This window comes from Microbacterium radiodurans, from assembly GCF_008710705.1.
GTDB classification, from domain to species: domain Bacteria; phylum Actinomycetota; class Actinomycetes; order Actinomycetales; family Microbacteriaceae; genus Microbacterium; species Microbacterium radiodurans.
On the sequence record NZ_VYRZ01000001.1, the window covers coordinates 449,452 to 505,128 of the forward strand.

General features: G+C 70.9%; 55 protein-coding genes (2 of these 55 cut by a window edge). 21 read left to right on the forward strand and 34 right to left on the reverse strand.

Annotated elements, in window-relative coordinates:
- The 3 genes in view from F6B42_RS02210 to F6B42_RS02220 are tightly spaced (at most 1 nt apart) and all read left to right on the forward strand, a layout consistent with a single transcriptional unit that may run on beyond the window.
- Positions 1–153: the final stretch of a carbohydrate ABC transporter permease gene (locus F6B42_RS02210; protein ID WP_150417951.1), read on the forward strand. 720 nt of this gene lie to the left of the window's left edge; 153 of the gene's 873 nt are visible here — the last part of the coding sequence; its start codon lies off the left edge, out of view; its stop codon occupies positions 151–153.
- The gene (locus F6B42_RS02215) at positions 150–1,049 is read left to right on the forward strand and encodes a carbohydrate ABC transporter permease (RefSeq protein ID WP_150417952.1); all 900 of its coding nucleotides are present in this window, start codon (positions 150–152) and stop codon (positions 1,047–1,049) included. The genes F6B42_RS02210 and F6B42_RS02215 overlap by 4 nt, the downstream gene beginning before the upstream one ends.
- Position 1,050: 1 nt before the next feature.
- Positions 1,051–1,767, forward strand: coding sequence for an alpha/beta fold hydrolase (locus F6B42_RS02220; RefSeq protein WP_150417953.1), 717 nt, complete (start codon positions 1,051–1,053; stop codon positions 1,765–1,767).
- On the opposite strand, the gene F6B42_RS02225 is transcribed toward F6B42_RS02220, so the two are convergent.
- From F6B42_RS02225 to hisD (F6B42_RS02235), 3 genes are read right to left on the reverse strand one after another with little or no spacing between them, the layout of a single operon-like run.
- Positions 1,727–2,464: an HpcH/HpaI aldolase family protein gene (locus F6B42_RS02225; RefSeq protein WP_150417954.1), complete on the reverse strand. Its 738-nt coding sequence runs from the start codon at positions 2,462–2,464 to the stop codon at positions 1,727–1,729. The genes F6B42_RS02220 and F6B42_RS02225 overlap by 41 nt on opposite strands.
- Positions 2,464–3,222 (reverse strand): SDR family NAD(P)-dependent oxidoreductase, encoded by a 759-nt coding sequence (locus tag F6B42_RS02230; RefSeq protein WP_150417955.1) that lies wholly within the window; start codon positions 3,220–3,222, stop codon positions 2,464–2,466. The genes F6B42_RS02225 and F6B42_RS02230 overlap by 1 nt, the downstream gene beginning before the upstream one ends.
- A complete protein-coding gene (gene hisD / locus F6B42_RS02235) occupies positions 3,219–4,538 on the reverse strand; it encodes a histidinol dehydrogenase (RefSeq protein ID WP_150417956.1) in 1,320 nt (439 codons plus the stop codon). The genes F6B42_RS02230 and hisD (F6B42_RS02235) overlap by 4 nt, the downstream gene beginning before the upstream one ends.
- Before the next feature lie 109 nt (positions 4,539–4,647).
- Here hisD (F6B42_RS02235) and F6B42_RS02240 point away from each other — a divergent pair, with 109 nt between their 5' ends.
- The 4 genes from F6B42_RS02240 to F6B42_RS02255 all read left to right on the forward strand — a co-directional run bounded on the left by F6B42_RS02240 (position 4,648) and on the right by F6B42_RS02255 (position 8,737).
- Positions 4,648–5,646 carry a LacI family DNA-binding transcriptional regulator gene (locus tag F6B42_RS02240; RefSeq protein WP_150417957.1) on the forward strand — a complete coding sequence of 333 codons (999 nt, stop codon included), beginning with the start codon at positions 4,648–4,650 and terminating at the stop codon, positions 5,644–5,646.
- A gap of 105 nt (positions 5,647–5,751) precedes the next feature.
- Positions 5,752–6,732 carry an ester cyclase gene (locus F6B42_RS02245; RefSeq protein WP_150417958.1) on the forward strand — a complete coding sequence of 327 codons (981 nt, stop codon included), beginning with the start codon at positions 5,752–5,754 and terminating at the stop codon, positions 6,730–6,732.
- Positions 6,733–6,755: 23 nt separating this feature from the next.
- Positions 6,756–7,922 carry a cupin domain-containing protein gene (locus F6B42_RS02250; protein ID WP_150417959.1) on the forward strand — a complete coding sequence of 389 codons (1,167 nt, stop codon included), beginning with the start codon at positions 6,756–6,758 and terminating at the stop codon, positions 7,920–7,922.
- On the forward strand, positions 7,922–8,737 hold the full coding sequence (locus tag F6B42_RS02255) for a nitrilase-related carbon-nitrogen hydrolase (RefSeq protein ID WP_150418632.1): 816 nt from the start codon (positions 7,922–7,924) through the stop codon (positions 8,735–8,737). Before F6B42_RS02250 ends, F6B42_RS02255 begins: the two co-directional genes overlap by 1 nt.
- A 7-nt stretch (positions 8,738–8,744) precedes the next feature.
- On the opposite strand, the gene F6B42_RS02260 is transcribed toward F6B42_RS02255, so the two are convergent.
- The gene (locus F6B42_RS02260; RefSeq protein ID WP_223878294.1) at positions 8,745–9,668 is read right to left on the reverse strand and encodes a LysR family transcriptional regulator; all 924 of its coding nucleotides are present in this window, start codon (positions 9,666–9,668) and stop codon (positions 8,745–8,747) included.
- Positions 9,669–9,747: 79 nt separating this feature from the next.
- On the opposite strand from F6B42_RS02260, the gene hisD (F6B42_RS02265) reads away from it, so the two are divergent.
- Complete coding sequence (gene hisD / locus F6B42_RS02265; RefSeq protein ID WP_150417961.1) at positions 9,748–11,067, forward strand: histidinol dehydrogenase; 1,320 nt, start codon at positions 9,748–9,750, stop codon at positions 11,065–11,067.
- Between the two features lie 18 nt (positions 11,068–11,085).
- Here the strand turns inward: hisD (F6B42_RS02265) and F6B42_RS02270 are convergent, their stop codons facing one another.
- Genes F6B42_RS02270 through F6B42_RS02280 form a run of 3 tightly spaced genes read right to left on the reverse strand, consistent with a single transcriptional unit; the run spans position 11,086 to position 13,078 of the window.
- The gene (locus F6B42_RS02270; RefSeq protein WP_150417962.1) at positions 11,086–11,787 is read right to left on the reverse strand and encodes a hypothetical protein; all 702 of its coding nucleotides are present in this window, start codon (positions 11,785–11,787) and stop codon (positions 11,086–11,088) included.
- The gene (locus tag F6B42_RS02275) at positions 11,784–12,698 is read right to left on the reverse strand and encodes an ABC transporter ATP-binding protein (RefSeq protein ID WP_150417963.1); all 915 of its coding nucleotides are present in this window, start codon (positions 12,696–12,698) and stop codon (positions 11,784–11,786) included. The genes F6B42_RS02270 and F6B42_RS02275 overlap by 4 nt, the downstream gene beginning before the upstream one ends.
- Complete coding sequence (locus F6B42_RS02280; protein WP_150417964.1) at positions 12,695–13,078, reverse strand: GntR family transcriptional regulator; 384 nt, start codon at positions 13,076–13,078, stop codon at positions 12,695–12,697. The genes F6B42_RS02275 and F6B42_RS02280 overlap by 4 nt, the downstream gene beginning before the upstream one ends.
- Before the next feature lie 403 nt (positions 13,079–13,481).
- On the opposite strand from F6B42_RS02280, the gene F6B42_RS02285 reads away from it, so the two are divergent.
- The 3 genes from F6B42_RS02285 to F6B42_RS02295 all read left to right on the forward strand — a co-directional run bounded on the left by F6B42_RS02285 (position 13,482) and on the right by F6B42_RS02295 (position 16,696).
- The gene (locus tag F6B42_RS02285) at positions 13,482–14,780 is read left to right on the forward strand and encodes a quaternary amine ABC transporter ATP-binding protein (protein WP_150417965.1); all 1,299 of its coding nucleotides are present in this window, start codon (positions 13,482–13,484) and stop codon (positions 14,778–14,780) included.
- The gene (locus F6B42_RS02290) at positions 14,780–15,691 is read left to right on the forward strand and encodes an ABC transporter permease (protein WP_150417966.1); all 912 of its coding nucleotides are present in this window, start codon (positions 14,780–14,782) and stop codon (positions 15,689–15,691) included. The genes F6B42_RS02285 and F6B42_RS02290 overlap by 1 nt, the downstream gene beginning before the upstream one ends.
- 93 nt (positions 15,692–15,784) lie before the next feature.
- On the forward strand, positions 15,785–16,696 hold the full coding sequence (locus F6B42_RS02295; protein ID WP_150417967.1) for a glycine betaine ABC transporter substrate-binding protein: 912 nt from the start codon (positions 15,785–15,787) through the stop codon (positions 16,694–16,696).
- Positions 16,697–16,792: 96 nt separating this feature from the next.
- Here F6B42_RS02295 and F6B42_RS02300 read toward each other — a convergent pair whose 3' ends face one another.
- From F6B42_RS02300 to F6B42_RS02315, 5 genes are all read right to left on the reverse strand, one after another.
- Entirely contained in the window at positions 16,793–17,548 is a 756-nt protein-coding gene (locus tag F6B42_RS02300; protein WP_150417968.1) for a hypothetical protein, read from the reverse strand.
- A 28-nt stretch (positions 17,549–17,576) separates the two neighbouring features.
- A complete protein-coding gene (locus F6B42_RS02305; protein WP_150417969.1) occupies positions 17,577–18,425 on the reverse strand; it encodes an efflux RND transporter periplasmic adaptor subunit in 849 nt (282 codons plus the stop codon).
- A 208-nt stretch (positions 18,426–18,633) separates the two neighbouring features.
- Positions 18,634–18,792 carry a hypothetical protein gene (locus tag F6B42_RS14775; protein WP_191089289.1) on the reverse strand — a complete coding sequence of 53 codons (159 nt, stop codon included), beginning with the start codon at positions 18,790–18,792 and terminating at the stop codon, positions 18,634–18,636.
- A complete protein-coding gene (purL, locus tag F6B42_RS02310) occupies positions 18,789–21,110 on the reverse strand; it encodes a phosphoribosylformylglycinamidine synthase subunit PurL (RefSeq protein ID WP_150417970.1) in 2,322 nt (773 codons plus the stop codon). Before purL ends, F6B42_RS14775 begins: the two co-directional genes overlap by 4 nt.
- Positions 21,111–21,258: 148 nt before the next feature.
- Entirely contained in the window at positions 21,259–23,034 is a 1,776-nt protein-coding gene (locus tag F6B42_RS02315; RefSeq protein ID WP_150417971.1) for an alkaline phosphatase family protein, read from the reverse strand.
- Between the two features lie 77 nt (positions 23,035–23,111).
- Between F6B42_RS02315 and F6B42_RS02320 the strand changes: the two genes are divergently transcribed.
- On the forward strand, positions 23,112–23,741 hold the full coding sequence (locus tag F6B42_RS02320) for a hypothetical protein (RefSeq protein WP_150417972.1): 630 nt from the start codon (positions 23,112–23,114) through the stop codon (positions 23,739–23,741).
- Here the strand turns inward: F6B42_RS02320 and F6B42_RS02325 are convergent.
- The 9 genes from F6B42_RS02325 to F6B42_RS02365 form a co-directional block, all read right to left on the reverse strand.
- On the reverse strand, positions 23,689–24,291 hold the full coding sequence (locus F6B42_RS02325) for a DUF1349 domain-containing protein (protein ID WP_150417973.1): 603 nt from the start codon (positions 24,289–24,291) through the stop codon (positions 23,689–23,691). The two genes, F6B42_RS02320 and F6B42_RS02325, sit on opposite strands and share 53 nt — an antisense overlap.
- A gap of 48 nt (positions 24,292–24,339) precedes the next feature.
- Positions 24,340–24,732, reverse strand: coding sequence for an ester cyclase (locus F6B42_RS02330; protein ID WP_150417974.1), 393 nt, complete (start codon positions 24,730–24,732; stop codon positions 24,340–24,342).
- A gap of 123 nt (positions 24,733–24,855) precedes the next feature.
- Entirely contained in the window at positions 24,856–25,530 is a 675-nt protein-coding gene (locus tag F6B42_RS02335) for a response regulator (RefSeq protein WP_150417975.1), read from the reverse strand.
- On the reverse strand, positions 25,527–28,055 hold the full coding sequence (locus F6B42_RS02340; protein WP_150417976.1) for a sensor histidine kinase: 2,529 nt from the start codon (positions 28,053–28,055) through the stop codon (positions 25,527–25,529). Before F6B42_RS02340 ends, F6B42_RS02335 begins: the two co-directional genes overlap by 4 nt.
- 172 nt (positions 28,056–28,227) lie before the next feature.
- Positions 28,228–28,860 (reverse strand): potassium-transporting ATPase subunit KdpC, encoded by a 633-nt coding sequence (kdpC, locus tag F6B42_RS02345; protein WP_150417977.1) that lies wholly within the window; start codon positions 28,858–28,860, stop codon positions 28,228–28,230.
- Positions 28,861–28,880: 20 nt separating this feature from the next.
- Positions 28,881–31,064 (reverse strand): potassium-transporting ATPase subunit KdpB, encoded by a 2,184-nt coding sequence (kdpB, locus tag F6B42_RS02350; protein WP_150417978.1) that lies wholly within the window; start codon positions 31,062–31,064, stop codon positions 28,881–28,883.
- 1 nt (position 31,065) lies between these two features.
- The gene (gene kdpA, locus F6B42_RS02355) at positions 31,066–32,748 is read right to left on the reverse strand and encodes a potassium-transporting ATPase subunit KdpA (protein WP_150417979.1); all 1,683 of its coding nucleotides are present in this window, start codon (positions 32,746–32,748) and stop codon (positions 31,066–31,068) included.
- A 1-nt stretch (position 32,749) separates the two neighbouring features.
- Complete coding sequence (locus F6B42_RS02360; protein WP_150417980.1) at positions 32,750–32,839, reverse strand: potassium-transporting ATPase subunit F; 90 nt, start codon at positions 32,837–32,839, stop codon at positions 32,750–32,752.
- A gap of 348 nt (positions 32,840–33,187) precedes the next feature.
- Positions 33,188–33,403 (reverse strand): hypothetical protein, encoded by a 216-nt coding sequence (locus F6B42_RS02365; protein WP_150417981.1) that lies wholly within the window; start codon positions 33,401–33,403, stop codon positions 33,188–33,190.
- Positions 33,404–33,477: 74 nt separating this feature from the next.
- Here F6B42_RS02365 and F6B42_RS02370 point away from each other — a divergent pair, with 74 nt between their 5' ends.
- The 3 genes from F6B42_RS02370 (at position 33,478) to F6B42_RS02380 (ending at position 35,355) form a co-directional block, all read left to right on the forward strand.
- Positions 33,478–33,813 (forward strand): TraR/DksA family transcriptional regulator, encoded by a 336-nt coding sequence (locus F6B42_RS02370; RefSeq protein WP_150417982.1) that lies wholly within the window; start codon positions 33,478–33,480, stop codon positions 33,811–33,813.
- Positions 33,814–33,974: 161 nt separating this feature from the next.
- Complete coding sequence (locus F6B42_RS02375; RefSeq protein ID WP_150417983.1) at positions 33,975–34,343, forward strand: ArsR/SmtB family transcription factor; 369 nt, start codon at positions 33,975–33,977, stop codon at positions 34,341–34,343.
- Positions 34,344–34,377: 34 nt separating this feature from the next.
- The gene (locus F6B42_RS02380) at positions 34,378–35,355 is read left to right on the forward strand and encodes an SRPBCC family protein (protein ID WP_150417984.1); all 978 of its coding nucleotides are present in this window, start codon (positions 34,378–34,380) and stop codon (positions 35,353–35,355) included.
- Between the two features lie 290 nt (positions 35,356–35,645).
- Here F6B42_RS02380 and sufU read toward each other — a convergent pair whose 3' ends face one another.
- From sufU to F6B42_RS02420, 8 genes are all read right to left on the reverse strand, one after another.
- Positions 35,646–36,104, reverse strand: coding sequence for a Fe-S cluster assembly sulfur transfer protein SufU (gene sufU, locus F6B42_RS02385; protein WP_150417985.1), 459 nt, complete (start codon positions 36,102–36,104; stop codon positions 35,646–35,648).
- Complete coding sequence (locus tag F6B42_RS02390) at positions 36,101–37,429, reverse strand: SufS family cysteine desulfurase (protein ID WP_150417986.1); 1,329 nt, start codon at positions 37,427–37,429, stop codon at positions 36,101–36,103. The genes sufU and F6B42_RS02390 overlap by 4 nt, the downstream gene beginning before the upstream one ends.
- Before the next feature lie 20 nt (positions 37,430–37,449).
- Positions 37,450–39,501, reverse strand: a complete 2,052-nt coding sequence (locus F6B42_RS02395) for an APC family permease (protein WP_223878295.1) — start codon at positions 39,499–39,501, stop codon at positions 37,450–37,452.
- A gap of 106 nt (positions 39,502–39,607) precedes the next feature.
- Complete coding sequence (locus tag F6B42_RS02400) at positions 39,608–40,369, reverse strand: hypothetical protein (RefSeq protein WP_150417988.1); 762 nt, start codon at positions 40,367–40,369, stop codon at positions 39,608–39,610.
- A 17-nt stretch (positions 40,370–40,386) separates the two neighbouring features.
- Positions 40,387–41,127 carry a hypothetical protein gene (locus F6B42_RS02405; RefSeq protein ID WP_150417989.1) on the reverse strand — a complete coding sequence of 247 codons (741 nt, stop codon included), beginning with the start codon at positions 41,125–41,127 and terminating at the stop codon, positions 40,387–40,389.
- The gene (locus tag F6B42_RS02410) at positions 41,124–42,338 is read right to left on the reverse strand and encodes an amidohydrolase (protein WP_150417990.1); all 1,215 of its coding nucleotides are present in this window, start codon (positions 42,336–42,338) and stop codon (positions 41,124–41,126) included. Before F6B42_RS02410 ends, F6B42_RS02405 begins: the two co-directional genes overlap by 4 nt.
- Before the next feature lie 140 nt (positions 42,339–42,478).
- Positions 42,479–43,507 (reverse strand): LacI family DNA-binding transcriptional regulator, encoded by a 1,029-nt coding sequence (locus F6B42_RS02415; protein WP_150417991.1) that lies wholly within the window; start codon positions 43,505–43,507, stop codon positions 42,479–42,481.
- 31 nt (positions 43,508–43,538) lie between these two features.
- On the reverse strand, positions 43,539–45,281 hold the full coding sequence (locus tag F6B42_RS02420; RefSeq protein ID WP_150417992.1) for a glycoside hydrolase family 13 protein: 1,743 nt from the start codon (positions 45,279–45,281) through the stop codon (positions 43,539–43,541).
- Between the two features lie 125 nt (positions 45,282–45,406).
- Between F6B42_RS02420 and F6B42_RS02425 the strand changes: the two genes are divergently transcribed.
- Positions 45,407–45,925 (forward strand): adenine phosphoribosyltransferase, encoded by a 519-nt coding sequence (locus F6B42_RS02425; protein ID WP_150417993.1) that lies wholly within the window; start codon positions 45,407–45,409, stop codon positions 45,923–45,925.
- 27 nt (positions 45,926–45,952) lie between these two features.
- Here F6B42_RS02425 and F6B42_RS02430 read toward each other — a convergent pair whose 3' ends face one another.
- From F6B42_RS02430 to purS, 3 genes are all read right to left on the reverse strand, one after another.
- A complete protein-coding gene (locus tag F6B42_RS02430; protein WP_150417994.1) occupies positions 45,953–46,879 on the reverse strand; it encodes a 2-hydroxyacid dehydrogenase in 927 nt (308 codons plus the stop codon).
- 118 nt (positions 46,880–46,997) lie between these two features.
- Complete coding sequence (gene purQ, locus F6B42_RS02435; protein ID WP_150417995.1) at positions 46,998–47,705, reverse strand: phosphoribosylformylglycinamidine synthase subunit PurQ; 708 nt, start codon at positions 47,703–47,705, stop codon at positions 46,998–47,000.
- Positions 47,702–47,947, reverse strand: coding sequence for a phosphoribosylformylglycinamidine synthase subunit PurS (gene purS, locus F6B42_RS02440; RefSeq protein ID WP_150417996.1), 246 nt, complete (start codon positions 47,945–47,947; stop codon positions 47,702–47,704). The genes purQ and purS overlap by 4 nt, the downstream gene beginning before the upstream one ends.
- Positions 47,948–48,204: 257 nt before the next feature.
- Here purS and F6B42_RS02445 point away from each other — a divergent pair, with 257 nt between their 5' ends.
- The 5 genes from F6B42_RS02445 (at position 48,205) to F6B42_RS02465 (ending at position 54,075) form a co-directional block, all read left to right on the forward strand.
- Entirely contained in the window at positions 48,205–49,515 is a 1,311-nt protein-coding gene (locus tag F6B42_RS02445; RefSeq protein ID WP_150417997.1) for an ABC transporter substrate-binding protein, read from the forward strand.
- 65 nt (positions 49,516–49,580) lie between these two features.
- Positions 49,581–50,618 (forward strand): carbohydrate ABC transporter permease, encoded by a 1,038-nt coding sequence (locus F6B42_RS02450; RefSeq protein ID WP_150417998.1) that lies wholly within the window; start codon positions 49,581–49,583, stop codon positions 50,616–50,618.
- Positions 50,615–51,529 (forward strand): carbohydrate ABC transporter permease, encoded by a 915-nt coding sequence (locus F6B42_RS02455; protein WP_150417999.1) that lies wholly within the window; start codon positions 50,615–50,617, stop codon positions 51,527–51,529. Before F6B42_RS02450 ends, F6B42_RS02455 begins: the two co-directional genes overlap by 4 nt.
- A 16-nt stretch (positions 51,530–51,545) precedes the next feature.
- Positions 51,546–53,042: a GH1 family beta-glucosidase gene (locus tag F6B42_RS02460; protein WP_150418000.1), complete on the forward strand. Its 1,497-nt coding sequence runs from the start codon at positions 51,546–51,548 to the stop codon at positions 53,040–53,042.
- Between the two features lie 7 nt (positions 53,043–53,049).
- Positions 53,050–54,075 carry a LacI family DNA-binding transcriptional regulator gene (locus tag F6B42_RS02465; protein ID WP_150418001.1) on the forward strand — a complete coding sequence of 342 codons (1,026 nt, stop codon included), beginning with the start codon at positions 53,050–53,052 and terminating at the stop codon, positions 54,073–54,075.
- A gap of 128 nt (positions 54,076–54,203) precedes the next feature.
- Here F6B42_RS02465 and F6B42_RS02470 read toward each other — a convergent pair whose 3' ends face one another.
- Entirely contained in the window at positions 54,204–55,544 is a 1,341-nt protein-coding gene (locus F6B42_RS02470; RefSeq protein ID WP_150418002.1) for a uracil-xanthine permease family protein, read from the reverse strand.
- 56 nt (positions 55,545–55,600) lie between these two features.
- Positions 55,601–55,677, reverse strand: the final stretch of a protein-coding gene (locus tag F6B42_RS02475; protein WP_150418003.1) for a phosphoribosylaminoimidazolesuccinocarboxamide synthase. Its footprint extends 832 nt past the window's final position; the window shows 77 of its 909 coding nt (coding positions 833–909); its start codon lies off the right edge, out of view; the stop codon is at positions 55,601–55,603.

Below are 55,677 nucleotides of genomic sequence, written 5' to 3' on the forward strand. Positions count from 1 at the left end.
ATCATGCTCTACGTCTACTCCGTCGCGTTCGCCGACGGCGCTCAGAACCTCGGACTCGGCAGTGCCATCAACGTGCTGACCATCATCCTCATCCTGGTGATGCTCATCCCGTTCATCCGCGGCATCTTCACGGAAGCGAAGGCAGAACGATGACGCTCACCAGCGGCGACCTCTCCACCCGCGCGATCACCACGGCCGATATCGAAGGCACCGGCCGTCGTCGCCGCCACCGCGGTCGGCGTCCGGTGATCACCGGCCTGCTGCTCGGCATCCTCTGCGTCGTGATGCTCAGCCCGTTCATCTGGATGACGCTGTCGGTCACCAAGCCGACGAACGTCGCGTTCGCCAACCCGCCGGTGCTCTGGGACTACCAGCCGACGGTGCAGGCCTTCGTCGACCTCTGGCAGACGACCTACTTCGCCGACTACCTCGTCAACACCGTGGTGGTGGCGGTGGTCTCGACCGTGGTCGCCCTCATCATCGGCATCCCGGCTGCGTACGCCCTCTCGCGGTTCCCAAGCTACGTGTCGGCGATCCTCCTCGTGCTCGCGCTGATCTTCCGCGCGCTGCCGCGGTTCGCCGTTGTGCTGCCGATGTACGACATCAGCCGAGCCCTCGGCATCTACGACACGACGGTCGCACTCGCCATCGCGCTCGTCGCGATCAACCAGCCCTTCACCATCTGGCTGCTGCGGAACTTCTTCGCCGAGATCCCTCGCGAGCTCGACGAGGCGGCGATGATCGACGGCTGCACCCGCATCGGCATGCTGCGGCGCGTCATGATCCCGCTCATGGGTCCGGGCATCCTGACCGCGGGCATCTTCGTCTTCCTCTTCGCCTTCCAGGAGTACCTGACCGCCCTGGTGCTCACCGACTCGTCGTCCAAGACCGTGCCGGTGTTCATCGCGACGCAGCTCGGCCAGACGCTGCCGATGCTCCAGCAGGCAGGTGCGGCGTCGATGCTGCTGACGATCCCGGTGATCGTGATCGCGTTCATCGCGCAGAAGTACCTCGTCGCGGGACTGAGCGACGGGGCGGTCAAGGGGTGACGTGACGCCCCTCGTGCTGCTCGCGGGGATGAACTGCACGGCCGACCTGTGGCTCGGGTGCGGGCTGGACGACGCGGTCACCCCCCACCTGGACCGCGCCGGTGTCGACGATCAGGTCGACGCTCTGCTCGCGGTGCTCCCTCCGCGGTTCGTCCTCGCCGGGCTGTCGCTGGGAGCGATCGTCGCGATGACCCTCGCCGTGCGCGCGCCCTCGCGCGTCGCCGGGCTCTGCCTCGCGTCGACGAACGCGAAGGCACCCACCGAGTCGCAGCGGGTGTCGTGGCGATCGTGGATCCAGCGGCTCGACGAGGGCGCGTCCCCCGAGGATCTGCAGGGCGACATCCTCGACGTGCTGATCTCGCCCGCGGCGCGGCGGACGCATCCCGGCCTCGCGGAGCGCGCGCGGGCGATGGGCGCCCAGACTGCGCCGGCGACGCTCGAGGCGCAACTGCGGATGCAGCTGACCCGAACCGATCTCCGACCCGCGCTGGCAGGTCTGCGGCTTCCGACGCTGGTGCTGTCGGGCGAGCGGGACGCGCTCTGCCCCCCGGCGTTCCACGACGAGATCGTCGCGGCCATCCCCGGATCGCAGCTGCGATCGGTCGACGCCGGCCATCTGATGCCGCTCGAGCGGCCGGATGCGTTCGGGGCGGCCGTCGCCGAGTGGCGGGGCGTCGTCAGTCGCGCGCCGAGCGCAGCAGGCGAAGATGCGCCATGAGCGAGTGGGCGAGGTTGTAGACCACCAGCTGCGCGCCGTCCGCGAAGGCGGCGGCCGCCGCCTCGGGCGTCCCGACGATGTCCATGCGGAGCTTGCCCGCGGCCGCGACCGCCGCATTCACCCGCGCGCTGGCGACGTGCAGGGGGAGGTCGTCCGGCGTCGAGGTCGCCGCAAGATCGGACGGGCCGATCATCACCCCGTCCAGTCCCGGCGTGCCGACGATGGCCGCTGCGGCGGCCACTCCCACCGGGGACTCGATCATCCCGAGCACGAGGGTGTTCTCGAGGTACCAGGCGCGGTGCGCCGCGGCATCCGTTTCACCGAACCGGCCGGCGCGGCTGTAGGTCGCGAAGCCGCGCGTGCCCACGGGCGGATAGTGCGAGGCCGCCACAACCGCTGCCGTCGCCGCCGCGTCGTCGAGGTGCGGCGCCAGGATGCCCTCCGCGCCCTGGTCGAGGGCGCGGAGAAGCATCCCGTGGTCGCCTTCGCCCACCCGGACCACCACCGGAACCGCGTGAGCGGCGGCGACGGCGATGTGCTGGCGCAGCGCGAGGACATCGGCGGGTCCGTGCTCGCAGTCGATGAGGACGAAGTCGAAGCCGGCGACGGCGATCATCTCCACGAGCTCTTCGCCCGGCATGCGCAGCAGGGCTCCGACGAGGTGCTCGCCGGCCCGCGCGCGAGAGCGCAGCGACATCAGGCGACCATCCCGGCCGAAAGATCGACATCGGCGCCGCACATGCCGGGCATGCGCAGCATGGCCACGACAGCGGCGCCCACCTCCGCCTCGGTCACCATGCGACCGAGCGCCGATCGGGAGACGAAGGCCGCCTCGGCATCCTGCACCGAGCTGCCGGAGCGTTCCGCCTCGAGCCGGAGATTGCGGGTCATCCGCTCTCCGGCGACGGGTCCGGGCGAGAGGCTGTTCACGGTCACGCCCGCCGGACCGACCTCGAAGGCGAGCGTGGCGGTGAGACCGATCACGGCCAGCTTCGACGCCGTGTAGGGCGTGCGGTGGGCCAGAGGCCGCTTGCCCGACACCGACGCGATGTTGATGACGTCGCCCGAACCGCGGGCGACCATGGCGGGCAGGAGGGCGCGGCACATCAGGAAAGTGCCGCGGACGTTGACGGCGAAGACCTCGTCCCACGCCGAGACGTCGATGTCGGTGAGCGCGGCGACCGGTCCGGCGATGCCGGCGTTGTTGACGAGGATCGAGACGTCGGTGCCCGCGAGCTCGTCGCGGAGCCGATCGACGGATGCCGCGTCCGAGACGTCGCAGACGAGCGCGCGCGTTCGTCCCCCGAGCCCGTCGGCGACGGAGCTGAGCCGCCCCCGGTCGCGCCCCACGACGACGACGTCGGCTCCGGCCCTGTGCAGCGCGCGAGCGATCGCCGCGCCGAGGCCGCTGCCCCCGCCTGTGACGAGCGCCGTCCTCCCCGTCAGATCCGTCATCGCGCGCCCGCTGCCTGAGCGTCCTCGATCCACCGGAAGCTGCGGCCGCCGTGGCGCCAGGCCCGCGCGTCGCCGGAACGGGCATGGCCCTCGAACAGCTCGACGCGTGCCGCACGACCGCACACGTCTCCCAGGAGCGCCGAGGAGGCGGGGTCGCTGATCTCCTGGTAGGTGACGGTGCGGAGGTACTTGCCGACCCAGAGTCCGCCGGTGTACCGAGCGGCACCGAGGGTGGGAAGCACGTGATTCGTTCCGATCACCTTGTCCCCGTACGACACGCATGTGTTCTCCCCCAGGAAGAGGGCGCCGTAGTCGTGCATCTTCTCGAGGGCCGCACGTGGTTCCGAGGTGAAGACCTGGACGTGCTCGAAAGCGAAGGAATCGGCGAGGGCGTAGGCCTCGTCGATGTCGTCGACGACGATCACCTGCCCCCAATCCCGCCAGGCGGGCTCGGCGTAGTCACGCGTCGACATACCCGGCAGCAGCTCGTCGATGAGCGCCATCACGCGCTCGCCGAGATCGCGCGAGGTGGTGATGAGGACGGCGGGCGATTCCGGGCCGTGCTCGGCCTGGGAGAGCAGATCGACGGCGGTGAGGAAGGGGTCGGCGTCGTCGTCGGCGACGATGAGGATCTCGGTCGGTCCGGCGAAGAGGTCGATGCCGACCTCGCCGAAGAGCTGTCGCTTCGCCTCGGCGACGTAGGCGTTGCCCGGCCCGGCGATGAGATTGACCGGAGCGATGGTCTCGGTGCCCACCGCCATGGCCGTCACCGCCTGCACTCCGCCGAGGATGTAGATCTCGTCGGCACCCGCGAGTTTCATCGCGGCGACCGTCGCCGCGGGGATCTCGCCGCGGATGGGCGGAGTGCACGCGACCACGCGGGGGACGCCCGCCACCTTGGCCGTGATGATGGTCATGTGGGCCGACGCGGTGAGCGGGTACTTGCCGCCCGGTATATAGGCTCCGGCCGCCCGAACGGGCACGTGCTTCTGCCCGAGTCGCACACCCGGGAGCGTTTCGACCTCGATGTCGGTGAGGGTCTCGCGCTGAGCCTGAGCGAAGGCGCGCACCTGATCCTGGACGAACCGGATGTCGTCGATGACCTGCGGCTCGAGGGTCGCCATGATCTCGGCCACGCGCTCGTCGTCGAGGCGGAACGGCTCGTCCCAGCGATCGAACTGCGATGCGTACCGCTGGACCGCCTCGTCGCCGTTGCTGCGGATGTCGTCGATGATCGTCCCCACCCGCGCGGCCACGTCGCTCTGCGCCGTGTCGGTGAACGATTTGGTCGGCGCCGTCTTCAGGTAGAGGGGCATCAGTGCATCCTTCCATGCATACGTATGCTGGCAACTATGACTGCGTATGCATTGAACGTCAAGTCTCCGCTAGACTTCGAGCCGTAGCGCCGAGCCTGCAGGGGGGTCCATGGCCGTCACCAGCAGAGATGTCGCTCGACTCGCCGGCGTCTCGCAGCCCACCGTCTCGCGAGCGCTGCGGGACGACCCCCGCGTCTCGGACGAGACGAAGCGGCGCGTCCGCGAGGCGGCTGCGCTGCTCGGGTATGTGCCCAGCGAAGCCGGACGTGCCCTCTCGTCGGGACGCACGCGGCGCATCGGGCTGCTCGTGACCGACCTCGGGAACCAGTTCTACTCGCACATCATCGCGCCGCTCCACCGAGAGCTCGAGGCCCGCGGATACCAGCTCGTCCTGCACACCGAGACGACCGACGAATCGGTCGCCGAGCGGCTCATCGCCAATGGCCTCGACGGCGTGATCCTCGCCACGACGACGGTCGACTCGGTCGTCCCGGTCCGGCTGCGCGATCGCGGCCTGCCGTTCGTCTACTTCAACCGAACCGCCGCCTACGTCGATGCGGACGCCACCGTCGTGGCGCCCGCGGCGGGGTTCCAGGCGGCTGTGGACCGGGCAATGGAGCTTGGGCACGAGCGGATCGGAGCGGTCTTCGGCCCGGAGAACACCAGTACGGGTCAGTCGCGAGAGCTCGCCCTGCGCGCCGCGCTGACTGCACGCGGGGTCGGCCTGGATCCGAGCCGCGTGCGCCGCGGCCCGTTCGACACCCGGACCGGCGACGATGCCACGGCCTCCCTCCTCGGGCTGGCCGAGCCGCCGACGCTGATCTTCTGCGGCAATGACGTCGTCGCGTACGGCGCCCTCAACGCGTCCGGCCGCGCAGGCATCGGTGTGCCCGAGGACGTCTCGATCATCGGCTTCGACGATCTCCCTCCGGCGTCCTGGCCGATCATCCAGCTGTCGACCATCGCGTACGACTACGCCCACATGGCGCGCGAGGCGGGTCGGCTCATGGTCGAGCGCATCGAGGACGCGCCGAACGAATACGCGCACGTCGAGTTCGGCACGACCTTCGTGGAGCGCCGGACGCTGGCTGCCCCGCGCTCGCACTGACGGCGCCCGAGGCGGACCTCGCTCTTGCGGGCCAGTTGTGCATACGCATACACTGCGAGCGTCAGCCCCGCGCCGAACCGGCGCCGAACCCCCAAGGAGCAATGCGTGCCTCTCGACCCGGTCGCCTACTCGCCGTACGCCGACCCCGACGACTTCATCCGCGAGGTGACCGATCTGATCTGGGTGGACCGGTCGATCAGCTTCATTCGCGAGAACTACGAGCCCGACTCGATCGTGCACGGTGCGTACGGCACCTCGACGACACGCGATGAGGTGATCCAGGGCACCCTCATGCGCATCTCGGCGACACCCGACCGCACCGGTCAGGCCGAGGACGTCATCTGGGAGGCGCGTGGGGACGACGCCTTCCTGAGCTCGCACCTCGTGCTGTCGGGGCACCTGCAGACGTCGGAGTACAGCCGGACGATCGCGAACTGTCTCTACCGACGAGGGCGGATGGTCGAGGAGTGGGTCGTCCGCGACACGCTCGCCGGCGCTCTCGTCCGCGCCGTCGACCTCGACGAGCTGGCTCGTATGCAGGCGTTCCGGGGATACACCGGTACGTGGACGGCTCCCGCACCGGTCGATCCGATCACGGTCGGCGACTCCGGTCCGCGCCCGGACGACCATCGTCCCGAGGTGGAGCGCGTCATCGAACTCATCCAGACGGTCTGGAACGATCGCGACCTGCAGAAGGTGGAGAAGTTCTTCCACCGCGACCTCGTTCTCCTCACCGTGGGCAACCGGCTGGTCATCCGGCCCGAAGGGTACCGGCGCGCACTGCTGCGCTTCCTCGAGTCGTTCCCCGCAGGGCAGTTCGAGATCCGCGACATCCAGGCGAACTACGACGTGCGGTACGCGGGTCTGCGTGTCGCCGTCACGTGGCGCTTCGTCGGAGACTACGCGGGCGTCGCGAACTACGGGCCGCTCACCGGTAAGCCGGTGGACGTGCTCGGCATTTCGCAGTTCACGTTCCATCAGGGAGCGCTCGTGAAGGAAGTGCGGCTGTGGGACGACATCGCCCTGCGCGCCCAGATCGCGGGAATGCGTGGCGACGAGCCCGTCCACCTCGGCAACATCTACTGACCATCGGAGGGAAGAACATCATCATGAGCACGGATCATCTGAGCCACGACACCATCGTCGAGGCGGCCGAGATCGACCGCCGGACGATTCGCAAGAGCGACTGGGCGCCCCACAACGCCGCCTTCATCGACTGCCGCACACCGGGTTCGGACCGCAAGGAGAACTACGCGTTCATCGGCGGAGGCGTCTCGCAGAACGCCGGCCAGGTCATCAACCTGACCGAGGAGCACGGTTTCAACACCGGTGCCGCCGGGATGCCGCGGGGCATCTCCAACAATCTGCACCTGCACTTCACAGCGGAGGTCTTCGTCAACCTGGGCGGCGAGTTCCGGCTGCGGTGGGGTATCGACGGCAAGCAGGGCGAGTACGTCAGCACCGACGGCGACATCATCTCGATCCCGACCTGGATCTTCCGCGGGTTCACCAACGAGGGCCCCGACGACGGCATCCTCTGGACGGTCCTCGGTCGGGACGTGACCGGCGGGATCATCTGGGGGCCCTCCGTCCTGAAGGAGGCCGAATCGTACGGCCTGTATCTGACCGCCGACAACCAGCTGATCGACACGGTCGCGGGCGACGAGCTGCCCCAGGACGTCGCGCTCATCAAGCCGATCCAGCAGAAGTACATCGACGAGCTGACCTCGTTCTCCGTCGACGAGATGCGTCAGCGCGTCATCCAGCCCGCCGACCGCGTCTACAGTGCGAACGCGCTGCTGTGCGCGAGCCTGCCCGGCGGACACGCGGAGCTGAGCCTCGCGATCGGATACGGCATGACCGAGGACCGGCGTCAGGTGCCGCGCATCCACGAGCCGCACTCGTTCAACATGGCCTGGGTGCGCGCAGCCGAGGACGAGGGGCTGCTCCGCCATCGCCATGACCGCAATCAGGCGCTGCTCGTGAAGACCGGCCGGTGGGCGGTCACCCTCAACGGCGATTCGGCGACCACGGTCGAGCTCGGTCCGTCCGACTCGTTCTCGGTGCCCGCGGGTGCCTGGCGGTCCTTCCGATGCATCGACGCGGGCGAGGCCGGTGCCGGCGAGCTGCTCGTGGTCAACTCCGGCGACGACCGCGTCTACCTGGACTGGGCGCCCGAGGTCGTCGATGCCGCCCGCGACGCGGACTGGATGATCGACCCGAACGGCTATCTCGCTCCTGTCGGCGTCATGGTCACCGCGACGGAGGACGACTGATCGTCTCGCGCGAGCTCCGGGTCGCCGCGGCCTCCCCGCCCATTCGGGTGGGTGAGGTCGCGGCGAACCTCGCGGCATCGCGCAGCGCGCTGACCGAGGCCGTCGACGCGGGCGCGCAGCTCATCGTGCTTCCCGAGCTCGCGACGAGCGGATACGTCTTCCGGGACCGCGGCGAGGCGCGGGCCGCCGCGCTGACCGCCGACGACCCGCGGTGGTCCGATCTTTCGACGGTGCTGCCCGAGGGAGTCGTGGCCGTCGTCGGGTTCGCTGAGGACGGCGGCGACCGACTGTTCACCTCCGCCGCGGTTCTGACGCGGACCGGGATCATCGGCGGGTACCGCAAGGCGCACCTATGGGGCGAGGAGGCCCGCTTCTTCGCTCGAGGCGACGCTGCGGGCGCCGTCGTCGCCACCCCGATCGGGCGGCTCGGGGTCGCGCTCTGCTACGACAACGAGTTCCCCGAGGTGCCGCGCCGTCTGGCCCTGGCCGGGGCCGAGATCCTCGCGCTGCCGGTGAACTGGCCGCGAGTGCCGCGTCCGACCGGCGAGCGTCCGCCCGAGACGATCCAGGCCATGGCGGCCGCACGTTCGTCGCGCCTGGCCACCGTCATCGCCGACCGCCACGGCGAGGAGCGCGGGGTCGAATGGACCGGGGGCACCGCGATCGTCGACGACGACGGATGGATCGCCGCTGCCGGCGTCGTGGCCGGCGACGGCATCGTCGTCGAGACGCTGACGCTGCGGCATCCGGACGACAAGGCCCTGCCGCCGTACAACGATCTGTTCGGCGATCGGCGCCCCGAGCTCTACCGCTGAGGCCTCGTCAGAGGGCGGAGCGCCCCGGATGCTGGTGGAGTCTCTCTCGCAGCATCCGCTCGGCGAGCTCGGCCATGCGTCGCGCCGCCGGCGACAGATAGGCGCCCTCACGATGGGCGAGGGCGATCGTGTCGTAGAGCGGGTCGGCGAACGGCACGACGCGGATGCCGGCGGGGAAGCCGCTCGACTCCACGATCGTCCGCGAGACGATCGTGTCGGCCACCCCGGTCGCCACCAGACCCAGCGCGGTCTCGACGTTCTCGACCTCGATCGCGGGCTCGATCGTCCGCCCGTCGAGCCGCGCCCGCTCGAGCAGCTGGCGCCGGGTCGGATCCACCCGGCCGGCGTAGGCGTCGTAGAGCACGAGTTTCGCCTCGGAGACTTCGCCGATCGACACGGGTGCGGTCGGCGCCTCCGTTCGCGCCGACGCGTAGAGCACCTCGTCCCGGAACAGGGGCCGGATGCGCAGACCGGCGTCGTCGACGGGCAGGACGACGAGCCCGGCCTCGATCTCGCCGGCGGCGATCGACTGCGCCACGAGCGCCGAGTTGATGCCGACGAGGCGCACCCGCACGCCCGGGTATCGCTCGTGGAAGCGCTGCACGAGGTCGGAGAGGTCGTAGTAGGCGGCGTTGCGCAGGACCCCGAACGTGCATGTGCCCCCCTCGAGCGAGTGGAGCGCGCGGATCGTCTCGATGCCGTTGTCGATGGCCGAGACGGCCTGCTCGGCGTGCTCCCGCAGCGCGAGTGCCGCGTCCGTCGGCGTCAGGCGCCGGCTTCCCCGGCTGAACAGGCGGGCGCCGAGCTCGCGTTCGAGGCGCGCCACGAGCTCGGACACCGAAGCCTGGGTCGTTCGGAGCTCGCGCGCCGCGGCCGTGAACGAGCCGTGCTCGAGTGCCGCGAGGAACGCCGTCAATTGGGCGAGGGTCACGATCCAATGGTAAAACCTGTGGCAACCATCGGAGGTATCGGTCTTGTGGGGGTGTTGGCAGCGCGCCTAGCGTTCCCCTATGCGATTCACGCCCGCGCTTCTCGAGCGCCTCGACGGTTCCTTCCGACACCTCAAGACCCCGCTCGTCGATGCGCCCGCCGCTCAGCGCGACCCGGCCGTCATCGAGACGGTGTCGGCGATGCTCTCGGACATCCAGGCGCGCGGCATCGACGCGGTGCTCGATTACGCTCGTTCGCTCGACCGCTACACCGGGGGCGACATCGAGCTGACCCCGCAGCAGATCGCCACGAGCGGAGAGCGGCTGCCGGCCGACCTGCGGGCGGCGATCGAGCTCGGCTCGCAGCGCACGCAGGCCTTCGCCGCCGAGCAGCGCGCCCACCTGAAGGACGTCGAGACCGAGCTCGTGCCCGGCCTCGTCACCGGGGCGCGCTACATCCCGGTGTCGCGCGTCGGCGCCTACCTGCCGGCGGGTCGCTTCCCGCTCACCGCGAGCGCTTTCATGACCGTCGGGGTCGCGAAGGCCGCGGGGGTTCCGACCGTCATCGCCTGCACGCCCCCGCAGCCGGGCGGCGGCGCCAACGACGCCGTGGTGTACGCCGCGCATCTTTCCGGCGTGGACCGCGTCTTCGTGCTCGGTGGTGTCCAGGCCCTCGCCGCGATGGCCTTCGGTCTCCTGGGCGACCTGCCCGTGGACATGCTCGTCGGCGCCGGGAACGCCTACGTCGCCGAGGCCAAGCGGCAGCTCTTCGGCACCGTCGCCATCGACCTGCTCGCGGGGCCCTCCGAGGTGGCCGTAATCTCGGACGAGACCGCCGACCCCGAGATCGTCGCGGCCGATCTGCTCGGCCAGGCCGAGCACGGACCGAACTCGCCCGCCGCCCTCGTGACGACGTCGGCCGAGCACGGCGCTGCCGTGGTCGCGGCCGTCGAGCGTCAGCTCGCCGGGCTGTCGACCGAGCCGATCGCCGGCCCGGCGTGGCGCGACTACGGAACCGTGACTGTCGCAGACGATCGCGAGACCGCCGCGGCCCTGATGGACGACCTTGCTCCCGAGCACCTCGAGATCATCACCGCGGACGACGCGTGGTACCACGACCGTCTGCGCAACTACGGGTCGATCTTCCTCGGGGCGTGGAGCACGGTCGCCTACTCCGACAAGGGGATGGCCGGAACGAACCACGTGCTCCCGACGGCCGGCGGAGCCAAGCACAGCGCCGGTCTGTCGGTCTCGCGCTTCCTCAAGCCGCTCACCTATCAGCGGATCACCCGGTCGGCGACGCCCGACCTCGCCCACGCGGTGCAGGTGATCTCCGACTCGGAGGGCATGGCCGCTCACAGTGCGACGGCGACGATGCGCCTCGCCCGCCTCGAGGACTGAGCCGCCCGGGCCGAACCGTCAGGGCGTCGCGCGCCGCAGCACCGGGAACGAGACCCCGGCGAGCACGACGACGCTGACGAGCACGGCCACGGCGAGGCCGACCGGTCCTCCGTCGGCGATCGCGCGGAACACCGCCTCCCACGCGTCGAGTGTCCCGATGACCCACACCGCCGCGATGAGGAGCGCGCCGAGGGCCAGAACGACGATCGTGAGGACGAGTGTGCCGGCGCGCTTGTAGATCGTCGCGCCGACGAAGCCGATCACGAAGAACAGCATCGCGAGTCCGAAGTAGAGGATCCCCGCCAGCAGCGGACCGTCCACCCACAGCCAGTCGATGCGGAAGACGTAGCCGTTCATCCCCCAGCCGTTCGTCGCCGACTCGAGAAGTCCGCCGATCACGAAGAGGACGGCCATGACCGCCGATGCCCCGGCCGCGACGAGCAGGGTGCCGAGGTAGAACTCGCGGCGCGTCACGCTCATCGCCTGTGAGAACGGGAAGGTCAGCGTCAGGGCCTGCGCGCCGATCACCGCGAAGTACCACAGCGGCGCCTGAGCGCTGCCGGCGATCATGGGCCCGTCGCCGTCGACGACGGTCGCGCGCAGGACCACGAACAGCGCGAGGGTGATGAGGTACGCGCCGACGAGGATGAGGAGCGGGACCCAGACGAACGTCTGGCGGTTGACCAGCTGCATCCTCGCGACGTTGAGCGTGCGGTTCATCGGAGTGCTCCTTCGGAGGCGGGGGATGCTGCGGCGCGCCGGCTGGCGGCCTGCTGCGTGAGACGGACGACCAGCTGCTGCAGCGACACGGGCGTGACGTCGAGACCGGCGTCGCGGAGGACGGCGTGATCGGCCTCGGTGAGCGCGCCGAGCACCGTGACGCTCGTGACCCGACCGAGGCTGTCCCGGTGGAGGACTTCGCGGTCCGCGACGAAAGCGTCGACGGCGGCCGCGTCTCCGACGATCGTGGCGGCGCGGTCGCGGACGGCATCCGTCTCCTCGTCGAGCAGGATCGAGCCGCCGTCGATGAGGATGACGCGTTCGATGAGGTTGGCGACCTCGTCGATGAGGTGGCTCGACAGCACGATCGTGCGCGGGTGCTCGGCGTAGTCCTCGACGAGTCGGTCGTAGAAGATCTGCCGGGCGGTGGCGTCGAGTCCGAGGTAGGGCTCGTCGAAGAAGGTGATGTCGGCCCGTGAGGCGATGCCGATGATGACACCGACCGCCGACAGCTGGCCGCGGGAGAGCTTCTTGATGGTCTTCTTCATCGGAAGCTGGAACTCGGCGATGAGGCGATCGGCGAGCGGCTGGTCCCAGTTCGGGAAGAACAGCCGAGCGATGGCGAATGCGTGGCGGGGCGTGGCGTCGTCGGGGTAGCGCTGGCTCTCACGGACGAAGCAGATCCGACCGAGCACGCCGGCGTTCTCGTAGGGGTCCTCGCCGAAGACCCGGACCTCGCCCGAGGTGGCGAAGTTCTGCGCGGTGAGAATCGACATGAGGGTGGTCTTGCCCGCGCCGTTGCGGCCGAGCAGTCCGTAGATGGTGTTCTCGGCGAGACTCAGGCTCACGTGATCGAGGGCGAGCGTGTCTCGGTAGCGCTTGGTGAGGTCTGTCACCTCGATGGCGGTCATCGGTCGTTCCCTTCGGTGCGGATGCGGGTGGCCCGTTCTCGGACGAGGCGGGCGAGGTCGTCGGGGCTCAGGCCGAGCGTGCGCGCCTCGGCGATGAGCGGTTCGATGTAGCGGTCGGCGAAGGCCGCCCGGCGTTCGCCGCGCAGCTGGTCGCGAGCTCCCGGGGCGACGAACATGCCGATCCCGCGGCGCTTCACGAGCACTCCCTTGTCGACGAGCATGGCGATCCCTTTCGCGGCGGTGGCGGGATTGATGCGGTAGAACGCGGCGAGTTCGTTCGTCGACGGGGCGCGGCTGTCCTCCGCCAGACTGCCGTCCACGATCGAGTCCTCGACGCTTTCGGCGATCTGGATGAAGAGTGCTCGGCCGTCGTCGATCACACCGTCTCCCGGGTTCTGTGCTTACTCACTTAAGTAACTAACCACAGAGGCCGCCCGGCGTCAAGAATGACGTCGACGGCGCTGCGCCCGCCACATCTCTGACGCGCGCGCATGCGCCGCGCGTGATAACGAAGGGCAGGTCGGGTGGCAAATCGACGATCCGATTTGCGGCCTCGACCGTAACGTGAAACGTTGGATGAGGCCCACGGAGGGCCATACCCGACCAGTCCGCGGTCGTCGGTGGCAACCCTGGGGGGACGCCAGACCGGCGAGCGTACGGTCGGCGGCCCGTGCCCGTGGATCCGACATCCGCGCGCCGAGGCGGCGTCGAGAGGCGCTCGCCGGGGGGCTGCCACCCGGGCGCGACCTATGCAGCCACCGCACCGGGCTGCCGAGGTGTCCTGTGACCACTCCCGCTCTCGAAGCGAAGAATCTGTACAAGGTCTTCGGGAAGAATCCGAAGTCCGTCGTCGAGAAGCTCCGTGCCGGAGCCCGCCGCGACGAGATCTCCGACGCCGGGACCGCCGCCGTCATCGACGCGTCCTTCACCGTCCAGCCCGGCGAGATCTTCGTCATCATGGGCCTCTCCGGCTCGGGCAAATCGACGCTCATCCGCATGCTCAACGGCCTGCACGACGCGAGCGCCGGCTCGATCACCGTGACGGGCGACTCGATCACCGACGTGACCCCCGCGCGACTGCGCAGCATCCGTCGCGAACGGATCGCCATGGTCTTCCAGCACTTCGCGCTGCTGCCGCACCGCTCGGTCGCCGCGAACGTCGCCTACCCGCTCGAGCTGCGGGGCGTCGCCAAGACCGAACGGCTCGCCAAGGCCGAGGAGATCCTCTCGCTCGTGGGTCTCGAGGGCTGGGGCGACAAGCTGCCGTCGGCGCTCTCCGGCGGGATGCAGCAGCGTGTGGGCATCGCTCGCGCGCTCGCCGCCGACAGCGACATCCTGCTCATGGACGAGGCGTTCAGCGCCCTCGATCCGCTGATCCGACGCGAGATGCAGGAGCAGCTGCTCGAGCTCCAGCAGAAGCTCCAGAAGACGATCATCTTCATCACGCACGACCTCAACGAGGCGATGTTCCTCGGTGATCGCATCGCCGTCATGCGCGACGGCCGCATCGTGCAGATCGGCACTCCCGAGGACATCCTCACCGACCCGGCGAACGACTACGTCGAGCAGTTCGTGCAGGACGTCGACCGTGCCCGCGTGCTCACCGCCGCGAACGTCATGGAGCGCCCGCGTCCCGTCGTGGCGGAGTCGGCCGGCCCCCGCGTCGCGCTCAAGCAGATGCGCGACGCCTTCATGTCGGCCACCTACGTCGTCGGCCGCGACCGCAAGCTGCTGGGCGTCGTGACCGATCGGGATGCCGTGAAGCTCGTCCGCCGCGGCGAGTCGTCGCTCGCGTCGATCACCAAGCCCGCGCCGCAGACCGTCAGCCAGGACGAGGTGCTCATGAACCTCTTCGTGCCCGCCGTCGAGTCGCCCCTGCCGCTGGCCGTCACCGACGACGACGGCCGACTCGTGGGCGTCATCCCCCGCATCACGCTGCTCGCCGCGCTCGGTCCCGGACCGGGCGCGACCGAGGAGATCACGATCCCGCTGCAGCCGATGCCGCAGGCGGCGATCGACGAGGTGCTCGCGGAGGCGACCGCCGTCGACGGCGCGGCCCTCCAGAACGGGGAGGTGCGCTGATGGATGGATTCCGCATCCCCCTCGGTGAATGGGCAGTCGACGCGGTCGCCTGGATCCGCGACAACCTCTCGTGGCTGCTCAGCGCCATCTCCACGGCGGTGGGCTGGCTCGTCGGCTCGCTCGCCGACCTGCTGCTGAGCGCCCCGATCGTGGTCGTGATCGTGGTCGCCGCGCTGCTCGGCTGGGTCGTGCGCTCGTGGAAGTTCGCGATCGGCACGGCGCTGTCGTTCGCCGTCATCCTCGGCGTCGGTCAGTGGGTCACGGCCATGCAGACGCTCTCGCTCGTGCTCATCGCCACCGTCATCGCGGTCGCCATCGCCATCCCGCTCGGCATTCTGGCCGCCCGCAGCAATCGCTTCAGCGCCGTGATCAAGCCGGTGCTCGACCTCATGCAGGCGATGCCCGGCTTCGTCTACCTGATCCCCGCGATCGTCTTCTTCAGCATCGGCTTCGTGCCGGGCCTGGTCGCCACGGTGATCTTCGCGCTGCCTCCCGGCGTCCGCCTGACCGAGCTCGGCATCCGCAGCGTCGATTCCGAGACCGTCGAGGCCGGGCACGCGTTCGGCGCGACGCCCGGGCAGATCCTGCGGGGCGTGCAGCTGCCGCTCGCGATGCCCACGATCATGACGGGCGTCAACCAGGTCATCATGCTCGCGCTGTCGATGGCGGTCATCGCCGGTATCGCCGGTGCACCGGGCCTCGGCAAGGAGATCGTCCAGGCGATGTCGACGGTCAACATCGGCACGGGTGTCGAGGCGGGCATCAGCGTCGTGATCCTCGCGATCTACCTCGACCGGCTGACCTCGGCCCTCGGCGACATGCGCGGCCAGCAGGGCTCGCTGCTCGGCGAGATCGGCCGGCGTCGTGCCGGTGCGGCGGCGAGCCAGCGCGGCCTCGCCCAGGTCGCCTGAGGCACTTCCAGACCCATCCCCCCGGGGGCATCACCATCCCCCCTTGCACCACCACCCATACGGAACGAAACGAATCCATACGGAAGGCACACTGTGAACAAGCGACACCTCACCGCAATCGTGGCGCTCGGCGCCGCGGCATCCCTCACCCTCGCCGGCTGCGCGAGCGGAAACCAGGCCGAAGGCGGCTCGGGTGAGAACGGCGACAGCCTCGGCACGATCACCCTCGGCTTCCTGCCCTCGTGGACCGACGGCCTGAGCACGGCCTACCTGCTCGAGGACCAGCTCGAGAAGATCGGCTACACGGTCGAGATGCAGGAGCTCACCGAGGCCGGCCCGCTCTACGCCGGACTCGCTCAGGGCGACGTCGACATCTACCCGTCGGCTTGGCCCGAGCTCACCCACAAGACGTACATGGATGAGTACGGCGACCAGATCGAGGACCTCGGCGCGTACTACGACAACGCGAAGCTGACCATCGCCGTGCCCGAGTACGTCGACATCACCTCGATCGAGGACCTCGCCGCCAACGCCGACCGCTTCGGTGGCCAGATCTACGGCATCGAGCCGGGCGCCGGTCTGACGGCCCAGACGCAGGACTCGATGATCCCCGAGTACGAGCTCGACGGCACGTACGAGCTCATCACCTCGTCGACCGCGGCGATGCTCACCGAGCTCGACACCGCGATCGCCGCCGAGCGCGACATCGTCGTGACGTCGTGGCGTCCGTTCTGGGCCAACGAGCAGTACGGCCTCAAGGACCTCGAGGACCCGCGCGGCGCGATGGGCGACGCCGAGGCGCTGCACTTCCTCGCGACCGCCGGCTTCGAGGAGGAGTACCCCGAGGCGGCCGAGCTGATCGGCAGGATCATGCTGGACGACGAGCAGTACGCCGCGCTCGAGGACATGGTCGTGAACGAGTACGGCGAGGGCAAGGAGTCCGAGGCCATCACCGCATGGCTCGAGGAGTACGGCACCCAGGTCGACGGTCTGATCACCGACTGACCTCACCCGCGCGCGGCCGGTGAGAATCGGCATCCGTCGCGAGAATCGGTGTCACGCACCGAGTCTCGCTGCAGGATGCGATTCTCGCCGGCCGTTTCAGTTCGGCGCGGCGGGTGGCAGCTGCAGGGCCGACCGCTCAGCCAGGCGCTCCATCGCCTCGTCCGAGACCGCGATGAGGCCGTCGAGCTCGGCCCGCACGCGCTCGTAGGCGGTGCGCCGCTCGGCGGGCGTCGCCGCCTCGTCGATCGCCACGTTGAGGAGGCGCTTGGCGGTGTCGAGGCGTCGCCGCTCGGGCTCCGAGAAGCCGCGGTCGCTCAGGCGGCGCGCCTCGCGCTCGGCGACGTCGAAGGCGACCTCGGCGTCGGTGAGCGCGTCGCGGTAGGCCGCGAGGTCCGCGGGCGTGATCCGTTCGCGTTCGGATGCCGGGCGCAGCCCGTCAGCGACCTTCTTGGCGCGCAGGAACGCGGCGGTGAGCGGCTGCCGGCCGTCGCTCATGGCGGGGTAGGCGATGAGCTTCGCGACGTCGAGCTCGTACTCCAGCCAGCGATGGGTCAGGCCGTCGTGCGCCTCGAGCAGGCGCTGCATGCGCGCGCGGGTGCCGAGGTCCTCACCGGTGTCGTCGGCCGCCGCGCCGGACGCGGAGCGCGCGCCGTCGACCGCCGTCGGCGACTCGGCGCGGAGGAGGCCCTTCGCCTCGGCCTTGGCCCGGATGATCTCGAGGCGGCGCTGGTGGCGGCGCTTCGACGAACGCTCGAGCGCCTTGGCGCCACCGCCGATGGCCGGTCCGATGAAGAAGATCAGCCACCAGTAGCTGCCGGCGAACTGCCACAGACCCGTCCAGAACTCAGCCACACCGCCATGGTAGCCCCGGACGCGGGCGTCACTTCCGGGGGGTCTCGCCGCCTCGGTCGTCGCGGTCGCGCCGCATCCGGTTCCACAGCTCCGTCGACCGTGCGATCGCCCGCTGGGCGTTGTCGAGCAGGTCCTGGGCGACCTCGCCCCAATCGGCGCGGTCCGCCTCGATCGCCTCGGGCCGGGCGCCGCCGGGCACCCCGCCGCGTGCCTCGGAACGTGCGCTCCGCTCGGCGGCGTCGAACGCGTGCGTCGCCCGCCGCACGGCGTCGCGATAGGCGCTGTAGTCGGCGGCCGAGATCCGAGCGTCGCGGCTCGGCGGGCGCAGCCAGGACGCCTGCTGGTGCTCGCGCAGGAACAGGTCCATCGGTGGCCAGCGCGCATCCGTCATGGCGGGGAAACCGATCGCCTTCAGCGGATCGGTCTCGTACTCCATCCACCGCGCCGTCAGCGCGTCGTGCTCGGCCATGAGCCGAGCGAGCGGAAGCCGCTCGACGGCCGCCCGCGAGCCCGGCATCGTCGCTCGGGCGGCGTTCACGCCGGCCCGCCGCGCACGCAGGTCGGCGACGGCGGCGCGGGCGTGGCGCTCGGCCTGCTGCACCCGGCGGCGGGCCTCGGCGACGGCGCCGGCGGGCGCGCGGGATGCCGACTTCTCGGCCTGCGCGCGCAGCAGCTCGGCGCGAGCGACCTTGACCTGCGCCCGGCTGCGGGTCACCTCCTCGGCGGCGGTGCGGACATCCAGCCGCGCTGCGTCGAGTTCGAGGCGCCGCTGGTTCGGGCCGCGCCGACGCAGCCCGATCCAGCCGAGGGTGCCCGCTCCGGCTCCCGCCGGCGCGATCCACCACCACTCGGCCACGAGCGCGAGGATCGGATCCACCTGACCAGCCTACGTGTGCAGCGCTGCCGAGGTCAGGGGAAGAGCAGGGCGATCACCGTCGACCCGCCGCCCACAGCGCTGGCCGTAGCGCCGGCGGCGATACGTTCGTCGGAGCGGCGGGGCTTGTGTGGCTTTCGACCCGCGCGCGCACGACATCAGCCCCGACGACCCTGCAGTTGTATCGGGCGGCCTGCCGAGCCGGCCCGGGTCAGGGGAAGAGCAGGGCGATCACCGTCGACCCGCCGCCCACGAGAATCAGCGACACGATCGCCGCCCACGCGACGACCCGCATGCGACGAGAGCGCCCGCGAGCGAAGCCGGCGTACTCGTCGTCTTCGCCCGAGGGCGTCAGGTCGCGGCCGCTCATGAGGTGGGGACCTCGTCGACGATCTCGCCGAAGGCGGCGGGCAGCGTCGCGCGCGAGGCGGCGCGGATCTCGGCGACGGGAACCGTGAAGAGCCCCTGCACATCGAGCGTGGAGGTCACACCGTCGGCGGCATCGGTGACGCCGATGCGCAGCACCGGGTAATCGCGTCCCTCGCACAGCCCGCGGAACTTCACGTCCTCCTCGCGGGGCACCGAGACGATCACGCGCCCGGTCGATTCGCTGAAGAGGGCGGTCGCGGCATCCACGCCGTCGCGCTCGACGATCTCGCTGAGCCACACGCGTGCGCCGACGCCGAAGCGGGTCGTCGCCTCGGCGAGGGCCTGGCCGAGGCCGCCCGAGGAGAGGTCGTGCGCGCTCGAGATGAGTCCCTCGTGCGAGGCCGCCTGGATGAGGCCGGCGAGGCGCTTCTCCGCCGCGAGGTCGACCTTCGGGGGCAGCCCGCCGAGGTGACCGTGCACGGTGTCGGCCCAGGCGGAGCCGTCGAGCTCCTCGGCGGTCGTGCCGAGCAGGTAGATGTTCTCGCCGGCATCCTGCCAGCCCGACGGGATGCGGCGGGCGACGTCGTCGACGATCCCGAGCACGCCCACGACGGGGGTCGGGAAGATCGGCTGGTCGCCGGTCTGGTTGTAGAACGACACGTTGCCGCCGGTGACCGGCACGCCGAGCTCGAGGCACGCGTCGGAGAGACCGTCGACGGCCTGGCCGAACTGCCACATGACCTCGGGGTTCTCGGGGCTGCCGAAGTTGAGGCAGTCGGTGACCGCGGTCGGGTTCGCGCCGGTGACGGCGACGTTGCGGTACGCCTCGGCGAGGGCCAGCTGCGCGCCCGCGTACGGGTCGAGCTGGCAGTAGCGGCCGTTGCAGTCGGTCGCGATCGCGAAGCCGAGGCCCGACTCCTCGTCGACGCGGATCATGCCGGCGTCGTCGGGGAAGCTCAGGGCGGTGTTGCCGAGGACGTAGTAGTCGTACTGGTTGGTGATCCAGCTGGTGTCGGCGAGGTTCGGGCTCGCGACGAGCTGGAGGAACTCGTCGCGCAGCGCGTCACCCTCGGTCGCCCGGGGGAGGGATGCCGCCGAGTCGGCCTGCAGCGCGTCGATCCACGTCGGGTAGGCCACCGGACGGTCGTACACCGGGCCGTCGACCGCGACGGTCGAGGGGTCGACGTCGACGATCTGCTCGCCGTGCCAGAAGATCTGCAGGCGCCCGTCGCCGGTCACCTCGCCGAGGACGCTCGTCTCGACGTCCCACTTGCCGACGACCGCGAGGAAGGCGTCGAGCTTCTCGGGCGCGACGATCGCCATCATGCGCTCCTGGCTCTCGCTCATGAGGATCTCCTCGGGCGTGAGCGAGGGGTCGCGCAGCAGCACGTTCTCGAGGTCGACGCGCATGCCCGACCCGCCGTTGGCGGCGAGCTCGCTCGTGGCGCAGGAGATACCGGCGGCGCCGAGGTCCTGGATCGCCTCGACGAGTTCGCCCGCGTACAGCTCGAGGCAGCACTCGATGAGCACCTTCTCGGCGAACGGGTCGCCGACCTGCACCGCGGGGCGCTTGGTGGGTCCGCCGTCGGCGAAGGTGTCGGAGGCGAGGATCGACGCGCCGCCGATGCCGTCGCCGCCCGTGCGTGCGCCGAACAGCACGACCTTGTTGCCCGCGCCGGTGGCGTTGGCGAGCTTGATGTCCTCGTGGCGCATGACGCCGACCGCGAGGGCGTTGACGAGCGGGTTGCCCTGGTAGACCGAGTCGAAGACCGTCTCGCCGCCGATGTTCGGCAGGCCCAGGCAGTTGCCGTAGAACGAGATGCCGCTGACGACGCCGTGCACGACGCGGGCGGTGTCGGGGTGGTCGATGGCGCCGAAGCGCAGCTGGTCCATGACGGCGACGGGGCGCGCGCCCATCGAGATGATGTCGCGGACGATGCCGCCGACGCCGGTCGCGGCGCCCTGGAACGGCTCGATGTAGCTCGGGTGGTTGTGCGACTCGACCTTGAAGGTCACCGCCCAGCCCTCGCCGACGTCGACGACGCCGGCGTTCTGACCCATGCCGACCATGAGGCGGGTCTTCATCTCGTCGGAGACCTTCTGGCCGAAGCGGCGCAGGTAGTTCTTGCTCGACTTGTACGAGCAGTGCTCGCTCCACATGACCGAGTACATCGCCAGCTCGCCCGAGGTGGGGCGGCGGCCGAGGATCTCGCGGATCTTGGCGTACTCGTCGGGCTTGAGGCCCAGGGCTCCGTAGGGCTGCTCGCGCTCCGGGGTGGCGGCGGCGTTCTCGACGGTATCTGCGACAGGGGTGCTCACGCGCTGGGCTCCAAGACTCGGGATGCCGGACCCGCCCAGTCTAGTTGCCCGCCGCCGCGCGCCGACGCCGTCGAGTCGCCACGAAGCGCGCGTCCGGAGCCCCCGGCATCCGCAGTTCGTGGCGACTCGACGGCTCAGGGGGTGGGGGTCAGGGGGTGGGGGTCGGGGTGGGGGTGCGGTCGTAGGCGCCGAACAGGCCGGTGCCGTGCTCGACGAGCGCGTCGTAGGCCTCGCCGTAGGTCGTGGGCAGTTTGCTGCCCGGGTCGAAGCGGGCGGCGAGCAGGCCGAGGAGGCCCCGGGCGGGAGGCGTGAGCGGACGCTTGTGATGCTTCTCGTCCGCCGCCTTGCCGCCGCCCTTCTCGGGGTTGGGCGGAGTGTAGAGCGACTGCGGCTGGGGCCACGTGTAGGGCTGGCGCGGCGTCGTCAGGTTCACGGCGTTGAAGAGCGGGTTCGCGGTGTCGTCGCGCACGTTCAGCGGACGCAGCCCGTGCAGGCGGCACAGGGTGTTGATGACCGAGCCGTGGTGCATCTCGTCGTGGATGACCGTGCCGGCCGCGGTGTAGGCGCTCACGACGATCGCCGGCACGCGCAGGCCGAGCCGGTCGAAGGTGAATCCCATCTCGCCCGGTCCCGCCGGCTCGGGCGCCGCCGCCGCAGGCGGGGCGACGTGGTCGAACGTACCGCCGTGCTCGTCGAAGGTGATGACGAGCGCGGTGTTCATGGCGTTCGATCCGGATGCCGCCGAGCTCGTCCGCACGGCGTCGTAGACGTCCTGGGCGAGCTTGTCGCCGGCGCGGACGTCCGAGTCCGCGCTGTTGGCGAGGGTGATGCGGCTGCCGTCGGGAAGTTCGAGCTCACCGTCGCGCGTGGCTCCCCACGGCGGATGCATGTCGTTGTGGTTGAACACCATCCGGGGCTCGATGAACGCGTAATCGGGCAGGTTGCCGGTCGCGGCATCCTCGTAGAACTGCTCCATGACCCGGAAGTTCGTCTTCCAGTACCGCTCGAGGACGGGGGCGTGCAGCATCCCGGTGAGTGAGACGAGCTGCGTCGCGTCGTAATAGACGCGCCAGGTGCGGCCGGCGTCTTCGAGACGGTTGAAGATCGTCGGCGCGGGCGGGGCGTCGATCCACTTGTCGTAATCGTCGCCGGTGTGATTGACGACGAAGCCGTGCGAGGTGGACGCGTGGAAGAAGCTGCGGTTGCAGAAGGTCTGCGACGGGACGCCGGCGAACCACCGGTCGTAGACGGCGAACTGGCGGGCCAGGGTCGAGACGACGGGCAGCATCTCGGGCGAGAACCCGCCCATGGCGGTCGTGTACTCGTCGGCGGTGGGCTCGCGCTTCTTCGCCAGGCGGTAGTTGATGACGTAATCCCGCACGAAGCCGTCGTTCTGCGCGGCTGCGCCCGCCGCGGGTGCGTTGTAGGGCGGCTGCAGGCCGTTGCGCTCGATGTCGGCGTTGCCGGCGGGATCGACCGTGCCGAACAGCTGCGTGTTGACGTGCGGGTAGGTCTCGCCCGGGTCGGGCTGCGGCTGCTGCATGACGTGGTCGGTCGGGCCGGCGTACACGTGGGCGGCGATCGGTGTGCCGTCGGGGGCCGGATTGGCGTAGTCGCCCTGGGGCACGCCGTCGAACTCGTCGGCGGACTTCTCGGCCGCCGTGTACAGGTGGCCGAGCAGGTTGTCGAAGCTGCGGTTCTCGAACATGAGCACGACGACGTGGTCGAATCCGGCGACGTGACGGGCGGCCAGTGGGGCGAACTCGGGCGGGTGCGACGTCACGGCGGCGGTGAGTGCAGCACCGGCCGAGCCGCCGATCGCGATGCCCGCGGCGCCGAGGCCGGCGCGGCGGAGGAAGTCGCGGCGCGAGGACTTGCGTCCGATCCACGACTGGTCGCTGTCGTCGTGCCGCTCGCCCGCCATCGTCCGTCCTCCGCCGTAGGGTCTGGGCGAGACTTTACGCCCGATGAGGGATGCGGGGGATGCACTAGCCTCGCGCCATGGCAACGGATCTGCGGTTCGGTCGCGGCGCGCGCTACGGCGCGGCGATCGCCCTCGAGCTGTTCGCGACCTACCTCGCGACGGTGACGGACTTCTCGGCGATCCTGCAGGCCGAGTCGTACAGCGGCTCGATCCGCAACGACGTCCCGATCGTGGATGCCGTGCAGTTCGTCGTCATCGTCGGCGTCATGAGCGCGGCGGTGCTGCTCCTCCCGACGTCGGGCGCGCGGCGGGTCGGCGCGCTGACCCTCGTGTGCGTCACCTTCTTCCTCTGGGCGACGTTCGGCCTCCTGCGCGGCGCGGGCCACCTCATCGAGCCGGCGGGACTGTGGTCGTTCGTGCTGAACCAGGGGTTCATCGCGCTGCTCGCCTCGGTGGGCGGGTGGTTGATCGCGCGGGGGCGGCATCCGCTCACCTGGCTGCTCGCGGCCGTGGCCGTCGTGCCCGCGATCGTCGGACCGCGGCTCGTCGAGGCGAACGTCACCTCGGGGGGCTATGCGCTGGTGATGCAGGGGATCGTCATCGTCGGCGGACTGGGCGCCGTGTGGGCGGGAGCCGCGATCGATCGGATGCTGGTCAGTCGCCGGGATGCAGCGACGCGTCGGCCGGGGTCACCCGCCACGCGGTGAACTCGACCCGCAGCCCGCTGCGGGTGGGGGCGCAGCAGAAGGGGCCGGCTGCGACCTCTGCGTCGGGTGCGAGGGGCGCGACCCGCACGAGGCGCCAGTCGTCGTCGGCGCCGGGGGTGCCCTCGACGCGGGCCCGCACGGTCACCGCATCGCCCGACCGGCTCGCCCGCACCGTGACGATGCGTCCGCTCCAGCCCTCGACGGGCGCCAGCGACCAGTCCGAGACGCCGCGGGTGACGACGGCGCCGAGGCCGTCCACCCCGTCGCTGTGCTCGACGCCCGCCTTGATCCAGGTCTCGTCGTCGACCCGCAGGAACACCCCGGCCTGATCGAACTGCGCGGCGAAGTCGAGGCGGAACGAGACCTCGACAGCCGAGTCCGGTGCGAGCGGGGCGAGGAGCGCGTGCTCGGTGTCGTGCACGAAGCCGTACGAGGTCGTCCGCCAGGCGTCGCTGCCCTCGCGTGCGGTGACGATCAGGCTGTCGCCGGCCTCGTCGACGCTCTCCGGGTCGTGCGTCCAGCGGCCGGTCGACCAGGGGATGTCGGTCATGGGGTCTCCTCGGTGGTCGGGCGGTCGGGCGGTCGTCGGGCCCGGGGGTCAGCCGGACAGCTGGGCGAGCAGTTCGACGTCGCCGACCGTGCCCGCGAACTCGACGATGCGTCCGGCGGCAACGCGGTAGAACCCGAAGTCGGCGACGTTCGTGTGCCGGCGGGTGGGGGCGATGCCGCGGAACGCGCCGAGGTGGGTTCCGCTCGTGCGCAGGTGCGCGGCGATCCGGTCGTCCTCGATCACGAGCTGGATGCGGCGCGTCTGCCAGTCGGGAAACGCGCGGAAGCGGTCGTCGAGGTCGTCGATCCACGCGTCGGCGCCGCCCGGCAGGTGCGCGCGGCGCACGGCCGGGGCGACGAACGCGCGGATCGCATCGAGGTCGTGCCGGTTGCAGGCTTCGAGGTACTCCCCGAACCACTCCCGCAGCTCCCACGACTCCATCCCCCCAGTATCCCCGCCGCCTCGCCCCGCCCTCGCCGCGTCGAGTCGCCAAGAAACGCGAGTAACGGGCCGGCCGAATCCGCGTTTCGTGGCGACTCGACGGGCGGGAGAGAAGGGGGCGGGTCAGTCGGCGAGCAGGCGGTAGCCCATGCCGGCCTCGGTGAGAAGGTGCGTCGGGTTCGCGGGATCGGGTTCGAGCTTCTTGCGCAGCTGCGAGACGTAGAGCCGCAGATAGCCGGTGTCGTTGACCTGCTCGGTTCCCCACAGCTCCTTGAGCAGGTCCTGCCGGGTGACCAGCGCGCCCGCGCTGCGGGCGAGCACGTCGAGCATGCGCCACTCGGTCGGGGTCAGATGCACGCGCTCGCCGCCGCGCGAGACGCTCTTCGCCGTCCGGTCGACCTCGACGTCGCCGAAGCGCACCACGGGAACGGATGCCGCGCCCACGGCGCGCCGGGCGAGCGCCCGCAGCCGCGCCAGCAGCTCGTCGATCTGGAACGGCTTGGTCACGTAGTCGTCGGCCCCGGCGTCGAGGGCCGACACCTTGTCGGGGGATCCGGTGCGGCCCGACACGACGATGATCGGCACGGTGCTCCACCCCCGCACGGCCTCGATCACCGCGACGCCGTCGAGTCGCGGCATCCCCAGATCGAGCACGATGACGTCGGGATGCTCGGATGCGGCCGCCGAGATCGCTGCGGCTCCGTCGGAGGCCGCCACGACGTCGTAGCCGTGGGCCGCGAGCGTGATGCGCAGCGCGCGCACGAGCTGCGGGTCGTCGTCGGCGAGGAGCACCTTCATCCGTCGATCCTCTCGTGCCGCGCGCGTTCGGGGTCCGCGAGCGCCAGCTCGACGACCATCGTCAGCCCACCGCCGGGCGTCCGCTCGGGCGTCAGCGAGCCCCGCATCCCCTCGGCGAATCCGCGCGAGAGGGCGAGCCCCAGGCCGAGCCCCGTCGTGTTGTCGGCATCGCCCAGGCGCTGGAACGGGGCGAAGACGTCGTCATGGCGTTCGGGCGGGATGCCGGGGCCCCGGTCGATCACGCGGATCTGAGCCCGCGCGCCGAGCGTGCTCGTCGTCACCCGCACGGAGGCGCCGGTCGGCGCATGGCGGTGCGCGTTCGCGAGCAGGTTCACGAGCACGCGCTGCAGCAGGACGGCATCCGCCGCCACCTCGATCGGATCGCCCTCGAGCGCGAGATCGACCGCGCCGGGACCGAGGTGCAGCTCCTCCATGGCGGAGAGGATGACCCCCGACGCATCGACGGGCTGCACGGCCACGGCCAGCGCGCCCGCCTCGATGCGGCTGACGTCGAGCAGGTCGGTCACGAGCGCGGTCAGCGTCGTGAGGCTGTCGTTCGCCGTGTCGAGCAGCTCGTCCCGATCGGAATCGCTGAGTGCCGGCCCGGCCGCTCGCAGCCCGCCGATCGCCGCCATCGCCGCCGCGAGCGGTCGCCGCACGTCGTGGCTCACGGCCGACAGGAGAGCGCTGCGCACGCGGTCGGTCTCGGCGAGCACGGCCGCCTCTCGGGCCGATCGCTGCAGGTCGGCCTGCTCGAGAGCGCCCGCGAGCTGGGTGACGACGACGTCGAGCAGCCGTCGCTCGGAGCCCGACACCTCGGCGCGCTCCGGGTCGACGCCGTGCAGCTCGAGAACCGCGCGCTCGCCCACGGCCACGGCGCGATGCCGGCCGTCGCGCACGGGCTCGCCGTCGGACGCGAGCACGGTGCCGTCACCGGCGACCAGGCGCGCCCCCGACAGGCCGAATGCCTCGCGGGCCCGCGCGACGAGTGCCGGCACGGCTCCGTCGCCGCGGAGCACGCTTCCGGCGACGGCCGCGAGCAGGTCGGACTCCGCGGCGGCCCGCCGCGCCGCCCGAGACCCGCGCGCCGCCCGGTCGACGATCACGCTGACCAGGAGCGCGATCACGACGTAGAGCGCCAGCGCCCAGGCGTGCAGCGGATCGGAGACCTCGACGGTGTAGAGCGGGGCGACGAAGAAGAAATCGAGCGTCACACCCGACATGACGGCCGCGAAGACGGCGGGCCACAGTCCGCCGACGAGGGCGACCACGACGACGAGCAGCTGGTAGGCGAGCACGTCGCTCGTGATCGACTCCGGGCTGCGGAGCGCCACGAGGAGCCAGGTCAGCAGCGGGCCGAGCCCGAGGGCGAGAGCGAACCCGAGCACACGACGCTGGGCGCTCAGCGCGCCCCCGGCGATCCGCGGCAGCGCGAAGCGCCCGCCCGCGGCGGCGTGGGTCACCATGTGGACGTCGATGTCGCCGGACTCGCGGATGACGGTGGCACCGATGCCGGGTCCGCTGAGCGCCGCAGCCAGCCGGGCGCGCCGGCTCACCCCGACGACGAGCTGCGTCGCATCCACCGACCGGGCGAACTCGACGAGGGCGCGCGGGACGTCGTCGCCGACGACCTGGTGGTAGGTGCCGCCGAGCGCACCGACGAGCGCCTGCTGCTCGGCCAGCGCGGCGGGACTCCCCGAGCGCAGACCGTCCTGGCCCGAGACGTGTACGGCGAGCAGCTCGCCCCCGGCCGCCCGGGCCGCGATCCGCGCGCCGCGCCGCAGCAGGGTCTCCCCCTCGGGGCCTCCGGTGAGGGCGACGACGACGCGCTCGCGTGCCTGCCAGATGCCCTCGATGCCGTGCTCGGCGCGGTAGGTCTTGAGCGCGTTGTCGACCTCGTCGGCCAGCCACAGCAGCGCCAGCTCGCGCAGCGCGGTGAGGTTGCCGAGCCGGAAGTAGTTCGACAGCGCGGCGTCGATCCGCTCGGCGGGATAGACGAGGCCCGCCGCCAGGCGGTCGCGCAGCGACGCGGGCGCGAGATCGACCACCTCGACGTCCTTCGCCGAGCGCACGACGGCGTCGGGCACGGTCTCGCGCTGCGCGATGCCGGTGATCTGCTCGACGACGCCGCCGAGCGACTCGATGTGCTGGACGTTCACCGTCGTGATGACATCGATCCCGGCATCCCGCAGCGCCTCGACGTCCTGCCAGCGCTTGGCGTGCGGCGAGCCGGGCGCGTTGGTGTGCGCGAGCTCGTCGACGAGGGCGAGGCGCGGCCCGCGGTCGATGACGGCCGCGAGGTCCATCTCGTCGAGCGAGACGCCGCGGTGCGCGATGCGCCGACGCGGCACCACGGGCAGGTCGGCGATCTGGGCGGCGGTCGCCGCACGTCCGTGGGTCTCGACCACGGCGACGACGACGTCGACACCGGCATCCCGCAGCCGACGGCCCTCCTCGAGCATCTCGTAGGTCTTGCCGACCCCGGGCGCCGCCCCGAGCAGCACCCGCAGACGTCCCCGCTTCACGGCATCACCCTATTCCGCCCCGGCGCCGGCGCCGGCCCCGGCCCCGGCCCCCGTCCCGGCGCGGGACCGGGCGCGTGCCGCGATGCAAGGGATCGGCGCCACGAATCCCTTGCATCCGCGTCCGGCCGCGGCCCGCGGCGACCGGCGGCGCCCGGTGCCATGCCGGGGGTGATCACCGCGCGAGGCCGTCCAGCGCGGCGTCCTGCACGGCGTCCAGCGCGGCGTTCAGCTCGACGACGTTCACCCGCGGCTCGCCCAGGAACCCGAGGTCGCGACCGGCCGTATGCGCGGCGACGAGGTCGCGCACCTCGGCCGGAGCCAGTCCGCGCTCGGCCGCGACCCGTGCGACCTGCAGCTCGGCGTACGCGGGTGAGATGTGCGGGTCGAGTCCCGACCCGGAGGCGGTGACGGCGTCGGCCGGCACCTCGGCGACGTCGACGCCTTCCCGATCCGCGACGGCGGCCCGGCGCTCCTCGATCGCGGCGACGAGGTCGTCGCTGTTCGGACCGAGGTTCGAGCCGCTCGACGCGCCCGCGTCGTAGCCGTCGCCGGCGGCCGAGGGGCGGGACTGGAAGTACTGCGCGAGCGGGCGGCCGGCGGCATCCGTGAACGCCTGGCCGATGAGCGACGAGCCCACGACCTGGCCGTCGGCGTCGCGCAGCAGCGACCCGGTCGCCGGCGCGGGCAGGACGAGTCCGACCATCGAGACGAGCGCGGTGTAGCCGATGCCGAGGACGAGGGTGGCCACGGCCATGGCCCGGACGGCCACGCCGGTGGTGCGCAGCGTGCTGCGGGAGAGTGACATGAGAGGACTCCAGACGGGGCTCAGAAGCCCGGAAGAAGGCTGACGACGAGGTCGATCAGCTTGATGCCGACGAACGGGGCGACGACGCCGCCGAGTCCGTAGACGACGAGGTTGCGACTGAGGATCGACGCCGCGCTCGCCGCCCGGTAGCGGACCCCGCGGAGGGCGAGCGGGATGAGCACGACGATGACGAGCGCGTTGAAGACGATCGCACTCGTGACCGCGGATGCCGGCGACGACAGCTGCATCACGTTGAGTGTCGCCAGTCCCGGGAACACCCCCATGAACATCGCGGGGATGATCGCGAAGTACTTGGCGATGTCGTTGGCGAGGGAGAACGTGGTGAGTGCGCCGCGCGTGATGAGCAGCTGCTTTCCGATGCGGACGATGTCGATCAGCTTCGTCGGGTCGGAGTCGAGGTCGACCATGTTGCCGGCCTCCTTCGCCGCTGACGTGCCCGTGTTCATCGCGACCCCGACATCGGCCTGGGCGAGCGCCGGAGCGTCGTTCGTGCCGTCGCCGGTCATCGCGACGAGGCGGCCGCCCCCCTGTTCCTTCCGGATGAGGGCGAGCTTGTCCTCGGGGGTCGCCTCGGCGAGGAAGTCGTCGACGCCCGCCTCCTTCGCGATCGCAGCGGCGGTGAGCGGGTTGTCGCCCGTGATCATCACCGTACGGATGCCCATCGACCGCAGTTCGTCGAAGCGTTCGCGCAGTCCGTCCTTCACGACGTCCTTGAGATGGATGACGCCGAGCAGAACTCCGTCACTCTGCGGGCCCATGATCGCGACGGCGAGCGGAGTGCCACCCGCCTGCGCGATGGCATCGGCTTCTCGACGGAGTTCTGCGCGCGTCTCGGCCGAGACGGGCGCCGCCGCGTCGACGTCGAGCCACGCGAGCACCGACCCCGCCGCGCCCTTGCGCACCCGCGTGCCGTCCGGCAGGTCGACGCCGCTCATGCGCGTCTGCGCGGTGAACGGCACGGCCACCGCGTCGCGCGGAAGGTCGGCGACGATGCCCTGCAGGGCGGCGGCCAGCTCGACGACGGAGGTGCCCTCGGGTGTCGGGTCGGAGAGCGACGACAGGGATGCCGCGCGCGCCAGCGCCTCGCGCTCGACTCCGGCCATCGGCACGAAGTCCGCCGCGTGCCGGTTGCCGTAGGTGATCGTGCCGGTCTTGTCGAGGAGGAGCGTCGTCACGTCTCCCGCGGCCTCGACCGCGCGTCCCGACATCGCCAGGACGTTCCGTTGCACGAGCCGGTCCATGCCCGCGATGCCGATCGCCGACAGCAGCGCGCCGATCGTCGTCGGAATGAGGCAGACGAGCAGGGCGACGAGCACCGGGATGCTGACGGGTGAGGCGCTGTACGAGGCGATCGGGTTCAGCGCGAGCACGACGACGACGAACACGATCGACAGGCTTGCGAGCAGGATGTTGAGGGCGATCTCGTTCGGTGTGCGCTGGCGCGCGGCGCCCTCGACGAGGGCGATCATCCGGTCGACGAACGTCTCGCCCGGCTTCGACGTGATCCTCACCACGATGCGGTCCGAGAGCACGCGCGTTCCGCCGGTCACGGCGCTGCGGTCGCCGCCGGATTCGCGCACGACCGGTGCGGACTCGCCCGTGATGGCCGATTCGTCGACGGTGGCGATGCCGTTCACCACGTCGCCGTCGCCCGGGATCAGCTCGCCGGTCTCGACGATCACGACGTCCCCGAGAGCGAGGTCGGCCGAGGCGACGTCCTCCGTCGCGACCGATCGAGCCGCGGCATCCCCGCGCTCGTCGTAAGAGATGACGCGCCGCGCGATCGTCGTGGTGCGGGTCGTGCGCAGCGCCTGCGCCTGCGCCTTGCCGCGCCCCTCGGCCACCGACTCGGCGACGTTCGCGAAGAACACGGTCGACCAGAGCCACACCGCGATGCCCGCGGTGAATCCGACGGGGACGGTCGTCCCGCCCGAGGGCTCCGGGCCGCCGAGGAAGGGCTCGGCGATCGCGATGGCGGTCGTGAGCGCGGCGCCCACCCACACGATGAACATCACGGGGTTGCGCCACTGCGCTGCGGGGTTGAGCTTGCGGAGCGCTCCGGGTACGGCGGCGGCGACCTGCCCGAGGCTGAACGCGCTGCGTCTCGTCTCGATCGCTCCGGTATCGCCGCCGGACCTCGAGCGAGCGGAGCGAGTCGGAACGTCTGCGATTGATCGGGACATGTCAGGAGAGTCCTTCGGCGAGGGGGCCCAGGGTGAGCACCGGGAAGTAGGTGAGCGCGGTGATGATCACGACGACGCCGGCGAGCAGACCCGCGAACTGCGGCCGATGGGTCGGCAGCGTGCCGATGCTCGAGGGCACGCGGTCCTGGGCGGCGAGGGAGCCCGCGAGGGCGAGGACCAGCACGAGCGGGACGAACCGGCCGAGCAGCATCGCGACGCCCAGCGCGGTGTTGAGCCAGGGCGTGTTCGCGGTGATGCCGGCGAAGGCCGAGCCGTTGTTGTTCGCGGCGGACGTGAAGGCGTAGAGCACCTCGCTCAGGCCGTGCACGCCGGGGTTCCAGATCGACGTGTCTTCGACGTCCGCCCGCACCGCGGGGACGGCGAAGCTCAGCGCGGTGCCTGCGAGCACGAGCGTCGGCGTCACCAGGATGTACAGGCTCGCGATTTTGATCTCGCGCGGTCCGATCTTCTTGCCGAGGTACTCGGGCGTCCGCCCGATGAGCAGGCCGCCGACGAAGACCGCGATGACGGCGAGCACCAGCATCCCGTACAGGCCCGACCCGACACCGCCCGGGGCGATCTCGCCGAGCATCATGTTGAGCATCGGCAGCATCCCGCCGAGCGGCGTATAGCTGTCGAGCATGGAATTGACGGCGCCCGTCGAGGTGAGCGTCGAGGAGGCGGTGAAGAGTGTCGACGCGCCGATGCCGAACCGCGCCTCCTTGCCCTCCATCGCGGCGCCCGCGAGCTGAGTCGCCGCCCCGCCGCCCGCGACCTCCGCCCACGTGCCGAGGGCCAGTGAGGTGACGAACAGCCCGGCCATGACGGCGACGATGGCGTAGCCCTGCCGGTCGTCGCCGACCAGGCGCCCGAAGGCGCGCGGCATCGCGAAGGGGATGACGAGCATGAGGAGGATCTCGAAGAGATTCGTCCACGGCGTCGGGTTCTCGAACGGGTGCGCCGAGTTCGCGTTGAAGAAGCCGCCGCCGTTGGTGCCGAGGAGCTTGATGGCCTCCTGACTCGCGACGGGTCCGCCGGGGATCGACTGCGCACCGCCGGCGATGGTCTGAACGTCGGTGAACCCGCCGACGTTCTGGATCACGCCGCCCGCCAGCAGTGCGATCGCCGCGATGATCGCCATCGGCAGCAGGATGCGGCCGAGCCCGCGCACGAGGTCGACCCAGAAGTTGCCGATCGTGCCCGAGCGGCGGTGGGCGAAGCCGCGGACGAGGGCGATGGCGACGGCCATGCCGACCGCGGCCGAGACGAAGTTCTGCACGGCCAGACCCGCGAACTGCGCGGTGTAGCCGAGCGTCGTGTCGGGGGAGTACGACTGCCAGTTCGTGTTGGTCACGAACGAGATCGCGGTGTTGAACGACAGGTGCTCGCTGGGCGCCGGCAGGTCGAGGCTGTAGGGCAGCAGCGGCTGGATCCGCTGCAGCGCATAGACGATCACGACGCCGACGAGCGAGAAGAGCAGCACGCCGCGGGCATAGGCCTGCCAGGTCTGATCGGCGCGCGGATCGACGCCGATCAGGCGGTAGACGCCCCGTTCGACGACGAGATCGTGGCCCGACGTGTACACGCGGGCGATGTAGTCGCCCACCGGGCGGTAGAGCAGGACGAGGATGAGGGCGAGGGTCGCGATCTGGAGCGTCGCGAACTCGATCTGCGCGGCATCCACGTCAGAACCGCTCGGGTCGCACGAGGGCGACGACGAGGTAGACGACGGCGGCGATCGCGAGGCACGCCGCGAGGAGCGAGAAGACCGTCACAGCTTCTCGACCCCCTGGGCGATGAGGCCGACGAGGGCGAACAGCGCGAGGAGCGCGGCCAGGAAGATTGCATCGAGCACGAGATCCGATGGAACACCCGAGCGGATGCCGCATCCGCCGTCCTCACGGAATCCATACGCACCCGGGGCCGCTCCTCACGCGGTCCTCACACGGTGTCCTCGCGCGGTCCTGACGCGGGGTGGGGATACGCCTGTCGGGTCGCCGGGGCTGGTGACGGCTCGAACACGAGTTGAGGCGACACCCGCCCCACCGATCCGACAGATGTATCGGCCGCCGGCCGCCGCCCTTCGGCACCGGCCACCCGTCACCGGCCGGGCGGCGAGCCCGTCAGGGAGCGCCTGGCGAGGTCCCGTCGTCGATGACGCCGATGCCGACGGCCTGGTGGCTCGGCTCCTCGTCCTTCTGCTCGGGGGCCTTGGGCTCCTCGCCCGGCTCCTTCGCGACGCTGGGCTCCTCGAGCTCCTCCGTCGAAGGGTTCTCGTCGGGTGCGTGCTCGGCGCCCTCGTTCGCGTGCTCGGCGTCGTTTCCGTGGTGTTCGGTCATGTCGTACTCCCTTCCGGCCTCCAGCCTGCGACGGATGCGGGTCCGATGTCACCGGCTTGACGTAGGGTCGCTGGATGGATCCGGTGGCGAGCCTGCGGCAGCGCGAGGGCGAGCTGCGCGCGCTGCTGGTGCGGCTGGATGCCGACGACGACAGCCTGCGGCACGACCGTGCCGACGCGACGGCCGACGACGAGCACGACCCGGAGGGGTCGACGCTCTCGGGGGAGTGGCAGCGCGTGGAGGCGCTGCGGCGCGGCGCCCGCGCCGAGCTCGCCGAGGTCGAGGCCTCGCTCGCGCGGGTCGCCGACGGCGGCTATGGCATCTGTGCGCGCTGCGGTTCGCCGATCCCCGCGGAGCGCCTCGAGGTGCGCCCGCACGCGACGATGTGCGTCGCCTGCGCCTCCCTGTGACCCGGGCCCTCGCCCTGCCCGCCGAGCGCGCCGCGCGGGCTCGGAGAACCACGCGAATCTCGGAGACATCGGCGGTTTCGCTCCGAGTTGGGCGCCGATCCCCGAGCTCGGTGCAGCCCGGGGATTGACGCCGCCGCGTCGAGGCTCTAACGTGCAACCAAATGGTTGTACAACGAACGTCCGAGCCGAGCGAGCTCACCGATGAGGAGATCGACCGTGTCTTCCACGCCCTCGCGGCTGCGACGCGCCGCGACATCCTGCGCCGCACGATGGCGACCGAACAGTCGGTGTCGACCCTCGCCGCCGACTACGACATGTCGTTCGCGGCCGTGCAGAAGCACGTCGGCGTGCTCGAGCAGGCGGGTCTCATCATCAAGCGCGCCGAAGGCCGCGAACGCCTCGTGCGCGCGGACCCGGCCATGATCGCCCGCGCCCGCGCGCTGCTGGCCCGCTTCGAAGACCTCTGGCGTGCGCGCGTCGATCGCCTCGACGCGCTGCTCGCCGAACCCGAGACCGAATCCCACCACTGACCACCTCGCTGTATCCGTTTCGAAGGAGAATCCGATGCCCGTCACCGACATCACCACCGATGCCGAGAACCTCACGATGACGCTCACGGCCGACGTCGCCGCGCCGGTCGACCGGCTCTGGCGCGCGTTCACGCAGCCCGCTCAGCTGGAGCGCTTCTGGGGTCCTCCCGGCTGGCCCGCGACCTTCACGTCGTTCGACTTCACCGTCGGGGGCCACGCGCAGTACGAGATGACGAGCCCGCAGGGCGAGAAGTCGCGGGGCCGCTGGGAGTTCCTGGCGATCGACGAGGGCTCCGGATTCGAGGTGCTCGACGCCTTCGCGGACGAGCACGGCGAGCCGATGGCCGAGTTCCCCGCCATGCGGATGACCTTCCGGTTCGACGAGATGGGGGACGGATCGCGACTGTCGAACGTCACGCACTTCACCTCGGCCGAGGCCCTCGAGCAGGTCGTCGCGATGGGAGCGATCGAGGGATCGCGCCTTGCGATGAACCAGCTCGACCTCGTGCTGCAGGACCTGCGCGCCTGGTCGCAGGGCCGGGGCACCGACGTGGAGCTGCTCGACGACACGCACGTGCGGATCACGCGTCTCATCGCCGGGCCGCGCGACCTCGTCTGGCGTGCGCACCACGAGCCGGAGCTTCTGAAGAAGTGGATGCTGGGACCCGACGGCTGGTCGATGACGGTCGTCGAGCCGGCGACCGAGGTCGGGCAGTCCTACCGCAACGGCTGGGAACAGGACGGGGCGCCCGAGACCGCGTTCGGTTTCGAGGGCGAGGTGCTGCTGATCGACGCGCCGCGCCGCGAGGTGTCGACGGAGCGGATGGCGGGCTCGGAGGGACCGTCGACCACGAACGACCTGCAGCTCTACGAAGAGGACGGCGTGACGCTCCTGACTCTCCTCATCGAGTACCCCGACAAGGAGACGCGCGACATGATCCTGGCGACCGGCATGGCCGACGGCATGGAGGCCTCGTACGCGCGACTCGAGTCCGAGGTGCTCGCCGGCTGAGGCGGGTCAGGCGCGGGCGGGGCGCGGGCGGGGTGCTGCGGTCCGTTCTCAGGGGAAAGCCGTGTTGTGGTGCGGCCCAGGGCCGAACGGGAGCAGCCTTTCCTGAGTTCGGGCCGGCAACGGGACTCGGGCGGCGCGCGACGCCGTTCGGGTCAGGCGCGGGCGAGCCGATGCCCGCGGTCCGTTCTCAGGAGAACCGGGGCTGTGGGGCGGCCCGGGGCCGAGCTGGGTGCGGTTGTTCCTGAATTCGGGCCGGCGGCGAGACCGGGCGGGGCGCGACGCCGTTGGGGTCAGGCGCGGGCGAGACCGTCTTCGAGGGCCACCCAGGCGAGCATGGCGCACTTCACGCGGGCCGAGAACTTCGAGACGCCCGAGAGTGCCGCGGCGTCGCCGAACGTCTCCTCGTCGAGCGGGATCGTCCCGCGCGAACGAAGCGCCTCGCGGAAGCCCTCGATGAGGGCCTTCGCGTCCGCGCGCGTGATCCCGTCGCCCTCGACCTCCTCGGCCACGAGCGAGGCGAGCATCGATGCCGATGCCTGCGAGATCGAGCAGCCGGTGCCCTCCCACGAGACCTCGACGATCCGGTCGCCGTCGACGGCGACGCGCAGCGTGACCTCGTCGCCGCAGACCGGGTTCTTCTGGTGCGAATCGGCGTGCGCCGCGCCGCCGGCGTCGTGCAGCGGGTTGCCGACCGGGTGCTTCGAGTGATCGAGGATGAGCTCCTGATACAGCGAATCGAGACCGTTCACGCCGCGCCCTCCCCGGAGCCGGTGACGCCGAAGTAGCCGCGGATGCCGCGCACGGCGTCGAGGAAGAGGTCGACGTCCTCCTCGGTGTTGTAGAGCGCCGTGGACGCGCGGACGGATGCCGTCATCCCGAACTGCCCGTGAAGCGGCGCCGCGCAGTGGTGGCCGACGCGGACGGCGATGCCCTGCGCGTCGAGCACCTGCCCGGCGTCGTGCGCGTGCACGCCGTCGACGTCGAAGGACCACAGGCCGACGCGATCGGCGCCGGCGGCATCCCCGAGCAGACGGATGCCGGGGATCTCGCGGAGCCCCGCCCCCATCCGCTCCGCCAGCGCGGACTCGTGCGCATGGATGTTCGCGAGGCCGACGCCGTCGAGGTAGCGCACCGCGGCGGCGAGCCCGATCGCGGGACCGACCGGCTGGGTGCCGGCCTCGAACTTCTGCGGCGGCGGCAGATACTCGGCGCCGTCGAGGGTGACGGTCGTGATCATCGATCCGCCGGTGAGGAAGGGCGGCAGGGCGTCGAGGACCTCGGCACGCCCGTACAGTCCGCCGATCGCGTAGGGCCCGAGCATCTTGTGGCCGCTGAAGACGGCGAGATCGACGCCCAGAGCCGGCAGGTCGAGCGGCAGGTGCGGTGCCGACTGGCAGGCGTCGAGCACCGTCGTCGCGCCGACCGCCCGCGCGAGGGCGACGATCTCGGCGACCGGGTTCACGATGCCGAGCACGTTCGAGACGTGGGTGAAGGCGACGACCCGGGTGCGTTCGCCGATGAGGGATGCCGCGGCATCCAGATCGAGCGTTCCGTCCGGACGAGCCGGGATGTGACGGAGCACGGCGCCGGTGCGAGCAGCGAGCTCCTGCCAGGGGATCAGATTGGCGTGGTGCTCGATCGCCGTCGTGACGATCTCGTCGCCGGGCGCGAGCGCGAAGCGGGCGGAGGCCGGGGCGCCGCGGCCCAGGGTGGCGTTGCCGATCGCGTACGCGACGAGGTTGAGGCCGGCGGTCGCGCCGCTCGTCCACACGAGCTGCTCGGGCCGCGCACCGACGAAGTCGGCGACGGCGGCGCGGGCGTCTTCGAACAGATCGGTGGCCTCGGCGGCGAGGGTGTGCGCGCCGCGGTGCACGGCCGCGTTCGCGTGCGTGAGGAATTCGCGCTCGGCATCGAGGACCGCGGAGGGCTTCTGGCTGGTCGCGGCGGAGTCCAGGTATACCAGGCGGTGGCCGTTCACCTGCTCCGACAGGATCGGGAAGTCCGCCCGCAGCGTCACGGCGTCGAGCGGGCTGACGAGGCTCGGAGCGGAGGCGGGCGCGGCGGAAGAACTCACCCGTCTAGGCTACGCCGGGCTCAACGGTCCTCGGGCGGCTCGGTGTGCGCGACGAGCCCGTACGTCGTGGCGGCCCGGCCGGCGCGGTCGTCGCCGGGGAGCGGTCGCGACCGGCGGCCGTAGACGATCTCGGACGAGTCGAGAAGCCAGGGGACGAGGGTGATCTGCACGCCGTGGACCATCATCAGCTGCTGCGCGATGCGGCGCGCGCGCCGGTTGTGGAGGAAGGTCTCCCACCAGTGCCCGACGATGTACTGCGGCAGGTACACGGTGACCACCGATGAGCCGTGCTTCTCGCGGTACGTGCGGATGAACGCCGCCAGCGGCGAGGCGTACTGGCGGTAGGGCGATTCGATGATGACGAGCGGCACGGGGATGCCGTGCCGTTCCCAGTCCGCCTGGATCTCCTGCGCCGACTCCTTCGAGATCGCGACGTGCACCGCGATCGTCTTGTCGTGCTTGGCCGCGAGGGCGTAGTCGATGGCCTTCGCCACCGGCTTCTGCAGACGGTTGACGAGCACGAGCGCGACGTCGCCGGTCGCCCCGAAGTGCACGCCGTCGTTCATCTCGATCTCGTGCTCGACGTCGCGGTAGTAGCGGTTCACGCCGACCATCAGGAAGGCGAGGATCGGGATGGCGATGAACACGAGCCAGGCGCCGTGGGTGAACTTCGTGACCGTCACGATGACGAGCACGGCGACGGTGAACGCCGCGCCGACGCCGTTGATCAGCAGACCGACGCGGGCCTCGCGGCGGCCCGCGGCATCCTTCGGGTGCAGCAGTCGCAGCTCGCGCCGCCAGTGCTTCACCATGCCGACCTGTCCGAGCGAGAACGACACGAACACGCCGATGATGTAGAGCTGGATGAGGGTCGTCAGCTGCGCGCGGAACACGACGAGCACCGCGATCGCGGCGAGCCCGAGGATGATCATGCCGTTGGAGAACACGAGGCGGTCGCCGCGGGTGTTGAGCGACTTCGGGGCGTAGCCGTCGCGGGCGAGGACGGCGCCCAGGAGCGGGAAGCCGTTGAACGCGGTGTTCGCCGCGAGCAGCAGCACGCACGCGGTGGCCGCCTGGATGACGAAGAACGGGATCGAGCCCATGCCGAACGTGGCCGCCGCGATCTGGGCCATGAGGCTCGGCTGCGGCTGCGTCGCGCAGTCGAATCCGACGAGGGCGCAGGGGTTCTCGGCGTAGTGGACGCCGGCGATGAGGCCGAGGGCGGTGAGCCCCGAGAAGAGCAGGATGGCGATCGTGCCCATGAGCACGAGCGTCTTCTGCGCGTTCGCCACCTTCGGCGCCCGGAAGGCGGGCACGCCGTTGGAGACGGCCTCGACGCCGGTGAGCGCCGAGCAGCCGCTCGAGAACGCGCGGAGCACGAGCAGGATGAGCGCGACCTGCGAGAGGTTCTCGGCCTCCATCGCGTATTGGGCGCTGGAGGCGACGGGGGCGTCGCCGAGGGCGACGCGGACGAGACCGGTCACGATCATCAGGGCGACGGAGCCGATGAAGATGTAGGTCGGGATGGCGAACGCCGACGAGGCCTCGCGCACGCCGCGGAGGTTCACCAGGATGATCAGCACCACGAACCCGACGGCGAGCTCGACGCGCCACGGATCGAGGAACGGCAGGGCCGAGATGATGTTGTCGACTCCGGATGCGACCGACACCGCGACGGTCAGGATGTAGTCGACGAGCAAGGCCGCCGCGACGACGACCCCGGCCTTCTCGCCCAGGTTGGTGCGGGCGACCTCGTAGTCGCCGCCGCCCGACGGGTAGGCCTTGATGAGCTGCCGGTAGCTCAGCACCACGACGATGAGCAGCGCGACGACGGTCGCGGCCACCCACGGGCTGAAGGCGAGCATCGCGGTACCGCCGATCGCGAGGATCATCAGCAGTTCCTGCGGCGCGTACGCCACCGACGACAGGGCGTCGGAGGCGAAGATCGGCAGCGCGCGCCGCTTGGGCAGGAGCTGGTCGTCGAGCTCGTCGGAATCCAGCGGATCGCCGATCAGGATGCGTTTCGCGATCGGCGTGGTCTCTTCGCCCGGGTCGCGACTCTCAATGGTCACGGCGGGCGACACTACGCCTGCCGGAGCTCGCTGCGCAATCCCGCCACGCGGGTCGTCATCCGAGCGTTGTCAGACCGTCACCCCGAGGCCGGAGCCGGGTAACCGATCACAACAGCGAATACGGGCGGTATCGGATCTCGACGACCTCGGCGCCCGGCTCGTCGGTGTCCGCGAACACGCTGTAGACCAGCTGGTCGACGGGGCTGCCTTCCGAGAACATCACCGTGCGATCGATGTCGAAGGCGAAGATGTAGCCGTCACCACGCTCGGTCAGGTCCGATTCCTCGTCGGGACCCATACCGCGGACCGCGTCGACGGTCGACCCGATCGCGAGACCGAACTCCGCGACGATCGGGATCCCCGCGATCTCGTTGGTCCGGATGCTCGCCCACGTCGGTGTCGCATACTCGGAGCGGGCTTTGCCGTCGGCGGTGACGACCATGTCGTAGAGCGTGAAACCGCGCCAGTCGTACTGCGTGTAATCCGGGAAGTGAGTCCCGTCGCCGGGATGGACCGAGAGCTCGGGGGCGGTGCCGAACGCCTCGGTCAGCGCCTCGACGGCCGGCTCCGCGGCATCGCGCCACGCGAACTCGAAGATCGGCGAGCCGTCGGCCGCGTCGATGCTGAAGCCGGTTCCGCTCATGACGACCTCCGACGCTCCAACGGGTGGTGCGTTCGTCGGTGTCGGTGTCGGTGTCGGTGTCGGTGGAGGCGTGGACGGCGCGGCGGTCGAGGAGGGCGGATCGGCGCCGGGAGTCCCGTCGTCGCCTCGTGTCAGGACGAAGACCGCGACGACGGCAGCGATCAGCGCGATGCCGGCCACGATCCACAGCAACCACGGGGTTCGGCGAGGTCTGACGGCATCCATGGCGCGGTCCTCTCGGGTCAGCGGACGCGGAAGCCGTAGGTGATCGCCTGGACGCTCTGGCCGGCGGCATCCGAATCGACGTACGCGCTGAAGTTGCGGGCGCCGTCGTTGTAGAACGAGCCGCGATCGGCGCCGAAGACGAGGCGCACACCCCCGTCGGGAAGCGCCGATTCGCTCACCGGACCGAGCGCACGAGCCTCGGCGATCGGCATCCCGAGCGACACGCCGAACTCGTCCTCGACCGTGACGGGGTCGTCGATGTCGGTGTCGAACGACACGTAGGTCGGCGCCGGCACCTCGGTGCGCGGACGATTGCCCGGGCCGAGCGAGACGTCGTACAGACGGAAGCCCTCCCAGACGTAGATGTTGTACGCGTAGTTCTCGGCGTCGCCGTTCTGGAAGTCCTCCGACGGTGCGGCGCCGAAGACCTCGGTGAGAGCGGCGACCGCGGGAGCCGCGTCGCCCGCCCATTCGTGCGTGAACGTGACCTCGCCCTCGGTGTTCGCGATCGTGAAGCCCGTGCCGGTCACGTCGATGAGCGGACCTTCGGCCTCCGGCGTCGGCGTCGCAGTCGGCGTCGGAGCCGCGGGGGCGGAGCTCGTCGGCGGCGCCGTGGTCGCAGGGGCGGCCGGTGGCTCCGGAGCCGGGCTCGCCGAACGCGTGGACTGCACGAGATAGACCGAGAGCACGACGACGACGGCGATCAGCAGGGCGCCGGCGACGCTGCTGAGGATGATGAGGGTGCGACGCTCGGTCATGCCAGGAACTCCCGTGCCGCGACGACGAGGTTCTCGACGCCGCGCTCGATCGTGGGGTGCATGACGGGCGCGAAGAACGGCGAGTGGTTCGTCGGGATGTCGCGCTCGACGGTGCCGCCGGCGACGGCATCCGCGAACGTCTGCGGGTCGACCCCGCCCCAGAACCAGAAGACGAGCGGGACGCCGGCCTCGCGGGCGAACCACGAGACGTCCTCGCTGCCGGTGAACATGCCCGGGTCGATGACGCTGCCATCGCCGAAGGCGCGCTCGAACGCGGCGGTGACGCGCGCGGTCGCGGTGTGGTCGTTGATCGTCGGGGGCAGCGAGTGGTCGACGGTGATGGTCGGCTCGGTCTCGGCTCCGGATGCCGCGGCCTCGGCGCGCACGATGCGCTCGACCTTCGACATCACGCGCTCGCGGGCAGCGTCGTCGGGGTAGCGGAGGCTGAGCTCGAGCTTCGCCTCGGCGGGGATGATGTTGTTCTTCAGGCCGGCGTGGATCGATCCGACCGTGACGACGGCGACCTCGCGCGGGTCGACCTCGCGCGAGACGACGGTCTGCAGGCGCATGACGGTCGCCGCGGCCATGACCACCGGGTCGATCGTCGAGTGCGGCCGCGAGCCGTGCCCGCCGCGGCCGTGCATCACGACGGTGAGGCCGTCGGAGGCGGCCATCTGGGTGCCGGGGCGGACCCCGATGACTCCGGCGGGAAGCGGGGTGACGTGCTGTCCGAGCACGATGTCGGGCTTCGGGAAGCGGCCCAGCACGCGGTCGGCGATCATCGCCTGCGAGCCGGCGCCGTACTCCTCGGCGGGCTGGAACACCGCCACCACGGTGCCCGACCAATCTCCGCGGGTCGCGATGAGGCGCTCGAGGGCGCCGAGAAGCGCGGTGACGTGCATGTCGTGGCCGCAGGCGTGCATGACCGGCACGTCGTTGCCGGCCGGGTCGATGCCCCGTGCGGTGCTCGCGTAGGGGAGCCCGGTCTGCTCCGGAACCGGCAGGCCGTCCATGTCGGCGCGCAGCCACACGACGGGTCCGTCGCCGTTCTCGACCGTCGTGACGACGCCCGTGCGGCCGACGCCCTCCTCGGCCGTCAGACCGAGCTCGGCGAGCTTGCCGGCGATGACGGCCGCCGTCCGGGTCTCCTGGAACGACAGCTCCGGGTGACGATGCAGATCGGTGTAGAGAGCGTCGAGGTCCAGGGCCATGCATCGAGCCTACGGGAGGGTGCCTGCGCGGTGCCCGGCCGGGCCGAGCTTGATACGTCTGTCGGACGGGTGGGGCTGATGGGGGCGACCAGTGGCGACGAGGCCGCACGCGCACCGCCGGCCCGACGAACGTATCGCCGTCAGGCGGGAGGGGCCGTGCTCGAGCGTGCGACGAGGGCGAACTCGAGCCCGGCCGGCTGCTCGGGCGGCTGCGCGGGCGCGGCCGCCGCCGTGTCCGCGTGCAGCGCGTCGAGCATCGCCGCCGCGACCCGCTCGCCCTGTCTACTCGGGAACTGGTCGACCGTCGTGAGCCCGAAGAACGCGCCGAGATCGTGCCCGTCGACCCCGATGATCGAGACGTCCCCCGGCACGCTCAGCCCGAGCTCGCGCGCCGCGAGCAGGGCGCCGATCGCCATCTCGTCGGACGCGGCGAAGATCGCCGTCGGGCGGGATGCGGCATCCCGCAGCAGCCTCGTCGCAGCGTCGTGACCGCCGGCCATCGTGAAGTCCGCCGCGGCGAAGCGGTCGTCGCGCGGGGCGAGGCCGGCGTCGCTGAGTGCCGCCTCGAACCCGCGGCGACGCTGCGAGGGGATGTGGAAATCACCCTCGAACTGGGGGCGGAGTCCGATGTGGGCGATGTCGCGGTGGCCGAGGTCGAGCAGATGCTGCGTCGCGCACCGGGCGACGGCGATCTCGTCGACGACGAGGGAGGGGAGTCCGGCGAGACGCCCGCCCAGTCCGATGACGGGCAGACCGAGACCGGACAGCTGCTCGATCTCGCCCGCTCCGAGCGCCATCGACACGACGACGACGCCGTCGATGCGCTGACGGCGGAGAGACGCCTCGAACACCCGGCGGCGCTCGTCCGCGTCCGAGGTGAGCGCGTAGAGCGCGACGTCGTAGTCCGAGCGCTGCAGCGTGGCGGCGATGCCCGTGAGCACCCGCGAGAAGAACCAGCGGTCGAGGATCGGCACGAGCACGCCGATGTTCCGGGTGCGCCCGGATGCGAGGCTCGACGCGGCGGAGGAGACGACGTAGCCGAGATCGGATGCCGCGCGCAGCACGCGCTCGCGCGTGGCCGCCGAGACGATCCCGCGACCGCTGAGGGTGCGGGAGACGGTCGCCGTCGAGACGTCCGCGCGCCGCGCGACGTCGTCGATGCCGACCATCTCCCGCTCCGTCCCGTCCGCCCGGCCGGGGTCAGGCCGCGGCGATCCAGACCGCGCTGTCGACCGGCAGCTCGCGGCCGTCGATCGGACCGCTCGCGAGGAGGACCTCGCCCTCGGGGAGGCGGACCGCGGCGGCGCCGGTGTTGGCCACGACGAGCAGGTCGCCGTTGCGGAACGCCACGACGTCGTCACCCAGCTCGAGGTCGACCCAGGTGAGCGAGCCGGCGCCGAGGTCGCGGCGGCGGCGCTCGGCGAGCAGCTCGCGGTACAGCGTCAAGGTCGAGGACGGGTCGCCGATCTGCGCGGCGCGCGAGAGGCGAGCCCACTCCTCGGGCTGCGGCAGCCAGGAGGCGCCGGTGGTGCTGAAGCCGTAGGCGGGGGCGTTCGACTCCCACGGGATCGGCACGCGGCATCCGTCGCGGCCGTAGCGCTCGCCCGCGGTGCGGAACCACGTCGGGTCCTGGCGCGCGGCGTCGGGGAGGTGCACGACCTCGGGGAGGCCGAGCTCCTCGCCCTGGTACAGGTACGCCGACCCCGGCAGGGCGAGCATGAGCGTGGTCGCGGCGCGGGCGCGGGCGAGTCCCACGACGGCGTCGGGCTGTCCGGGGGACGTCGGCCCGAGACCATGCCCCTGCGGGTTCTCGGCCGTGAGGGCGAGGCGCGACGCGTGGCGCACGACGTCGTGGTTCGAGAGCACCCAGGTGGCCGGCGCGCCGACGGCGGGGAAGGCCCGCAGCGACTCGGAGATCACCTCGGTGAGGTGAGCGGCATCCCACTCGGTCTGCAGGTAGGGGAAGTTGAACGCCTGGTGCATCTCGTCGGAGCGCACCCAGAGGGCGGTCTCGTCGACGGTGGGCAGCCACGCCTCGGCGCAGAGGGCGCGGTCGCCCTCGTACTCGGCGAGAATGCGGTTCCAGCGGCGGTAGACGTCGTGGACGCCGTCCTGGCCCCAGTACGGAACGTCGTCGCTGTCGCCGCCCATCGACCCCGCGTCCTCGTTCGGAACGAAGTCGGGCAGACCCGCGGCCTTGATGAGGCCGTGCGCCACGTCGACGCGGAAGCCGTCGACGCCGCGGTCGAGCCAGAAGCGGAGGATGCGCTCGAACTCGTCGCCGACCTCCGGGTTGTCCCAGTCGAAGTCGGGCTGGGTGGAGTCGAACAGGTGCAGGTACCACTGACCGGGGGTGCCGTCGGCGTTCGTCGTGCGGGTCCACGCGGGTCCGCCGAAGACCGACTCCCAGTTGTTGGGAGCCAGCTCGCCGGTCTCGCCGCGGCCGTCGCGGAAGATGTAGCGGGCGCGCTCGGGGGCGCCCGGGGCGGCCGCGAGGGCCTGCTGGAACCACGCGTGCTTGTCGGAGGAGTGGTTCGGGACGAGGTCGACGATGACGCGGATGCCGCGCCCGTGCGCCTCGGCGAGCATCGCGTCGAAGTCGGCGAGCGAGCCGAACAGCGGGTCGACGTCGCAGTAGTCGGCGACGTCGTAGCCGGCGTCCTTCTGCGGGGACCGGAAGAAGGGGCTGAGCCAGACGGCGTCGACGCCGAGGTCCGACAGTGCGCCGAGGCGCGAGGTGATTCCGGCGAGGTCGCCGACCCCGTCGCCCGACGCGTCCGCGAAGGAGCGGGGGTAGATCTGATAGATGACGGCGGTGCGCCACCACTCGGCGCCGGGTCGGGAGTCGCCGATCGCCGCGAGCGTCGATGCGACGGTCTCGGTGTCTGCGATTCCGGAGTCGACGAGGTCCGTGCCGTCCGCGAGGTCAAGGGAGGAAGCCATCCCTCGACCTTAGTGCAAGCGCTTACATTCGGCGGTGTCCATCCGGACCGAGTGGTCTCGAACAGGAGTGCGTCGCGGGCCGCCGTCGGGAACCGGTGTCCGGGGAACCGGCATAGTGTGGTCCGGTGACATCCGACGCCCTCGCGCACGCCGAGTCCCTCATCGCGCTCATCCCCGATTTTCCCGAGCCGGGCATCCTCTTCCGCGACATCTCGCCGCTGCTCGCCGATGCGACAGCACTGCGGACAGTCGTCGACGCGATCGTCGCGCCGTTCGCCCGGGAGTTCGACGTCGTCGCCGGCGTGGAGGCGCGCGGCTTCCTCATCGCCGGAGCCGTCGCGGCGGCGTGCGGAGTGGGGATGGTCCCGATCCGCAAGGCGGGCAAGCTGCCGCGGCCCGCGGCATCCGTGTCGTACGACCTCGAGTACGGCCAGGCGACGATCGAGATGGCCGACGACCTCCCGCGCGGCACACGTGTGCTGCTCGTCGACGATGTGCTCGCCACCGGCGGCACGCTGCGCGCCGCGCAGCGCCTGCTCGAGGGACTCGGCCACCGCACCGTCGGCACGGCGGTGCTCATGGAGCTGAGCGACCTCGGCGGTCAGGACGTCTGCGGTCCCGTGCACACGGTCTTCCGCGTCTGACCTGCCGCTCGCCGCCCCGGCGGCCCCTCAGGGGGTGACGACGTTCCGGGGCTCCTCGCCGGCGGCCAGGCGCTCGATCTGCTCGCGCACCAGCCGCGCGATGCGGGGGCGCATCGCCTCGGAGGCGCCGCCCACGTGCGGCACGATGAGGGCGCCGGGCGCGTGCCAGAGCGGGTGGTCCTCGGGGAGCGGCTCGGGGTCGACGACGTCGAGAGCGGCGCGCAGGCGCTCGCGCTGCAGCTCGGCCACGAGTGCGTCCGTGTCGACGATGCTGCCGCGGCCGACGTTGACGACGAGCGCTCCGTCGGGCAGCAGGGCGAGCTGCTCGGCGCCGATCAGGCCGCGGGTGCCCTCACCGCCGGGGAGGGCGATCATCAGGATGTCGGTGGTCTTCAGCAGCTCGGCGAGCTCGTCGATGCCGTGGATGTGCTCGCCGTCCTCGTCGCGGGCACGCGAGGCGACCGGCACGATGTCGGTCTCGAACGGGCGCAGCCGTGCGGCGATCGCCTTGCCGACGCCGCCGTAGCCGAGCACGAGGACGGTGCTGTCGGCGACGCTCGCGCCGAACAGGGGCGCCCAGCGGCGCGCCTCCTGGTCGCGGACGTAGTCGGCGAGGTTCCGCTGCGCCGCGATGGCGAGTCCCACGGCGAGCTCCGCCGTGGCGGTCTCGTGCACGCTCGAGGCGTTCGCCAGCCGGGCGCCGTCGGGGACGTAGCCGGCGAGGCCCTCGTATCCGATCGACTGGCTCTGCAGCAGTCCGACGCGCACTCCGTCGAGAGCGGCGAGGATGCGGCGCCCCGACATGTACGGCGGCACGACCATGTCGAACGCGTCGCGCGGCGCCGGGGAGCGCAGATCCCAGACGACGGTCTCGACCCCCTCGGGCAGATCGCCGACGTCCGCGGCGAGCTCGTCGGAGGGCAGGCTGACGACGATGCGGGGGGAGTCGCTCATGCCTCCACGCTATCGAGGTGAGCTCGTGCGGCGGACCGCGCTCGGAGAATCGCGCGCTTCTCGGACCGGATCGGTGACATCCTCCGAGCTCGGTGCGATCGTCCGAGCTCCGAGGATGTCAGACCGCGGCGGTGACGACCGCGGCGATCGCGGAGGTGAAGAAGGTCAGCCCGTCGACACCCGATCGCATCGCATCGGGAGTGTTCGGACCGAAACCGGCCTCCACGGCGTGCTCGGGGTGGGGCATGAAACCCACGACGTTGCCGTGCTCGTTGGTGAGGCCGGCGATGTCGTCGAGCGAGCCGTTCGGGTTGACGCCGCGGTAGCGGAAGGCGACGAGCCCGTCGCCCTCGATCTGCTTCAGGGTCTCGTCCGAGCACGTGAAGCCGCCGTCGGCGTTCTTCAGCGGGATGACGATCTCCTGGCCGTTCTCGAAGCCGTTCGTCCAGGCGGTGTCGGCGTTCTCGACGACGAGCCGCTGGTCGCGGCGGATGAACTGCTGGTGCGCGTTGCGGATCAGGCCGCCGGGCAGCAGGTGCGCCTCGACGAGCATCTGGAACCCGTTGCAGATGCCGAGGATCGGCATGCCCTTCGCCGCGGCATCCTTCACCTCCGACATGATCGGCGCGAGCGCGGCGATCGCGCCGGCCCGCAGGTAATCGCCGTAGCTGAAGCCGCCCGGCAGCACGAGGGCATCGACGCCGTCGAGGTCGTGCGAGCCGTGCCAGAGGGCGACGGGCTCGCCGCCGGCGACACGGACGGCGCGCTGCGCGTCGCGGTCGTCGAGCGAGCCGGGGAAGGTGATGACCCCGATGCGGGCGGTCACTCCACGACCTCGATGCCCACGACGTCCTCGATCACCGAGTTCGAGAGGATCTCGTCGGCGATCCGCTGGGCGGCCGCGAGGGTCTCCTCGTCGGCGCGTTCGACGGTCAGCTCGAACCGCTTGCCGATGCGGACGTCGGAGAACCCGGCGACTCCGAGGCGGGTGAGGGCGCCCGAGACGGCCTTCCCCTGCGGATCCAGCAGCTCGGCCTTGGGCATGACGTCGACGACGATGGTGGGCATTGCAGGCTCCGGAGGTCGCGGGATGGGTGCGCGACAAGTCTACGGGGACGGATGCCGCGGCGTTGCGAGCCGGAATGCGATGCGCTCACGTCGTTGCGCGACCCGGACCGCCACGAAAGTGGGAGCGCTCTCTTGCGTTCGTGGGAGCGCTCCCGTACAGTCGCATCTCAATCGGTGAGAGCGCTCCCACGGAGCCCGCACCGCGCATCCGCACCGCAATTCCGCACCGCAACACCACCATCACAAGGGAGTGACACGTGACCTCACGCGCACTGCGACGGGTCGGCCTCGTAGCCGGCATCGCGACCACCTCGGCCATCGTCCTCGTCGGCTGCGCCGGCGGCACCGACGGCACGACCGGCGACGGAGGGCAGATCACCCTCACCGTCACCACGTTCGGCACCTTCGGGTACGACGACCTCTACGCCGAGTACGAGGAGCTCAACCCGAACATCAACATCGAGGCGACGAACATCGACACCGGCGGCAATGCCCGCACCGACGCGTTCACCAAGATCGGCGCCGGCTCGGGTCTGTCCGACGTCGTCGCCATCGAGGAGGGCTGGCTCGGCGCCATCATGGAAGAGGGCGTGGCCGAGACCTTCGTCGACCTCCGCGACTACGGCATCGAGGACCGCAAGGCCGACTGGATCGACTGGAAGTACGACCAGGTGACCGATCCCGACGGCCGCGTCCTCGGCTACGGCACCGACATCGGCCCGTCGGGCATCTGCTACAGCACGAAGGCCTTCGAGGCCGCCGGGCTGCCGACGGACCGCGACGAGGTGGCGACCCTGCTCGAAGGCGACTGGCAGCACTACTTCGACATTGGCCGGCAGTACAACGCCGCGACCGGCAAGGCCTGGTACGACCACTCCGGATTCGTCTGGAACTCCATGGTCAACCAGCTCCCCGAGGGCTATTACACCCCCGACGGCGAACTGAACGTCGAGGGCAACGCCGAACTGAAGGAGCGCTTCGAGCTGCTCGGCGCCGCCACCGAGGACGGGCTGTCGGCCGCGTCCACCGCGTGGAACTGGAACGACGGCAAGGACTTCCTCGACAACACGTTCGCCACGCTCGTGTGCCCCGGCTGGATGCTGGGCGTCGCGAAGGGTCAGATCGAAGCCGGCGGCGGCGACGAGACGAACGGCTGGGACTTCGCGCCGGTCTTCCCCGGCGGCCCGGTCAACTGGGGCGGCGCGTGGCTCTCGGTGCCGGAGACCTCGAGCAACAAGGAGGAGGCGGCGAAGCTCGCGAGCTGGCTGACCGAGCCCGAGCAGCAGGTGAAGCAGTCGGCAGCAGCCGGCAACTTCCCCTCCACCCGGGAAGCGCAGGAGACCCTGGCCGCCGAGGCGACGCCGAACGAGTTCTTCAACGGCGCTCCGACCGGCGCGATCCTCGCGGCCCGTGCCGAGGGCGTGAAGGCGCAGTTCAAGGGTCCCCAGGACTCGGTGATCCAGGAGAACGTCTTCGGTCCGGCGCTCACCGCGCTCGACAACAAGGAGACCGACACCGCCGGCGCCTGGACCCAGGCACTCGGTCTGCTGGACAGCGTCCTCGACTGACCCGATCGCGCGGGGCCCTGTGTGCACCACGGCGGGGCCCCGTGCAACCCGGAAAGGAACCGGTCATGACCCTCACCGCACCGCCGCGCTCCGTCGTGGACGATCGGGCCGCCGAGCCCGCCCGGTCCCCGCGACGCACGTGGCGTCATCGCCTCTCGGTACTCGATCAGAAGGGCTCGCCCTACGCCTACGTCGCGCCCTTCTTCCTGCTGTTCGGTCTGGTCGGGCTCTTCCCCCTCGTCTACACCGTGTTCGTGGCCCTCCACGACTGGGACCTGCTCAAGGGGCAGGGCGACTTCGTGGGCGCGACGAACTTCACCGAGATCCTCGCCGATCCGATGTTCTGGAACTCGATCGGCAACACCCTCAGCATCTTCATCCTCTCGGCCGTCCCGCAGCTCGCCGTCGCGCTGCTCGTCGCCTACCTGCTCGACCGGGGACTGCGCGCACCGACCTTCTGGCGGATGAGCGTCCTCATCCCCTTCGTCGTCACCCCCGTGGCCGTCGCCCTGATCTTCTCGAGCATCTTCAACGAAGCGGACGGGCTCGCCAACAACCTGCTGAACCTCATCGGCATCCCCGATCAGCTGTGGAAGCGCGACCCGTTCCTCAGCCACCTGGCGATCGCCATCATGGTGAACTTCCGCTGGACCGGCTACAACGCCCTCATCCTGCTCGCCGCCATGCAGGCCGTACCGCGCGACCTCTACGAGTCCGCCGCCATCGACGGCGCCGGCTCAGCGCGCCGCTTCTTCTCGATCACGCTCCCCTCGATCCGCCCGACCCTGATCTTCGTCATCATCACGGCGACGATCGGCGGTCTCCAGGTCTTCGCCGAGCCGCGCCTGTTCGATGTCTCCACGGCCGGCGGCATCGGCGGCAGCGAACGTCAGTTCCAGACGACCGTCCTCTTCCTCTGGGAGATGGCCTTCTTCCGCCGCAACCTGGGCGAGGCGTCGGCGGTCGCCATCCTGCTGTTCCTGCTCATCGTCGGCATCGGCCTCATCAACTTCCTGCTCTCGCGACGGATCGCCACCGGCGACGCCCGGCCGCCCCGTCGAGAGCGCAGCCGCATCCGATCCCGTGCCGGAGGTGCACGATGACCGCTCCCGTCACCGACCGACCCGCCGCCTCGGCGCTCATCGCGCCGGGGAAGCCGCGGCGGCCCCGTCGTTCGCGCGAAAGCGCCTCGGCAGGCATCGGCAGCCGACCCGGCTTCCTCACCTACGGCCTGCTCGCCGCCTTCATCATCGGCAGCGTCTACCCGCTGTGGTGGTCGGTGGTCGTCGCCAGCGGCACCAACGCCACCCGCGGCGAGACGCTGCCCCTCATCCCGGGCGGCAACTTCCTCGCCAACGCCGCCCGTGTGCTCGACGCGATCCCCTTCTGGACCGCCCTCGCCAACTCGGTGCTGATCTCGACGATCATCACGGTCTCCGTCGTGACGTTCTCGACCCTGGCCGGCTACGCCTTCGCCAAGCTCCGCTTCCGCGGGCGCAGCGGGCTCATGGTGTTCGTCGTCGCCACGATGGCCATTCCGACGCAGCTGGGCATCATCCCGCTGTTCATGGTCATGCGCGAGCTCGGCTGGACGGGGACCATCGGCGCCGTGATCGTGCCGACGCTCGTGACCGCGTTCGGCGTGTTCTTCATGCGCCAGTACCTGGTGGACGTCATCCCGGACGAACTCATCGAGGCGGCCCGTGTCGACGGCGCCAACCAGTTCCGCACCTTCCTCACCGTCGGCGTGCCCGCGGCGCGCCCCGCGATGGCGATCCTCGGACTGTTCACGTTCATGACGGCCTGGACCGACTACCTGTGGCCCCTCATCGTGCTGAGCCCGCAGAACCCGACCCTCCAGACGGCCCTCAGTCAGCTCCAGAGCGGCTTCTACATCGACTATTCGATCGTCCTCGCCGGAGCCGTCCTCGCGACGCTGCCGCTGCTGGTGCTGTTCATCGCCGCCGGCAAGCAGCTCATCAGCGGCATCATGGCCGGCGCGGTCAAGGGCTGAACGGGGTATAGCCTCCATGAGCACGATCTCCCAGGAGCAGTCCGCCGTCATGACGCCACCCGCATCCCGCCCGTTCCCGCAGGGCTTCCTCCTCGGCGCCGCCACGGCCGCCTATCAGATCGAGGGCGCCGCCTTCGAGGGAGGGCGCACCGCCTCGATCTGGGACGCATTCGCCCGCGTGCCGGGAGCCGTCATCAACGGCGACACGGGCGACGTCGCGTGCGACCACTACCACCGCTATCGCGACGACGTGGCCCTCATGAAGGACCTCGGACTCGACACCTACCGCTTCTCCACCTCCTGGTCGCGCGTGCGGCCGGGCGGCGGAGCGCTCAACCCGACGGGCGTCGACTTCTACGAGCGGCTCGTCGACGAGCTGTTGGATGCCGGCATCATCCCGTGGCTCACGCTCTATCACTGGGACCTTCCGCAGGCCCTCGAGGAGCGGGGCGGCTGGACGGCGCGCGAGACGGCCGACCGGTTCACCGAGTACGCCCTGGACCTGCACGACGCGCTCGGCGATCGCGTGCACCACTGGACGACGCTCAACGAGCCGTGGTGCTCGTCGTTCCTCAGCTACACCGCCGGCATCCACGCGCCGGGGCGGTTCAGCACCGGCGACGGCCTCCTCGCCGCGCACCACCTGCTGCTCGGTCACGGTCGGACCGTCCGCGAGCTGCGGGCGCGCGATGCGTCGCTGTCGCTCGGCATCACCCTGAACCTGACGGGCGCCGAGGCGGCCGATCCGTCCGATCCGGCCGATCGCGACGCGGCGCGGCGCATCGACGGACAGTTCAACCGCTGGTTCCTCGACCCGATCTTCCGGGCCGCGTATCCCGGCGACATCGTCGACGACCTCGAGCGCGTCGATCCGGATGCCGTGGCGCGCTGGCGCGAGGCGGTCCAGCCGGGCGACGTGGCGACGATCGCCCAGCCTCTCGACGCCCTGGGCGTGAACTACTACCACAACGAGTTCGTCGGCGGCCGTCCCGATCCGAACCCGCCGACGCCCGGCGATGCGCCGACCGATCGCGAGACCGGCTCGCCGTGGCCGGTGGGTCACGACATCCACTGGCACGAGCGCGGCCTTCCTCGCACGTCGATGCACTGGGAGGTGCAGCCCGCAGGGCTCACCGCGCTGCTCGAGCGGGTCTGGACCGAGTACGCGCAGCCCGTCGGCACGGCCCTGTACGTCACCGAGAACGGGGCCGCCTACGACGACGAGCTGGTCGTCGAGGACGGCGAGCCGCGCGTCCACGACACCGAGCGCACGCAGTTCCTGCTCGGACACCTCGGCGCCGTGCTCGACGCCCGCGAAGCGGGGGTCGACGTCCGGGGCTACTTCTACTGGTCGCTCCTCGACAACTACGAGTGGGCGTGGGGCTACGAGAAGCGCTTCGGCATCGTCCGGGTCGATTACGACACCCAGCAGCGCACGCTCAAGGACAGCGCGAGGGAGTATCGTCGGGTCATCGCAGAACGTGCGATGACACCGCTTCCCCCGCAGAGGTAGTTCCGACGTGACCACCGACGTACGAGCCGCCGCGCCGCGCAGCGCGGCGACGATCGAAGAGGTGGCGGCGGCCGCCGGCGTCTCGCGTTCGACCGTCTCGCGTGTCGTGAACGGCTCGACCGCGGTGAGCCCGACGGCGCTCGCCGCCGTGCAGCGCGCCATCACCGAGCTCAGCTACGTGCCGAACCGCGCCGCCCGATCGCTCGCCAGTCGCTCGACGATGGCGATCGCGCTGGTCGTGCCCGAAGACATCAGCCGCCTCTTCGGCGACCCGTTCTTCGCCGCGGTCGTCTCGGGCATCAATGCGCGGGTGAGCCGGTCGGACTACGTGCTGAACCTGATCATCGCCAGCAGCGACCCGGGCGACAAGACGGCGCAGTACGTCCGAAGCGGTGCGGTCGACGGCGCGATCGTCGTCTCGCACCACACGAGCGACACCTTCATCGATCGCATCGCCGCTGTCGTCCCCGTCGTGTACGGCGGGCGGCCGACCCGCCTCGTCGAGGGCGACTACTACGTCGACGTCGACAACGTCGCGGGCGCGCGCACGGCGACCGAGTACCTGATCGGTCGTGGCTTCACCCGCATCGGATCGATCGCCGGTCCGCCCTCGATGCAGGCCGGGGTCGACCGCGTCGACGGCTTCCGCGACGCTCTCGCCGCCGCCGGCCTCGAACCGGGGCCCGTCGCGGTGGGCGATTTCACCGTGGAATCCGGTGCCGCGGCGATGCGCGAGATCCTCGCCGGCGGCCGCGAGTTCGACGCGCTCTTCGTCGCGAGCGACCTGATGGCCCGGGGTGTGATCCCCGTGCTCGAGACGGCCGGTCGGCGCGTCCCGGACGATGTCGCGGTCGTCGGCTTCGACGACTCGCCCGTGGCCTCCACGACCGCGCCCGCGCTCACGACCATGCGTCAGCCGTCGTTCCAGCAGGGAGAGCGGATGGCCGAGGTGCTGCTGGAGCGCCTCGCCGGGGGCACGCCGCCCGAGGAGACGATCCTCGACACCGAGCTCGTCGTCCGCGACTCGGCCTGACCCCTCGCCTCCCCTTTCCCTTCCCCTCTCGCGCCGAGCCCACCCGCACGGCCCGAGCCCACCCCTTCAGCGAGCGGAACAAGGGGTGGGCTCGGATGCGAGGGGTGGGCTCGGCGCGGCGGGTCCGGCTACTGCGGGTCGCCGCCGAGCTGACCGACCGCGGGGATCGGTCCGCCGTCGTCGGCGCCGGTCTTGCGCAGTCGCGCGATCGCGTTGCCGGCGTGGTAGATCACCAGGGCCGCGACGGTGCCGAGGACGATCGCACCGAACTGCAGCGAGCCGAAGTCCATGGCGAAGCCGGCGATCGCGATCACGAACGAGACCGCGACGGTGTACTGGTTGACCGGGCGCGAGAAGTCGACGCGGTTGTCGACCCAGATCTTGATGCCGATGACGCCGATGAGGCCGTAGAGCGCCGTCGTCACGCCGCCGAGAACACCCGCCGGGATCGTGTTGAACACGGCGCCGATCTTGGGCGAGAACGCCAGCAGGATCGCCACGATGCCCGCGACCCAATAGGCGGCGGTCGAGTAAACGCGCGTCGCGGCCATGACGCCGATGTTCTCGCCGTAGGTCGTGGTGCCCGAGCCGCCGAAGCCGCCGGCGAGGGTCGTCGCGACACCGTCGGCGATGAGGGCGCGACCGGTGTGACGGTTGATGGTGGGATCGTCGGTCATCGTCGCGACGCCCCGCACGTGGCCGACGTTCTCGGCGATGAGCACGAGGACGACGGGCAGGAACATCGGCACGATCGACCACGCCGCGGCATCCGCGATCGCCACGAGGTGGAACTGCGGCAGGCCGACCCAGTCCGCCGCCTCGACGGAGGCGAAGTCCACCTGGCCGGTGACGGCGGCCACGACGTAGCCGACGATGACGCCGAGGAAGATCGAGATGCGGCCGAGGAAGCCCCGGAACAGCACGCTGAAGAGGATGACGGCGCACAGCGTGATCGTGGCGATCTCGGGCTGCACCTGGAAGTTGTTCCACGCGGCGGGGGCGAGGTTGAAGCCGATGAGGGCGACGATCGCGCCGGCGACCACCGGTGGCATGAGCTTCTCGATCCACCCGGTGCCGACGGCCTGCACGACGAAGCCGACCGCGGCGAGCAGCACCCCCGCGACGACGAGACAGAGCAGCGCCTGCGCGATCTGCTCCGGAGTCTCGAGGGCGTTGCCGCCGTTGAGGGCGGTGATCGGCGCGATGAAGGCGAACGACGAGCCCAGGTAGCTGGGCAGGCGGTTGCGGGTGATGAGGAGGAACAGCAGGGTTCCGACGCCCGAGAAGAGCAGCGTGGTCGAGACCGGGAAGCCGGTGAGGATCGGCACGAGGAACGTGGCGCCGAACATCGCGACGACGTGCTGCGCGCCGATGGCGATCGTGCCGGGCCAGGCGAGGCGTTCGCCGGGCTTGACGACGGCGCCGCGGGCGACGGTGCGGCCGTCGCCGTGGAGAGACCAGATGGGCATGGGACTCCTCGGAAGGATGAGCGGTTCGGTGGGAGTGGCGGAGAGAAGAGGCGCGGTCAGCCCGCGAGCACCTCGAGCAGTTCGCGGTACTTCGCGGACGTGCGCTGCGCGATGTCGTCGGGCAGCTCGGGCG

What these genes read in the sequence shown, in the direction of transcription:
- F6B42_RS02215 (WP_150417952.1), top strand. Translation starts at nt 150, where the DNA reads ATGACGCTCACCAGCGGCGACCTCTCCACCCGCGCGATCACCACGGCC.
- F6B42_RS02225 (WP_150417954.1), bottom strand. Translation starts at nt 2,464, where the DNA reads ATGTCGCTGCGCTCTCGCGCGCGGGCCGGCGAGCACCTCGTCGGAGCC.
- F6B42_RS02230 (WP_150417955.1), bottom strand. Translation starts at nt 3,222, where the DNA reads ATGACGGATCTGACGGGGAGGACGGCGCTCGTCACAGGCGGGGGCAGC.
- hisD (WP_150417956.1), bottom strand. Translation starts at nt 4,538, where the DNA reads ATGCCCCTCTACCTGAAGACGGCGCCGACCAAATCGTTCACCGACACG.
- F6B42_RS02240 (WP_150417957.1), top strand. Translation starts at nt 4,648, where the DNA reads ATGGCCGTCACCAGCAGAGATGTCGCTCGACTCGCCGGCGTCTCGCAG.
- F6B42_RS02250 (WP_150417959.1), top strand. Translation starts at nt 6,756, where the DNA reads ATGAGCACGGATCATCTGAGCCACGACACCATCGTCGAGGCGGCCGAG.
- hisD (WP_150417961.1), top strand. Translation starts at nt 9,748, where the DNA reads ATGCGATTCACGCCCGCGCTTCTCGAGCGCCTCGACGGTTCCTTCCGA.
- F6B42_RS02270 (WP_150417962.1), bottom strand. Translation starts at nt 11,787, where the DNA reads ATGAACCGCACGCTCAACGTCGCGAGGATGCAGCTGGTCAACCGCCAG.
- F6B42_RS02275 (WP_150417963.1), bottom strand. Translation starts at nt 12,698, where the DNA reads ATGACCGCCATCGAGGTGACAGACCTCACCAAGCGCTACCGAGACACG.
- F6B42_RS02290 (WP_150417966.1), top strand. Translation starts at nt 14,780, where the DNA reads ATGGATGGATTCCGCATCCCCCTCGGTGAATGGGCAGTCGACGCGGTC.
- F6B42_RS14775 (WP_191089289.1), bottom strand. Translation starts at nt 18,792, where the DNA reads ATGAGCGGCCGCGACCTGACGCCCTCGGGCGAAGACGACGAGTACGCC.
- F6B42_RS02315 (WP_150417971.1), bottom strand. Translation starts at nt 23,034, where the DNA reads ATGGCGGGCGAGCGGCACGACGACAGCGACCAGTCGTGGATCGGACGC.
- F6B42_RS02320 (WP_150417972.1), top strand. Translation starts at nt 23,112, where the DNA reads ATGGCAACGGATCTGCGGTTCGGTCGCGGCGCGCGCTACGGCGCGGCG.
- F6B42_RS02325 (WP_150417973.1), bottom strand. Translation starts at nt 24,291, where the DNA reads ATGACCGACATCCCCTGGTCGACCGGCCGCTGGACGCACGACCCGGAG.
- F6B42_RS02330 (WP_150417974.1), bottom strand. Translation starts at nt 24,732, where the DNA reads ATGGAGTCGTGGGAGCTGCGGGAGTGGTTCGGGGAGTACCTCGAAGCC.
- F6B42_RS02335 (WP_150417975.1), bottom strand. Translation starts at nt 25,530, where the DNA reads ATGAAGGTGCTCCTCGCCGACGACGACCCGCAGCTCGTGCGCGCGCTG.
- kdpC (WP_150417977.1), bottom strand. Translation starts at nt 28,860, where the DNA reads ATGTCACTCTCCCGCAGCACGCTGCGCACCACCGGCGTGGCCGTCCGG.
- kdpB (WP_150417978.1), bottom strand. Translation starts at nt 31,064, where the DNA reads ATGTCCCGATCAATCGCAGACGTTCCGACTCGCTCCGCTCGCTCGAGG.
- F6B42_RS02365 (WP_150417981.1), bottom strand. Translation starts at nt 33,403, where the DNA reads ATGACCGAACACCACGGAAACGACGCCGAGCACGCGAACGAGGGCGCC.
- F6B42_RS02370 (WP_150417982.1), top strand. Translation starts at nt 33,478, where the DNA reads ATGGATCCGGTGGCGAGCCTGCGGCAGCGCGAGGGCGAGCTGCGCGCG.
- F6B42_RS02375 (WP_150417983.1), top strand. Translation starts at nt 33,975, where the DNA reads ATGGTTGTACAACGAACGTCCGAGCCGAGCGAGCTCACCGATGAGGAG.
- F6B42_RS02380 (WP_150417984.1), top strand. Translation starts at nt 34,378, where the DNA reads ATGCCCGTCACCGACATCACCACCGATGCCGAGAACCTCACGATGACG.
- F6B42_RS02400 (WP_150417988.1), bottom strand. Translation starts at nt 40,369, where the DNA reads ATGGATGCCGTCAGACCTCGCCGAACCCCGTGGTTGCTGTGGATCGTG.
- F6B42_RS02405 (WP_150417989.1), bottom strand. Translation starts at nt 41,127, where the DNA reads ATGACCGAGCGTCGCACCCTCATCATCCTCAGCAGCGTCGCCGGCGCC.
- F6B42_RS02410 (WP_150417990.1), bottom strand. Translation starts at nt 42,338, where the DNA reads ATGGCCCTGGACCTCGACGCTCTCTACACCGATCTGCATCGTCACCCG.
- F6B42_RS02415 (WP_150417991.1), bottom strand. Translation starts at nt 43,507, where the DNA reads ATGGTCGGCATCGACGACGTCGCGCGGCGCGCGGACGTCTCGACGGCG.
- F6B42_RS02420 (WP_150417992.1), bottom strand. Translation starts at nt 45,281, where the DNA reads ATGGCTTCCTCCCTTGACCTCGCGGACGGCACGGACCTCGTCGACTCC.
- F6B42_RS02430 (WP_150417994.1), bottom strand. Translation starts at nt 46,879, where the DNA reads ATGAGCGACTCCCCCCGCATCGTCGTCAGCCTGCCCTCCGACGAGCTC.
- purS (WP_150417996.1), bottom strand. Translation starts at nt 47,947, where the DNA reads ATGCCCACCATCGTCGTCGACGTCATGCCCAAGGCCGAGCTGCTGGAT.
- F6B42_RS02450 (WP_150417998.1), top strand. Translation starts at nt 49,581, where the DNA reads ATGACCCTCACCGCACCGCCGCGCTCCGTCGTGGACGATCGGGCCGCC.
- F6B42_RS02455 (WP_150417999.1), top strand. Translation starts at nt 50,615, where the DNA reads ATGACCGCTCCCGTCACCGACCGACCCGCCGCCTCGGCGCTCATCGCG.
- F6B42_RS02460 (WP_150418000.1), top strand. Translation starts at nt 51,546, where the DNA reads ATGAGCACGATCTCCCAGGAGCAGTCCGCCGTCATGACGCCACCCGCA.
- F6B42_RS02470 (WP_150418002.1), bottom strand. Translation starts at nt 55,544, where the DNA reads ATGCCCATCTGGTCTCTCCACGGCGACGGCCGCACCGTCGCCCGCGGC.